The organism is Mobilicoccus pelagius NBRC 104925, assembly GCF_000247995.1.
GTDB classification, from domain to species: domain Bacteria; phylum Actinomycetota; class Actinomycetes; order Actinomycetales; family Dermatophilaceae; genus Mobilicoccus; species Mobilicoccus pelagius.
Genome location: NZ_BAFE01000094.1, coordinates 55964 through 113634, shown reverse-complemented (window position 1 = coordinate 113634; position 57671 = coordinate 55964). Strand labels below are relative to the sequence as shown.

Annotated in this window: 48 protein-coding genes and 1 riboswitch (2 of these 49 running past the window's edge); of the genes, 25 read left to right on the top strand and 23 right to left on the bottom strand. The window is 73.0% G+C overall.

Going from position 1 to position 57671, the window contains the following annotated elements; all coding sequences use genetic code 11:
• The 6 genes from MOPEL_RS14875 to MOPEL_RS14845 form a co-directional block, all read left to right on the top strand.
• A protein-coding gene (locus MOPEL_RS14875) for a hypothetical protein (RefSeq protein ID WP_009483710.1) crosses the window boundary here: on the top strand, positions 1-431 show its end. It extends 694 nt beyond the left edge of the window; 431 of the gene's 1125 nt are visible here — the last part of the coding sequence; the start codon falls outside the window, past its left edge; the stop codon is at positions 429-431.
• A gap of 210 nt (positions 432-641) precedes the next feature.
• Positions 642-2711, top strand: a complete 2070-nt coding sequence (locus MOPEL_RS14870; RefSeq protein WP_009483708.1) for a serine/threonine-protein kinase — start codon at positions 642-644, stop codon at positions 2709-2711.
• The gene (locus MOPEL_RS16260; protein WP_009483707.1) at positions 2708-4519 is read left to right on the top strand and encodes a protein phosphatase 2C domain-containing protein; all 1812 of its coding nucleotides are present in this window, start codon (positions 2708-2710) and stop codon (positions 4517-4519) included. Before MOPEL_RS14870 ends, MOPEL_RS16260 begins: the two co-directional genes overlap by 4 nt.
• 1 nt (position 4520) lies before the next feature.
• Positions 4521-5798 carry a vWA domain-containing protein gene (locus MOPEL_RS14860; RefSeq protein ID WP_009483706.1) on the top strand — a complete coding sequence of 426 codons (1278 nt, stop codon included), beginning with the start codon at positions 4521-4523 and terminating at the stop codon, positions 5796-5798.
• Positions 5795-7078: an FHA domain-containing protein gene (locus tag MOPEL_RS17430; RefSeq protein ID WP_009483705.1), complete on the top strand. Its 1284-nt coding sequence runs from the start codon at positions 5795-5797 to the stop codon at positions 7076-7078. Before MOPEL_RS14860 ends, MOPEL_RS17430 begins: the two co-directional genes overlap by 4 nt.
• 41 nt (positions 7079-7119) lie before the next feature.
• Positions 7120-8118, top strand: a complete 999-nt coding sequence (locus MOPEL_RS14845; protein ID WP_141631385.1) for an endonuclease/exonuclease/phosphatase family protein — start codon at positions 7120-7122, stop codon at positions 8116-8118.
• Positions 8119-8275: 157 nt separating this feature from the next.
• Here MOPEL_RS14845 and MOPEL_RS14840 read toward each other — a convergent pair whose 3' ends face one another.
• Positions 8276-8938: a class I SAM-dependent methyltransferase gene (locus MOPEL_RS14840; RefSeq protein WP_009483703.1), complete on the bottom strand. Its 663-nt coding sequence runs from the start codon at positions 8936-8938 to the stop codon at positions 8276-8278.
• A gap of 294 nt (positions 8939-9232) precedes the next feature.
• Between MOPEL_RS14840 and MOPEL_RS14835 the strand changes: the two genes are divergently transcribed.
• Both MOPEL_RS14835 and cydB read left to right on the top strand, forming a co-directional pair.
• Positions 9233-10807: a cytochrome ubiquinol oxidase subunit I gene (locus MOPEL_RS14835; protein WP_009483702.1), complete on the top strand. Its 1575-nt coding sequence runs from the start codon at positions 9233-9235 to the stop codon at positions 10805-10807.
• Between the two features lie 14 nt (positions 10808-10821).
• A complete protein-coding gene (gene cydB, locus MOPEL_RS14830) occupies positions 10822-11907 on the top strand; it encodes a cytochrome d ubiquinol oxidase subunit II (RefSeq protein WP_009483701.1) in 1086 nt (361 codons plus the stop codon).
• Here cydB and MOPEL_RS18195 read toward each other — a convergent pair.
• Positions 11897-13150, bottom strand: coding sequence for an NAD(P)/FAD-dependent oxidoreductase (locus MOPEL_RS18195; RefSeq protein WP_009483700.1), 1254 nt, complete (start codon positions 13148-13150; stop codon positions 11897-11899). The two genes, cydB and MOPEL_RS18195, sit on opposite strands and share 11 nt — an antisense overlap.
• Positions 13151-13413: 263 nt before the next feature.
• On the opposite strand from MOPEL_RS18195, the gene MOPEL_RS14820 reads away from it, so the two are divergent.
• From MOPEL_RS14820 to MOPEL_RS14805, 4 genes are all read left to right on the top strand, one after another.
• On the top strand, positions 13414-13998 hold the full coding sequence (locus MOPEL_RS14820) for a GNAT family N-acetyltransferase (RefSeq protein ID WP_141631384.1): 585 nt from the start codon (positions 13414-13416) through the stop codon (positions 13996-13998).
• Positions 13999-14031: 33 nt separating this feature from the next.
• Positions 14032-15684, top strand: a complete 1653-nt coding sequence (gene cydD, locus MOPEL_RS14815) for a thiol reductant ABC exporter subunit CydD (protein WP_009483698.1) — start codon at positions 14032-14034, stop codon at positions 15682-15684.
• Complete coding sequence (cydC, locus tag MOPEL_RS14810; protein WP_009483697.1) at positions 15681-17408, top strand: thiol reductant ABC exporter subunit CydC; 1728 nt, start codon at positions 15681-15683, stop codon at positions 17406-17408. The genes cydD and cydC overlap by 4 nt, the downstream gene beginning before the upstream one ends.
• A 470-nt stretch (positions 17409-17878) precedes the next feature.
• Positions 17879-18427 carry a GNAT family N-acetyltransferase gene (locus tag MOPEL_RS14805; RefSeq protein WP_009483696.1) on the top strand — a complete coding sequence of 183 codons (549 nt, stop codon included), beginning with the start codon at positions 17879-17881 and terminating at the stop codon, positions 18425-18427.
• 49 nt (positions 18428-18476) lie between these two features.
• On the opposite strand, the gene MOPEL_RS14800 is transcribed toward MOPEL_RS14805, so the two are convergent.
• The 3 genes from MOPEL_RS14800 to MOPEL_RS14790 all read right to left on the bottom strand — a co-directional run bounded on the left by MOPEL_RS14800 (position 18477) and on the right by MOPEL_RS14790 (position 21431).
• On the bottom strand, positions 18477-19571 hold the full coding sequence (locus tag MOPEL_RS14800) for an ABC-2 transporter permease (protein ID WP_040634972.1): 1095 nt from the start codon (positions 19569-19571) through the stop codon (positions 18477-18479).
• Between the two features lie 97 nt (positions 19572-19668).
• A complete protein-coding gene (locus tag MOPEL_RS14795) occupies positions 19669-20136 on the bottom strand; it encodes a MarR family winged helix-turn-helix transcriptional regulator (RefSeq protein WP_169316333.1) in 468 nt (155 codons plus the stop codon).
• Between the two features lie 32 nt (positions 20137-20168).
• Positions 20169-21431, bottom strand: a complete 1263-nt coding sequence (locus MOPEL_RS14790; RefSeq protein WP_040634918.1) for an alpha/beta fold hydrolase — start codon at positions 21429-21431, stop codon at positions 20169-20171.
• Between the two features lie 104 nt (positions 21432-21535).
• Positions 21536-21759, top strand: a riboswitch (cobalamin riboswitch).
• A 118-nt stretch (positions 21760-21877) separates the two neighbouring features.
• Between MOPEL_RS14790 and MOPEL_RS16245 the strand changes: the two genes are divergently transcribed.
• The 5 genes from MOPEL_RS16245 (at position 21878) to MOPEL_RS14765 (ending at position 26697) form a co-directional block, all read left to right on the top strand.
• Positions 21878-22294: a hypothetical protein gene (locus MOPEL_RS16245; protein WP_009483691.1), complete on the top strand. Its 417-nt coding sequence runs from the start codon at positions 21878-21880 to the stop codon at positions 22292-22294.
• A 250-nt stretch (positions 22295-22544) separates the two neighbouring features.
• Complete coding sequence (locus tag MOPEL_RS18645) at positions 22545-22859, top strand: hypothetical protein (RefSeq protein WP_009483690.1); 315 nt, start codon at positions 22545-22547, stop codon at positions 22857-22859.
• Entirely contained in the window at positions 22856-23362 is a 507-nt protein-coding gene (locus MOPEL_RS18640; RefSeq protein WP_040634915.1) for a low molecular weight protein-tyrosine-phosphatase, read from the top strand. Before MOPEL_RS18645 ends, MOPEL_RS18640 begins: the two co-directional genes overlap by 4 nt.
• A gap of 135 nt (positions 23363-23497) precedes the next feature.
• Positions 23498-24907 (top strand): adenylosuccinate lyase, encoded by a 1410-nt coding sequence (purB, locus tag MOPEL_RS14770; RefSeq protein ID WP_009483688.1) that lies wholly within the window; start codon positions 23498-23500, stop codon positions 24905-24907.
• A gap of 38 nt (positions 24908-24945) precedes the next feature.
• Positions 24946-26697: an HAD family hydrolase gene (locus MOPEL_RS14765; RefSeq protein ID WP_009483687.1), complete on the top strand. Its 1752-nt coding sequence runs from the start codon at positions 24946-24948 to the stop codon at positions 26695-26697.
• Positions 26698-26779: 82 nt separating this feature from the next.
• On the opposite strand, the gene MOPEL_RS14760 is transcribed toward MOPEL_RS14765, so the two are convergent.
• From MOPEL_RS14760 to serS, 5 genes are all read right to left on the bottom strand, one after another.
• Positions 26780-27421: a VOC family protein gene (locus MOPEL_RS14760; protein ID WP_009483686.1), complete on the bottom strand. Its 642-nt coding sequence runs from the start codon at positions 27419-27421 to the stop codon at positions 26780-26782.
• Positions 27422-27495: 74 nt separating this feature from the next.
• A complete protein-coding gene (locus tag MOPEL_RS14755) occupies positions 27496-28299 on the bottom strand; it encodes an RNA methyltransferase (RefSeq protein WP_040634914.1) in 804 nt (267 codons plus the stop codon).
• A gap of 49 nt (positions 28300-28348) precedes the next feature.
• Positions 28349-28627, bottom strand: a complete 279-nt coding sequence (locus MOPEL_RS14750) for a hypothetical protein (RefSeq protein ID WP_009483684.1) — start codon at positions 28625-28627, stop codon at positions 28349-28351.
• 290 nt (positions 28628-28917) lie between these two features.
• A complete protein-coding gene (locus MOPEL_RS14745; protein ID WP_009483683.1) occupies positions 28918-29571 on the bottom strand; it encodes a hypothetical protein in 654 nt (217 codons plus the stop codon).
• Positions 29572-29574: 3 nt separating this feature from the next.
• On the bottom strand, positions 29575-30906 hold the full coding sequence (serS, locus tag MOPEL_RS14740; protein ID WP_009483682.1) for a serine--tRNA ligase: 1332 nt from the start codon (positions 30904-30906) through the stop codon (positions 29575-29577).
• A 151-nt stretch (positions 30907-31057) separates the two neighbouring features.
• Here serS and MOPEL_RS14735 point away from each other — a divergent pair, with 151 nt between their 5' ends.
• Complete coding sequence (locus tag MOPEL_RS14735; RefSeq protein WP_009483681.1) at positions 31058-32260, top strand: diacylglycerol/lipid kinase family protein; 1203 nt, start codon at positions 31058-31060, stop codon at positions 32258-32260.
• 86 nt (positions 32261-32346) lie between these two features.
• On the opposite strand, the gene pheA is transcribed toward MOPEL_RS14735, so the two are convergent.
• The 5 genes from pheA to MOPEL_RS14710 all read right to left on the bottom strand — a co-directional run bounded on the left by pheA (position 32347) and on the right by MOPEL_RS14710 (position 39647).
• A complete protein-coding gene (pheA, locus tag MOPEL_RS14730; protein WP_009483680.1) occupies positions 32347-33300 on the bottom strand; it encodes a prephenate dehydratase in 954 nt (317 codons plus the stop codon).
• Positions 33297-34214, bottom strand: a complete 918-nt coding sequence (locus MOPEL_RS14725) for a DUF5926 family protein (RefSeq protein WP_009483679.1) — start codon at positions 34212-34214, stop codon at positions 33297-33299. The genes pheA and MOPEL_RS14725 overlap by 4 nt, the downstream gene beginning before the upstream one ends.
• A 57-nt stretch (positions 34215-34271) precedes the next feature.
• Positions 34272-34727, bottom strand: coding sequence for an ATP-binding protein (locus MOPEL_RS14720; protein WP_051992352.1), 456 nt, complete (start codon positions 34725-34727; stop codon positions 34272-34274).
• Positions 34728-34813: 86 nt separating this feature from the next.
• Positions 34814-39076: an efflux RND transporter permease subunit gene (locus MOPEL_RS16240; RefSeq protein WP_009483677.1), complete on the bottom strand. Its 4263-nt coding sequence runs from the start codon at positions 39074-39076 to the stop codon at positions 34814-34816.
• A 121-nt stretch (positions 39077-39197) separates the two neighbouring features.
• Positions 39198-39647: a hypothetical protein gene (locus MOPEL_RS14710; protein WP_141631382.1), complete on the bottom strand. Its 450-nt coding sequence runs from the start codon at positions 39645-39647 to the stop codon at positions 39198-39200.
• A gap of 104 nt (positions 39648-39751) precedes the next feature.
• Here MOPEL_RS14710 and MOPEL_RS14705 point away from each other — a divergent pair, with 104 nt between their 5' ends.
• From MOPEL_RS14705 to MOPEL_RS14695, 3 genes are all read left to right on the top strand, one after another.
• Positions 39752-40777 carry an enoyl-CoA hydratase/isomerase family protein gene (locus tag MOPEL_RS14705; protein WP_009483675.1) on the top strand — a complete coding sequence of 342 codons (1026 nt, stop codon included), beginning with the start codon at positions 39752-39754 and terminating at the stop codon, positions 40775-40777.
• Positions 40778-40966: 189 nt separating this feature from the next.
• Positions 40967-41647, top strand: coding sequence for an SAM-dependent methyltransferase (locus MOPEL_RS14700; protein ID WP_009483674.1), 681 nt, complete (start codon positions 40967-40969; stop codon positions 41645-41647).
• Positions 41644-42261, top strand: coding sequence for a hypothetical protein (locus MOPEL_RS14695; protein ID WP_009483673.1), 618 nt, complete (start codon positions 41644-41646; stop codon positions 42259-42261). Before MOPEL_RS14700 ends, MOPEL_RS14695 begins: the two co-directional genes overlap by 4 nt.
• Positions 42262-42447: 186 nt before the next feature.
• Here the strand turns inward: MOPEL_RS14695 and MOPEL_RS14690 are convergent, their stop codons facing one another.
• The gene (locus tag MOPEL_RS14690; protein ID WP_009483672.1) at positions 42448-46035 is read right to left on the bottom strand and encodes a bifunctional proline dehydrogenase/L-glutamate gamma-semialdehyde dehydrogenase; all 3588 of its coding nucleotides are present in this window, start codon (positions 46033-46035) and stop codon (positions 42448-42450) included.
• Positions 46036-46167: 132 nt separating this feature from the next.
• Between MOPEL_RS14690 and MOPEL_RS14685 the strand changes: the two genes are divergently transcribed.
• Positions 46168-46914: an AraC family transcriptional regulator gene (locus MOPEL_RS14685; protein WP_009483671.1), complete on the top strand. Its 747-nt coding sequence runs from the start codon at positions 46168-46170 to the stop codon at positions 46912-46914.
• A gap of 141 nt (positions 46915-47055) precedes the next feature.
• Here the strand turns inward: MOPEL_RS14685 and MOPEL_RS14680 are convergent, their stop codons facing one another.
• Positions 47056-48621 (bottom strand): DEAD/DEAH box helicase, encoded by a 1566-nt coding sequence (locus MOPEL_RS14680; protein ID WP_009483670.1) that lies wholly within the window; start codon positions 48619-48621, stop codon positions 47056-47058.
• A 414-nt stretch (positions 48622-49035) separates the two neighbouring features.
• Here MOPEL_RS14680 and MOPEL_RS14675 point away from each other — a divergent pair, with 414 nt between their 5' ends.
• Positions 49036-49671, top strand: a complete 636-nt coding sequence (locus MOPEL_RS14675) for an LON peptidase substrate-binding domain-containing protein (protein WP_051992343.1) — start codon at positions 49036-49038, stop codon at positions 49669-49671.
• Here MOPEL_RS14675 and MOPEL_RS14670 read toward each other — a convergent pair.
• Both MOPEL_RS14670 and MOPEL_RS18635 read right to left on the bottom strand, forming a co-directional pair.
• Positions 49668-50846 (bottom strand): acyltransferase family protein, encoded by a 1179-nt coding sequence (locus tag MOPEL_RS14670; RefSeq protein WP_009483668.1) that lies wholly within the window; start codon positions 50844-50846, stop codon positions 49668-49670. The two genes, MOPEL_RS14675 and MOPEL_RS14670, sit on opposite strands and share 4 nt — an antisense overlap.
• A 181-nt stretch (positions 50847-51027) precedes the next feature.
• Positions 51028-51591 (bottom strand): DUF4870 domain-containing protein, encoded by a 564-nt coding sequence (locus MOPEL_RS18635; protein ID WP_009483667.1) that lies wholly within the window; start codon positions 51589-51591, stop codon positions 51028-51030.
• 229 nt (positions 51592-51820) lie between these two features.
• Here MOPEL_RS18635 and serA point away from each other — a divergent pair, with 229 nt between their 5' ends.
• A complete protein-coding gene (gene serA, locus MOPEL_RS14660; protein WP_009483666.1) occupies positions 51821-53014 on the top strand; it encodes a phosphoglycerate dehydrogenase in 1194 nt (397 codons plus the stop codon).
• Positions 53015-53090: 76 nt separating this feature from the next.
• On the opposite strand, the gene MOPEL_RS14655 is transcribed toward serA, so the two are convergent.
• Genes MOPEL_RS14655 through MOPEL_RS14645 form a run of 3 tightly spaced genes read right to left on the bottom strand, consistent with a single transcriptional unit; the run spans position 53091 to position 56169 of the window.
• Complete coding sequence (locus MOPEL_RS14655; protein WP_009483665.1) at positions 53091-53936, bottom strand: carbohydrate ABC transporter permease; 846 nt, start codon at positions 53934-53936, stop codon at positions 53091-53093.
• Positions 53933-54874, bottom strand: coding sequence for a carbohydrate ABC transporter permease (locus MOPEL_RS14650; protein WP_174270603.1), 942 nt, complete (start codon positions 54872-54874; stop codon positions 53933-53935). The genes MOPEL_RS14655 and MOPEL_RS14650 overlap by 4 nt, the downstream gene beginning before the upstream one ends.
• Positions 54871-56169 (bottom strand): ABC transporter substrate-binding protein, encoded by a 1299-nt coding sequence (locus tag MOPEL_RS14645; RefSeq protein ID WP_009483663.1) that lies wholly within the window; start codon positions 56167-56169, stop codon positions 54871-54873. Before MOPEL_RS14645 ends, MOPEL_RS14650 begins: the two co-directional genes overlap by 4 nt.
• A gap of 319 nt (positions 56170-56488) precedes the next feature.
• On the opposite strand from MOPEL_RS14645, the gene MOPEL_RS14640 reads away from it, so the two are divergent.
• Entirely contained in the window at positions 56489-57514 is a 1026-nt protein-coding gene (locus MOPEL_RS14640; protein WP_009483662.1) for a hypothetical protein, read from the top strand.
• A gap of 82 nt (positions 57515-57596) precedes the next feature.
• On the opposite strand, the gene MOPEL_RS14635 is transcribed toward MOPEL_RS14640, so the two are convergent.
• A protein-coding gene (locus tag MOPEL_RS14635; RefSeq protein WP_009483661.1) for an HAD family hydrolase crosses the window boundary here: on the bottom strand, positions 57597-57671 show its final stretch. The gene runs 786 nt beyond the window's last position; only the last 75 of its 861 coding nucleotides appear in the window; the start codon falls outside the window, past its right edge; it ends in the stop codon at positions 57597-57599.

The window sequence follows — 57671 nt, the reverse complement described above, 5'->3', positions numbered from 1 at the left end:
ACCGGCTCTCCGGCATCGGCGCCACCGTCGCCGACCTCACGGCCAAGGGCGAGGCCGTCCGTGCGCTCGCCGCGAAGACGGGCGCCACCATCCGTCCGGCACCGGTGCTCGCCGTGCCCGACGTCACCGCCCTCGGCGAACCGCCCACCGAACCGGCCGAGCTCGACGCCTACGCCACCCGCCTCGAACGGGTGGGTCGCGCCCTCGAGGTCGCCCGCAGTACGTACGCGGGCGCCCTGGAACGCCGCACCGACCTCCTCGAGGAGCTCGTCCGCGCCGAGGCACGCATCGCCGACCTCCCGGCCGAGTACCGCGCCGACGCCGAGGCCCTCGCGCGTCGCGCCCACGAGGTCGAGGACAGCCCGACCGACACGGTCCACCTCGGCGCCCTCGTCGCCGCCCTCACCGCCTATCTCGGGACGACCCGATGACCCCCCTGCCGCGAGACCGGCTGCCCCGGCCGCTACGTCGACGGGTACTGCGACTGGTGCGGCATGCCCGAACGGCCCGCGCCGGCCCCGAACGCCCCGACGCCGGGAACGACGGTCCCCGGCGGCGCGGCATCGCCTACGACATCCGCCCCGGCGGGGTCGTCCCCCGTCGCAGCCGCACCGGCCACGGGATCCGGGTCGGAGTCCCCCGTGGAGTCCGTCGCCGCGTCCATCCGTGCCATCACCCCGCTCGGCTCGGCCCGCGGCGCCGGCGCCCGGCGCCACGTCCGCCAGCGCCGCGCCCGCCGGTCGAGCCTCGGCGCCGGACTCACCCAGGTGCCCCCGGCCGTCGAGACCGACCCGACCGCCGCCGTCCTCGCCGCCCCCGTCGTCCCCGAGGAACGCCGCGTCTGCCCCTCGTGCGGTGCCCCCGTGGGCCGCGGCCACGACGGCACCCCCGGCCGCACGCAGGGCTACTGCCCGCAGTGCCGCAACCCGTTCTCGTTCACCCCCAAGCTCGAGGCGGGCGACCTCGTCGCCGGCCAGTACGAGGTCGCCGGCCCCATCGCCCACGGTGGCCTCGGATGGATCTACCTCGCCCGCGACCGCAACGTCTCCGGCCGATGGGTCGTCCTCAAGGGCCTCCTCAACGCCGGCGACGAGGACGCCGTCGCCGCGGCCATCGCCGAGCAGCAATTCCTCGCCCAGGTCGAGCACCCGCAGATCGTCGAGGTGTACAACGTCGTCGAGCACGAGGGCCTCGCCTACACGGTGATGGAGTACGTCGGCGGCGCCTCGCTCAAGCAGATGCTCAAGGACCGCCTCTTGGCCCGCGGCGAATACGACCCGCTGCCCGTCGAGACGGCCCTCGCGTTCGTCCTCGAGATCCTGCCCGCGTTCACCTACCTCCACGACCACGGGCTGCTCTACTGCGACTTCAAGCCCGACAACCTCATCCACGTCGCCGACGGGGTCAAGCTCATCGACCTCGGCGGCATGCGGGAGATCGACGACCTCGACTCGCCGATCTACGGCACGGTCGGCTATCAGGCGCCGGAGGTCGCCGAGGTGGGGCCGTCGATCGCGAGCGACATCTACACGATCGGCCGCACGCTCGTCGTCCTCACGACGGAGTTCCGCGGTTACCAGACGCGGTTCGTCGATTCGCTCCCGCCGCTCACGCAGACGCCCGCGTTCCGCGAGCACGATTCGTTCTACCGGCTCGTCGCCCGCTGCTGCGCGCCCGACCCGGCCGACCGGTTCGTCTCCGTCGAGGAGCTCCGCGTCCAGATGCTCGGCGTGCTGCGGCAGGTCGTCGCCGACACCCCCGGCGCGGGCGTGACGACGCAGGCGCCGCCGTCGGCGTACTTCGAGGCGCCCGTCGTCACCGGCGAGACGCTCGACTGGTGGCAGCTGCCCGGTCTGCGCCCCGACGAGCAGGACCCGATGAACACGTGGCTCCGCGGTCTGCAGACGAGCGACCCGGGCGAGCGGCTCGCGTCGCTGCGGCAGGCGCCTCAGCACACCCCCGAGGTCATCCTCGAGATGGGACGCACCGCGCTGCGCGCCGACCAGGGCGATCTCGTCTCGCAGGCGGCGGACGCCCTCCTCGCACACGACCCGTGGGACTGGCGTGCGGTGTGGCTCCTCGGCCTCGACGCGCTCCGCCGGGGCGACGGCGCCGCGGCCGTCGACTCCTTCCACGCCGTGTACGCCCAGCTCCCCGGCGAGATCGCCCCCCGGTTCGCGCTCGCCGCCGCCCACGAACGCGTCGCCACCGACGCCTCCCTCGCCGCAGCCGAGTCGTCGTACACGACGTGTCTGCGCACGGACGCGGCCTATGTCGTCGCCGCGGCCTTCGGCATCGCCCGTACCCGCGCGACCCGCGGCGACTTCACCGGTGCGGTGAGCGCCGTGAGCGCGGTGCCGCCGACGTCCGGGGCGTACTCGCGGGCCCGGTGGATGCGTGCCGATCTCCAGACCCGCACCGACGCCGGCGTGCCCGCCCTCATGGACGTCCTCGCCGACTCCCGCCGCATCACCCTCGAACCCCACACGCGGGCGCGCCTCGCCGTGCAGGTGCTCGAGAAGGCCCTCGCCGCACGCCTCGCGGGCGACACTCGTGAGGCGACCCTCGACGGGCGATCCGCCGACGAACCCACCCTGCGTCGGTCGCTCGAGTCCGCCTACCGCGACCTCGCCCGACTCACCCCCGCCCCCGGCGAGCGCCACCTGCTCGTCGACGAGGCCAACCGCATCCGACCCTGGAGCCTGATATGACGTCGCCCTCCTCGCCTCCTCCCGCCGACGACCGCGACCCGGTGACCTCGGAGGCCCCCACCGAGGAGCTGCGTCCCTGCCCTTCGTGCGGACGCCCCACGGGCGCCGGACGCGCCTGCGAGAACTGTGCCGCGCCCGCCGGGGCCTCGGACGTCGAACGCGCGCCGCTCGCCGAGGCCGGGGAGACCCCCGTGCCCGTCGGCGTCTCGTCCGACACGACGAGACCCGACGTGACCCGCTCCGGCCCGATGGCGACCGACCCCGCCACGTCCGACCCCGCCACGACCGACCCCGCCACGACCGGCCCGGCGGGCGCGGTCACGTCCGACGTGGCTGCTCCCGCGTCCTCCAACACCGGTTCGACGGCCGTGACCGCCGAGACCTTCGCCGCCCGCACGACCCCCGACCCCGTGCCCGAGGCGGGTGCGCCTCCCGCCGGGGGGTCCGACGACGAGGGCGAGACCGCCCCGCCCACCGGGTCCGAGACCCCGCCGGCCCCGCTCCCCCCGGTCGGCTCCCCGACCCCGGCGGCCGCCGGCACGAGCGGCCCTGGCCCGAGCGAGGGTGCCGCGACCGCCGACGCTACGTCGGTCGACGTCGCCCCCGGCAGCGCGCCCCGCTCGGCGGGGATGCTCGTCCTCGGGGGGATCCTGCCGGAGGAGCCCGTCGCCGCGCCTGCGCCCGCCCCCGAGGAGGGTTCCCGGTGCGCGTGCGGAGGCACGTTCGCCGACGGGTACTGCGAGCAGTGCGGCTCCCCGGTCCCCGCACCACGGGCCCACATCGAGGACGCGCCGGCCCCCTGGGTGTCCGGGGTCTGCGACATCGGCGTACGCCACCGGTCGAACCAGGACGCGATGGCCCTCTTCGCCGACGGCGCCCGCGCCGCGCTCGTCGTCTGCGACGGGGTGTCCTCCGCCATGCGCTCGGAGGACGCGAGCCAGGCCGCGGCCGACGCCGCCGTCGCCGTCCTCTCCCGGGCGACCTCGACGGGGGTGGGCGTGCCGTCCTCCGTCGTCCCCGCCCTCCTCACCCGCCTCGACACCGCGGCCGAGGCCGCCGCCGACGCCGTCGCCGACGTCACCGGGCAGATCCACTGCGAGCTCGGCATCGACTCGACCCGTGAGGGCGACACGTTCCACGCCAACCCCTCGTGCACGTTCGTCGCCGCGATCGTCGAGGCCGGGCACGTCGTCGTCGGGTCGATCGGCGACTCCCGCGCGTACTGGTTCCCCGACGCCGGGGAGGCGCAGCGACTCACCGTCGACGACTCGTGGGCCGAGGAGCAGATCGCGCTCGGGGCCACGCGCGAGCAGGCCGAGTCCGGGCCCGGGTCGCACACGATCACGCGGTGGCTCGGGATCGACTGCGACGACCACACCCCCCGCACGGCGACCCTGCGGATCGACGCGCCCGGCTGGCTCGTCCTCTGCTCCGACGGGTTGTGGAACTACGCGAGCGAACCGACCGCCCTCGCCGAGGTTCTCGGGGAGATCGCCCACGGCATCGCCGGGACCGAGGCCGTCACCTCGCCGGTCGTGGCACCCCTCGCCGACCCCCACACCGGCGCCCCCGTCGACCCGGTGCCGCCCGCGGCGACCGCACCCGACCCCACCGTCCCCACTGCCCCGGCCGCCACCGGCACCGACGCGTCGGCGACGGCGCCGGAGGCCGCCGACCAGGACGGCACGACCGTCCCCCTCGCCCTCGCCCGCGGACTCGTCCAGTGGGCGAACGCCCGCGGCGGGCATGACAACATCACGGTGATCGCAGCCCGGCTCACCCCGGACGCACCGACGCAGGAGGCCTGACATGGCGGAGTTCCACGCCACCGTCCACCAGAACGAGTTCCTCGCCACGGGCGCCACCGACGTCCACGCGATCGTGTCGATCACGTGCACCGGCGCCGGGCAGGCGGGCCGCTCGGCCGGGGGTGACGCGGGCGAGATCATCGTCATCGACACCTCCGGTTCGATGGAGGCGGCGGGCGTACGGGCCGCGCAGGAGGCGGCCGCGGCAGCGCTCGACCAGATCCACGACGGCGTGTGGTTCGCCGTCATCGCCGGCAACCACGAGGCGCGCCTCGCCTACCCCGACGGGTACACAGCGGCGATGGTGCAGATGTCGGCGGCGACGCGGGCGCAGGCCAAGCGGTCCCTCACCCGCTTGTACGCCGACGGCGGCACGGCGATGGGCACGTGGCTCCTCGCCGCGGCGCAGCTCTTCGGCACCGTCCCCTCGCTCACGCAGAAGCACGTCATCCTCCTCACCGACGGCGAGAACCAGCACGAGACGCCGGAGCAGCTCACGGCCGCGATCGAAGGCGTCCGGGGCCGGTTCCAGGCGGACTGCCGGGGTCTCGGCGCGGCGTGGCAGGTCGACGAGGTGCGGCGCATCGCGGAGGCCCTGCTCGGCACGGTCGACCTCATCCCGCGACGCGAGGACATGGCGGCCGAGTTCGCCCGCATCATGCGGGTGTCGATGGCCCGCGGTGTCGCCGACGCGTCGCTGCGCGTGTGGGCGCCACAGGGTGCCGAGGTGCTGTTCGTCCGGCAGGTCGCGCCGCGTCTCGAGGACCTCACGACGCGCCGCACGACGGTCAACCCGCTCACCGGCGCGTACCCGACGGGCGCGTGGTCGGACGAGACGCGCGAGTACCACGTCGCGGTGCGTCTGCCCGCCAAGGCTGTCGGTGCCGAACAGCTCGCGGCACGGGTGCAGCTCGCCGCCGGTGGCGAGATCGTCACGCAGGGCCTCGTCAAGGCGCGCTGGTCGGCCGACGACTCCCTCACCGCCCGCATCAGCCCCGAGGTCGCCCACTACACGGGTCAGACGGAACTCGCGAAGGCGATCCAGGAGGGCCTCGCGGCCAAGTCCATCGGCGACGACGTCACGGCCACGACCCGCCTCGGCCGCGCCGTGCAGCTGGCCGCCGAGACGGGCGACGACGACGCGACGAACCGCCTCTCGCGGGTCGTCGACATCGACGACGCGGGCACCGGCCGGGTCCGGCTCAAGAACCGCATCGACAAGCTCGACGAGATGGCCCTCGACACGGCCTCGACGAAGACGACCCGGGTCGGGCGATGAGGTGTCCGGAGGGCCACGAGAGCGCGGCCACCGACTACTGCGACACCTGCGGCGCCCCGATGGGCGCCCCGGGCGGCGCGACACCTGCCGGTGTGCCCGACGCAGGCGCGGCCGTCCCCTCCCCGACGCCCCCGCCGGGCCTCTCGACCCCGGAGCCGGACCCGTCCGACGCCGCCGGTACGGGAGATGCGGCCGCACCCGCCACCCAGACGTGCCCCAACTGCGCCGCCGTCAACGCCGCCGACAACCTCTTCTGCGAGGTCTGCGGCTTCGACTTCACGACCGGTGTCATGCCCCGCGTCGAGGGCGGCGAGCCCTCCTTCCTCGACCTGCCCGTCCGCGCAACGTCGGTTGCCGGTGACGCGGCAGACCCGTCCGACGTGGCGGACGAGACGTCGCCCGAGGCGCCGCGTTCCGACGAGGAGGGCGTCGGCGCGCTCGACCTGCCCGCACCGCCTGCTGCTGCCGCGGCGAGGCACGAGGCGCCGGACGAGCCGGGCACCCCGGTCGCCGCGACGGCGGCCGACCCCCGAGCGGCGGAGGCCGCGCCCGGGTCCACGCCCGGGGCGACGCCCGAGGACGATGACGAGTCCCCCGATGCGGACGCCGTGGCCGCGCCCCACGTCGAGACCCCGACGCCGCCGGCGCCACCGGTGGCGGCCCCTCCGCAGGGCGACCTCGACCCGGCCGTCCCGGACGCATCCGCACCGGCCGGGCACACCCCGGCCCCGACCCCCGGCCTCGGTTCCGACTCCGGTTCCGGTTCCGGTTCCGCCGCCGAGCGTGGCCGGGCCCACCCGCCGACCCCGGCGCCGGGGACGTCGTCGCTTCCGTCGGCCGAGGTGAGGCCCGTCAACCGTCCGCCGTCGCGGGAGGTCGCCGGTGACTGGGTCGTCGAGGTGTGGATCGACCCCGACTGGTTCGCCGTGCAGGACGCCGACGAGGCGTACCCCTCTCCCGCCCCGCCGGAGGTCGTGCGCCTCACCCGCTCCGACGCGCTCGTCGGGCGGCGCAGCCGCACCTCCGTGCCCGACGTCGACTGCGGCATCGACTCCGCGGTGAGTCGTCGCCAGGCCCTCCTCACGAGCGACGGCCGCCGGTGGTGGATCGAGGACCTCGACTCGAGCAACGGCACGTGGGTCGGTCCGGCGATCGGGCCGCTGCCGCGTTCGCCGATCTCGGGCCGCACCGAGATCGACGCCGACGACCGCATCTACGTCGGTGCCTGGACGCGGCTCGTCGTCCGTCCGGCCGTCGAGTCGGAGGTCCACCCCGACTGACGCTCGGGTGGAACTCAGGGGAGCGTGTGAGGATCGGGCCCGTGAGCCGCGCCCGACCGCATCCCCCGGCCCGGGGGTCCCGCATGCTCACCGTCGGTGCCGGCGGACTCGCGCTCGCCGCGGTCGCGTCCCTCGTCGACGGCGGCGGGTGGCTCGCCCAGCTGCAGGCGGCCGCACCCCTCCTCGGTGTCCTCGGGATCCTCCTCGCGGTCGTCGCCGGGTTCCGGCGACGGTTCGTGCCCGCCCTGGTCACCCTCGTGGCGTCGCTCGTCACGATCGTGCCGGTCCTCACCACCCCACTCGACGACGTCCCGCACGGCTCGCGCACCCTCTCGGTGCTCTCGGTGAACACCTACATCGGGGAGGCCGATCCGGCGCGGATCATCGCCGAGGTCGACACCCGCGACGTCGACGTCCTCGTCCTGCCGGAGATGACCGACGCGTTCTGGCAGCGACTCACCGCGCACGGACTCCGTGAGCGACTGCCACACGTCACCGGTCGTGCGGGCCGGGGCAGCGGCATGGTCATCGCCACGCGCCAGCCCGCCACCTGCGTCGATCTCCCCCCGGGCATGACGTGCGGCCGTGTCGAGCCCGACCGGAGCGCCCCCGGGGGCGTCTCGCGCGACGCGGAGGGGCGGCCGGCGTTCGACCAGATCGTCGTCGACCTCCCCGACGGCACCCGCGTCAAGGGCGTCCACCTGTGGAGCCCACGCCTCTCCCCCACGTCGCGGTGGCGGGAGAACCAGGAGGAGATGGCGCGCTGGATCGCGGCGCAACCGGCCGATCGGCGACTCGTCCTCGCGGGCGACTTCAACGCGGGCCGCTCACACCCGGTGTTCCGGGGTTACGGGGCCGGGCTCGACGACAGCCCCCGCGGCGGTCTGCCGTGGACACGCACGTGGCCTCGATGGGGGCCGATCCCGCCGTTCGTGCAGATCGACCACGTCCTCGCCCGCGGTTGGCGGGCGAGCGAGTCGCAGACCGTGTCCGTGCCGGGCTCGGACCACCTCGGCGTCTGGACGCTGCTCACCCGCTGACCGGCCGCGGCGCGGGACGAGCGAGGACCACGGTCACGATTCGTCGCACGACCGCCACATCCGTCAGGGGAGGGCGCCGGCGTCAGGGCGCCCTCCGGCACACATGCCCGCGCTCACGCATGCGAGGCCGGGCGTGGACACGCGGCCCGAGCGCCGTTCAGCCGAAGGTGACCTCGCCCTTGTGCATGTCGCGGCCCTTGCCGTGGACGAGGAGATCCCACGCGTAGTGGGTGCCGTCCTCGGCCTCGATCTCACGCGCCACCCGGCCGGAGCGTTCGAGGACGAGGGAGCCGGAGGACAAGTAGTCCTGGAGGTCCTCCTCGACGTCGGCGGCCGAGTAGAGGATCTCGGGGTCCTGCGGCCCGCCGTACCCCTCGGTGAGGTTGGTCGGGTCGTGGGCGACGACGAGCATGTCGCCCCCGGGCGCGAGGGCACGGGCGGCGAGCCGCATCGCCTCGCGGCGCGCATGGGCGGGCAGCTGGAGGTAGGAGACGAGGACGGCGTCGAACGTCGAGCGGTCGACCTCGGCCTTCGTCGCGTCCTCGACGCGCCACGTGATGTCGAGGGTGCGTCCGAGGCGCTCCTCCGTCTCGGCCGCGAGGCGCCGACCGCGCTCGGTGGCGACGGCGGAGAAGTCGATCGCGGTGACCTTCCACCCCTCCGCGGCGAGCCACACGGCGTTGCGTCCCTCGCCCGAGGCGAGGTCGAGGGCGGTGCCGGGGTTGAGCGCCCCGAGCTCCGAGACCACCCACCGGTTGGGACCGGTGCCCCAGATGAGGTTCTCCTCGGTGTAGCGGGCGTCCCAGTCTGCCGCGTCCATGTCGTCTCCTCGTCCGTGTGCGGGTCGGTGCCCAGTCTCCCGTATCACCCGTCGGGCGACCAGCTCAATCGTGACCTACGAATTGCATTCTGCATCAGCGGAATTCCTAATACTCCCGAGCGGGGCCGACACGCGAGGACCAAGGTCCCTACGTTTTGCCACATTTTCTGACGATGCTTCCCACGAAGGACGGTGCCTGCCGTCCAGTTCGGCCACCCCGGGGAAGGGCGCCGCGCAGGGGAGACCTCATTCGCGTCGCAAAGCGCCCGGGCATGAAACTCAGAGGGGCTTGGAATGGACGCGCTAGAACTCGCGCGATGGCAATTCGGTATCACCACGGTGTACCACTTCCTGTTCGTGCCGATCACGATCGGAATGTCGGCGATCGTCGCCGGATTCCACACGGCTTGGGTCCGCACGCGCAACCCGCAGATGTACAAGCTCACCCGATTCTTCGGGAAGTTGTTCGTCATCAACTTCGCGCTCGGCCTCGTCACCGGCATCGTGCAGGAATTCCAGTTCGGCATGAACTGGTCGGACTACTCCCGCATGGTCGGTGACATCTTCGGCGCACCGCTCGCGCTCGAGGCGCTGCTCACGTTCTTCCTCGAGTCGGTGTTCATCGGCCTGTGGATCTTCGGGTGGGGTCGCATCCCCGAGAAACTCCACGCCGCGACGATGTGGCTCGTCCACATCGGCACCGTGATGAGCGCGTTCTTCATCCTCGCGGCGAACAGCTGGATGCAGAACCCGGTCGGGTACCGGCTCAACCCGCAGACGGGTCGCGCCGAGATGACCGACTTCGTCGCCGTCCTCACGAACAAGGTGCAGCTCGTCACGTTCCCGCACGTGCTCACCGCCGCCTACATGACGGGTGGGGCGCTCGTCATGGCCGTCGCGCTGTGGCACCTGCGCCGCGGCACCCGTCACGGCGTCGCCGTCGGTACGGACGACGAGCGCGTCGCCACCGCCCGTGGTGCGCGCACCGCGAACGACCCCGTCGCCCACGACGACCGCACCGAGGGTCGTGTCGTCCCCGCCCACACCGACCGCCGGTCCGACCTCGCGATGTACCGCAAGGCCGCCCGTGTCGGCGCCGTCATCACGCTCGTCGCCTCCCTCGGCGTCGCCGTCACCGGTGACCTCCAGGGCAAGGTGATGACCGAGGTGCAGCCCATGAAGATGGCCGCCGCGGAGGGCCTCTACAACACCACCAAGCACGCCCCGTTCTCGATCCTCTCGGTCGGCAACCTCGAGGGCACCGAGGCCACTCACCTCATCGAGGTGCCCGGCCTGCTCAGCTACCTCGGCAAGGGCGACTTCGACGCGGAGATCCAGGGCGTCTACGACCTCCAGCAGGAGTACGCGCAGAAATACGCGGACTCCGGCCTCACCACCGACACGCGGACGAACTACACGCCGTACGTGCCCGTCGCGTACTGGACGTTCCGCCTCATGATCGGCATCGGCATGCTCGGCGCGCTCTGCTCGCTGCTCGTCCTGTGGGCGACGCGCAAGGGCGCCTCCGAGGAGGCCCTGCATCCGTCGTGGTGGCACTGGGTCGCCATCGGTGCGCCACTGTTCCCGCTGCTCGGCAACAGCTTCGGCTGGATCTTCACCGAGATGGGCCGCCAGCCCTGGGTCGTCAACGGCGTCATGCTCACCCAGTTCGGTGTCTCGCCGCGCACGACCGCCGGTGAGGTGCTCGCGACGATGGTGCTCTTCACGCTGCTCTACGGCGTCCTCGCGGTCATCGAGGTCAAGCTGCTGCTCAAGTACATCAAGCTCGGCGCCGAGGACATCGGCGAACCCACCGAGGCCGTCACCACGGGTGTCCGCGAGGGCGAACCCCTCGTCTACACCTACTGATAGGGGGGTTCGACATGGATCTCGCAATCGTCTGGTTCATCCTCATCGCCGTCCTCTGGATCGGCTACTTCTGCCTCGAGGGATTCGACTTCGGCGTCGGAATGCTCCTGCCGATCCTCGGAAAGGGTCGGGACGCCGAGGACACCGAGCGCCGCAAGCGCGTCATGCTCGGCACGATCGGCCCCCACTGGGACGGAAACGAGGTGTGGCTCCTCACCGCCGGCGGCGCGACGTTCGCGGCGTTCCGCGAGTGGTACGCCACTTTGTTCGACGGGTTCTACCTCGCCCTGTTCCTCATCCTCGTCGCGCTCATCGTCCGCGCCCTCGGTTTCGAGTACCGCGGCAAGGGCGGCACGGCGGCGTGGCGCAAGAACTGGGACATCGCGATCGTCTTCGGCTCGTTCCTCCCGGCACTCCTGTGGGGTGTCGCGTTCGCGAACATCGTCGCGGGCACGCCGCTCGAGGTCGTCGAGAACACCCTCGGCAAGGGCGTGCAGTTCGACGGCAACCTCTTCACGCTGCTCACCCCGCACGCGTTGCTCGGTGGCCTCACGACGCTGTTCCTCTTCCTCACCCACGGCGCGATCTTCATCGCGCTCAAGACGGACGGCGACATCCGTGAGGACGCCCGGCGTCTCGCGGGCAAGCTCGGCCTCGTCACGGCCGTCCTCGCGGTCGCGTTCCTGCTCTGGATGAACATCCTCACCGGCAACAAGACGGGCGCCTGGATCACGACGATCCTCGCCGCGGTCGCCCTCGTCGCCGCGCTCGTGTTCAACCGCATGGGTCGGGAGGGCCTCGCGTTCCTCGGCACGTTCCTCACGACGGCCCTCGCGGTCATGTCGCTGTTCCTCATGCTGTTCCCGCACGTCATGCCGTCGACGCTCGACCCGTCGGCGACGCTCACGACGCTCCGTGACGGCACCGGCTTCTACGCCGCGAACAGCGACCACACGCTGGGGATCATGACGGTCGTCGCGCTGATCTTCACGCCGATCGTCCTCGCCTACCAGGGCTGGACATACTGGGTGTTCCGCCGCCGCCTCACCACGGCGCAGATCCCCGACGTCACGCCCGTCCGCGAGCGCGTCACCCGCTGACGCGACTGCTCCGCACCAACGCGAACGCCCCCGCCGTCGGCGGGGGCGTTCGTCGTGTGTAGCTCTCGCCACCCGCCGGGCGACACCTCGCGGTGCACGTCCCGGGACTCACCTGCGGGAGCGGAGAGGCCCCGGCACTCACTTGTCGGTATAAGTGAGGCACTCCTCGGTGGGCCGGCCGAGCTGCTCGAACATCGGGAGCTCGTTCCACTCCTCGACGAACTCGACGAACTTGCCGTCCTTCGCGCGGAACGACGCACACGCCGTCCACGTGACCTCCTTGCCCGGGCGTGCCGCCGACGTGGCGGACGGTCGCGGCGAACGCCCACGGCATCCGCGCGGCGGCCGCGACGACGTGGCGACGCACGAGGGGTGCCCGGGTCGCGGCGACGAGGGCTGCCGTCGGCGTGGCCGTGCGCACCGCGAGGCGCCGCCACGCGCGCTCGTACTCGCAGGGGCACCCCGCAGCGACCGCATCGACCGCCGCGACTGCCTGCGTGAACCCCACCGACAGGCCCTCGCCCGTGAGGGCGTCGGCGTACCCCGACGCGTCGCCGACGAGCAGCACCCGCTCGGCGGTGCGCCGCCGCGACCCGCGCGCGAACGGCCCGGCGCCGAGCACCCGCCCGTCCGGCTCCGCCCCCGCCAGGCGGTCGAGCAGGGCGGGAAGCCCCGTCAAGTGGTCGTCGAACGACCCCACCCGTGCGGTGAGCACCGCCACCCCGACGAGCCCGGGCGCGACGGGTGTCACGTACGCCTCGGCGTCGGCACCCCGGTGCACCTCGACGTCCTCGCTCCACGACGCCAGCCGGTAGTGGCGCCGCAGCCACCGCCGTGCGCCCTCCGGCGACGGCACGTCGAGCCCCAGGGCCCGACGCTGCGGGGAGTGCAGGCCGTCCGCGGCCACCGCGTAGCGGGCGCGCAACGTCCCCGGCACCACCACCGTCCCCTGCGTCGACGTGGCCTCCGCCCCCGCCGTGGACGTCCCCGTCGCGCTCGACACGTCGCGCGTTCCGGGCGGCATGGTGGACGCCGGGCGATCCGACCCACCCCGCTCGGGGACGACGACGACCTCGTCGCCGTCGTGCCGGATCGGCCCGGCCGCCCACGGGTGCACGGGGATCCCGGCCTCCGTGACGGCGTGGGTGAGCGCCGCGTGCAGGGTCGTGCGCCGCACGCCGCGGCCCGGCACCTCGGCGCCCAGCACGATCCGCAGGCCCGTGGAGCCGACGTCCCAGCCCATCGCGCGCTCGGTGTCTCGGGGTACAGGCGGCTGCGCGTCGCGAGGACGCGGGGCGCGACGGCAGGCGCGCCCACCGCCGGGGGGGTCGGAACCGCGTGACGATCCTCGGCACAGGCCGCACACCCTTCCGCGCCGCGATGGCCCTCGCCACCCTCGTCGTCACGTCCCTGCTCAGCCGGTGAGCGCAGGGGCGACGACCCCGGCGCGGCGCGGACGCGGACTCGGCCACGGGCGTGACCCGGGCGCCGGGCAGACTCGTCCTCATGAGGATCGAGACCATGCGGCTGACCCTGCGTCGGTGGCGCGAGGACGACGTCGCCCCCATGTCGGAGATCGACGCCGACCCCGAGGTCATGCGGTGGATCGGCGACGGGAGCGTGCGCGACCTGGCGCAGACCCGCGAGGACGTCGCGCGGTGGGAGCGCGGGTGGGACGAGCACGGCTTCGGCCTCTTCGCGGTCGAGGAGCGCGCGAGCGGTGACCTGCTCGGTTTCACGGGCCTGTCGGTCCCCCGGTTCCTCCCCGAGATCCTGCCCGCGGTCGAGATCGGGTGGCGCCTCGCACGGCGCAGCTGGGGGCAGGGCCTCGCGACCGAGGCGGCCCGGGCGGTCCTCTCGTTCGCGTTCGAGGACCGCGGCCTGGACCGCGTCGTGAGCGTCGCGCACGTCGAGAACGAGGCGTCGCTGCGGGTCATGCGCCGGATCGGGATGCGCGTGGCGCTGCGGACCGTCGTCCCGGACACGGGGGTGCCGGTGGTCGTCCACGACCTCACCTCGGCCGCGACCGCCGATCCGCGGGCGACCCCCACCTCGCCCGAAGCGCCTACCCCTGGGGCACAACAGCTCTGAGGAGAGGGCACCCACCCGTGATGAACTGAGGACGTGAAGCCCTTCGACCAGCGACTTCTCCACCTCGCCCCCGGTGCCCGCGCGGGCGTCGCCGGGCTCGCGGCGCTGGGCACGATCACCGGGATCGCCGCCATCGCGCAGGCCCTCGCCGTCGCCCATCTCGTCTTCGCCGTCGTCCGGGCGCTGCCGCTGCGCGAGCCCGCGCTGTGGGCGCTCGCCGCCTTCGCGGTGCGGGGTGCCGCCCAGGCCGCCACCGAGGTCCTCGCCGCCCGCACCGGCGTCGCCGTGTCGACCGAACTCCGCAGCCGCCTCGCCGATCACGTCCTCGCGGGCGGCCTCGAAGCCCGTCGCGACGGCACCGCCCCCCTCACGCTCCTCACCCAGGGCACGACCGCCGTCGAGCCGTACGTCGCGCGCTACCTGCCCGCGTTCGTCGCCTCCGTCGTCCTGCCCGCCGCGGCCGTCGTCGCGATGGCCGTCCTCGACTGGCGCACCGCGCTCATCCCCGTCCTCACCCTGCCGCTGCTGCCGCTGTTCGCCGCGCTCATCGGGCATGCCACCCGCGAGGCCACCGACCGCCGCTGGGCCGCCCTCTCGCAGCTCGCCGTCCACTTCCTCGACGTGATGAAGGGCCTGCCCACCCTGGTCGGCTACTCGCGGGCGCACCGGCAGTCCGCGACGATCCGCGCCGTGAGCGACGACCACCGCCGCGCCACCGTCGAGACCCTCCGCATCGCGTTCCTCAGCTCCGCCGCCCTCGAGTTCCTCGCGACGATCTCCGTCGCGATCGTCGCCGTCGTCACCGGCGTCGCCCTCGCCGAGGGGCACATGGAACTCGAGATCGCCCTCGCGCTCATCCTCCTCGCCCCCGAGGCGTACTGGCCGATCCGCCGCGTCGGCGCCGAGTTCCACAACGCCGCCGACGGCGCCGCCGCCCTCGACGAGATCTGCGCCGTCCTCGACCGGCCCACGACGGCGGGCGACACGACGGCGCGTGACTCGACGACGCACGACACGCGGTTCGCCGCCGGTGACGTCCCCGGCCACGCACCGGACCAGGACCCCGCGACGGTGAGGCTGCGCGACGTGTCGTTCCGCTACGACGCCGACCTCCCCGACGTCCTCCACGGCGTCACCGCCAACCTCGGCCCGGGGCTCACGATGCTCACCGGACCGTCGGGGGTCGGCAAGACGACCCTCCTCGAACTCCTCGCCGGGCTGCGCACCCCCACGGGCGGCGCGGTCACCGCGCCGCGGGCGCACCTCGTCACGCAACGCCCGTTCCTCGCGCCCGCGTCGATGCGCGACAACCTCCGCCTCGGCGCGGCGGGCGATCCGAGCGACACCGACCTCCATGGCGTGCTCGACCGGGTCGACCTCGGCGACCTCCTCGCGCGCCTCCCCGACGGTCTCGACACCCCGCTCGGCGACGACGGGTTCGGCCTCTCCGCAGGTCAACGGGCCCGGTTCGCCCTCGCGCGGGCGCTGCTCTCGGATGCCCCGCTCGTCCTCCTCGACGAACCGACCGCCCACCTCGACCCCGACACCGAAGTGCGCGTCGGCGCCGTGATCCGCGACCTCGCGGACGAGCGCACCGTCGTGGCCGTCGCCCACCGCCCCCACCTCCTCGACCTCGCCGACGTCCGCCTCGACCTCACCCCCGCGACGATCGGGGAACCCCGATGACGCCCACTCCCAGCACGGCCACCAGCACGGCCGCCCGCCCGTGGCGCCCGCGTTGTCTCGTGCCCGGCATCGTGCCCGCCGCGGGCATCGGCGGTCTCGCCCTCACCTCGGGTGTCGCGCTCACGGCGACGTCGGGGTGGCTCATCACGGCGGCGTCGTTCCGGCCACAGATCCTCACCCTCCTCGCGGTCATCGTCGCGGTGCGCGCGTTCGGCATCGCCCGCCCGGTGCTGCGGTACGTCGAACGGGTGAAGTCGCACGACGCCGCCCTCGCCGCCCTCGCCGAGGACCGCGGACGCGTCTACGACCGCCTCATCCCCCTCACCCCGGCCCGCCTCGGCGCACGAGGGCGTGGCGACCTCCTCGCCGGGGTCGTCGACGACCTCGACGACGTCGCGTACGCGCAGGTCAGGGTCGTCGTGCCGCTCGTCGCCCTCGCGATCACGGGCCTCGCCGCGGTGCTCATCGACGCGTTGTTCCTCGTACCCGCCGTGCCGGTCGTCGTGTCGACGATCGTCGCGACGCTCCTCGTCGGTGCCGTCGACTGGTGGATCGAGCACCGCACCCAGGACGAGGTCGTCGCGGCCCGCGCCCGCGTCGGCGACGTCGCCGCGACGGTGACCCGCGACGGCGCCGAACTCGCCGCGATCGGTGCCCACGCCGAGGCGGCCGCCTGGCTCGGCGATGCCCAACGACGCCTCGCCCGCGCCGTCCGGGCGCAGTCGTGGGGACGCGCACTCGGTGTGGGGCTCATGCCGCTCGTCGCCGCCGGCCACGCCGTGTGGATGGCGTTCCTCGTCGAACCGTGGGTGCAGGCGGGGTTCCGGACCCCGCTCGCGGCGCTCCTCGTCCTCACGCCCATCGCGCTCGGCGAGGTCATCGGGGCGATCCCCGACGCGGTCGGGTCGCTCGCCCGCGCCCAGGGTGCCGCGGCGCGTCTGCGGCGCCTGCTCGACCAGGAGCCCGCCGCCGCCCGCTCGGAGGAATCCCCGAGCGAGGACGCCCCCACCCCCGGTCCGCGCCCCCATGTCGAGGCACGCGCGCTCGAGGCGAGCTGGGACGGACGCCGCCCGGCTCTCACCGGTGCCGATCTCGACGTCGCCCCCGGGGAGGTCGTCGCGGTCGTCGGCCCGAACGGTTCGGGCAAGTCGACCCTCCTCGCGACCCTCGCGCGGCACCTCGACCCGACGGGCGGCACCTACCGTCTCGGCGACCTCGACGCCCTCGCGCAGACCCCCGCCGACGTGCGCACCCACCTCGCGATCGTCGACGACGAGGTTCACGTCTTCGCCTCCACGCTGCGGGAGAACCTGCGCCTCGCCCGCCCCGACGCGGACGACGAGGAGATCCACGAGGCCCTGCGGCTCGCCGGTCTGGGTCCGCTCGTCGCGTCGTTCCCGGACGGCCTCGACGAGCGTCTCGGCACCGGCGGGCGCGGTGTCTCCGGTGGGGAGAGGGCCCGCCTCGGCATCGCCCGCGCGCTCCTGTCCCGCCGCCCCGTCCTGCTCCTCGACGAGCCCGTGGCGCACCTCGACCACCCCACCGCGGTCGCCGTCCTCGACGACCTCACCCGCGCCTCGACCGACCGCGCCGTCGTCCTCGTCACCCACCGCCCCGAAGGCCTCGACGACGCGACCCGCGTCGTCACGCTGTCCCCCGCAGGCGGCCCCGACGCGGGACCCGGGACCGGGCCGGGCGCCGGCCTCGACGCCCAGCCGGGCTGACCCGCCGCCCGGTCCGACGGTGGGACAGTCGGTCGGGCGCGGACCTGTCCGAGGCCGAAGAAAGTTCCGGCCCGGCGTCCGGTTCGCCCGGCGGGTCACCGCGGACGGATCCGACGGGTGCCGGGCGGATCTGGGCGTCCTGCGGCTTCAGGGAGGTGTCGTCGAGGACGGGGGCGACCACCTCGCGGTCCGGTCCCACACGACCCCGACTTCCACTGGGGCAACCACGTCGTCGTCACGACCGGTGACCCCGACGACGTCGGACGCTGGGTGGAGGTGTTCCGCCGCGCGCACCCGGACGCGCGACACGTCGCCATCGGGTTGCCGCGCCCACCCCGCATCGACGTCGCCGAGTTCGATCTCGAGGTGGACGTCGAGGACGGCCTCACCACGGACGCCTCGCTCGGGACGTCGCGCTCGCGGCGGGGTCCACGGCCCGGGAGCTGACGACCGACGACGACTGGCAGCAGGTGCGCAGGATCGGCGAGCAGGAGAACCTCGCCGACGGCCGCTTCTACCCACGCGAACACGACCGCTTCCTCCGGACGCAGATCGCGGCGCGGCGCGCGCTCGTCGCCGACGGCCGCGCGGCGTTCTTCGGGGCCTTCGCGGGGGACGACCTGGTGTCCGACCTGGTGTCCGACCTGGTGTCCGACCTGGTGTCCGACCTGGGGATCGTGGTCCTCGGCGAGGACGCCCGTCATCAGTCGGTGGGGACCGTCGAGGCGCATCGGCGTCAGGTGCTCGCCGGGCATCTCATCGGGTGTGCCGCCCGCTGGGCGTCCGAGCGCGGCGCGCGGCGGTTCGTCATCGTCACGGGGGAGACCAACCCGGCGGGGCGGCTCGGCCCCCACGAGGGCCTCCACCCTGGCGGACGCGTCGAGGACGATCACCGGCGTGCCGCGGCCAGGGCGTCGGCGATCTGGTCGCTCGTCGGGGCGTCCACGCGGTCCCGGCGACGCAGCTCACGGTCCCCGGCGGCGCAGCAGCGCTCGACGACGGCGAACGGCCGGAGGTGAGGCACCCCGTGGGACGCCCCGCCTCCGGCCGTGGTCGTGATGGCGTGGGTCAGACCGCGACGTCCTCCTGGAGTTCGAGCTCGAGGGCCTGCTCGCGGGTGAGGCCGTCCTGGCCGAGGCGGCGGAGGGTCTCGCGGAGGCGCTGGTGGTCGTCGGCGGTCGCCTCGGCGAGCTCACGCCGCCAGTGGATGTGGTGGGAGAGCGCGAGGCAGGCACACCCGAAGAGGAACCAGCCGGTGAGCACCCACACGCCGTGCGTCACCGACGCGTGCGGGAAGTAGACGAGGTGGCGCATCACGTCGAGGAACCCGCCGCCGATCCAGAAGGCGTTGAGCCAGCCGAAGAACCCGGGCTGCATCTCCGCGGCGAGGACGCCGCCGGAGGACGTGAAGTTCAGGGCGACGAACATTGCCGAGAACAGCAACGTGCTGAACCGGCCGACGACGGTGTGGAGGCCCACGCCGATACCGAGGACGATGAGCGAGTAGAGGAACGACACGGCCCACACCGGCCCGCCGTGCCCGCCGAACATGTCGAACAGCACCGTCGCGAACGCGAGTTCGGCCGTGGAGATGACGAACGCCGCGCCGACGAGCAGCCCGAGCCGCTCGCGGAACCGACGGGTGGAGCCGGCCGCGCCGATGGCGATGGCCGTCGCGTAGGAGGCGACGGAGAGCGTGACGAGGTAGAAGAACGCGTTCTGCCCGAGGGGGTCCTGAGTGGTGAGCGGCACGACGTCCGTCACCGTGAGGGGCTTGTCCTGCTTCGCGGCGACCTCGGTGAACACGTCCTTGACGAGCTGCGCGTTGGACGGCGCCTCGGCGGTGGCGGCGAGCAGCGTCGGGTGAGTCTTCGACGGCACGTACGCCCCGGAGATGTGGAGGGTGGTGAGCTGCTCCTTCGCCGCGTCGACCGACGGCACCGTGACGACGTCGAGCATGTCGCCCGTCGCGCTCCGGATCTGCGCGGCGACCGGCCCGGCCGTGGCGGCGCTGCCGACGACGGCGACGGGGACACCGTGCGGTTCGGGCTTGTGGAAGCCCCCGAGGTAGGCGAGCGTCATGACGAGGCCCATGAGGATGGGCGGCACGACGTGGGAGATCACGGTCCGCATGGGGACGGGTTCGGGGGCAGCGCGATGCATGGGGGCCTTTCGCAGGAGCGGGTGCGGCGCGGTGCAGGCCGGCACTCGGGGGCCTGACGGGGACGCGCTGCACGGCCGGGCGACGACCGGCCGACCATCAGTCTAACTGATGAGTTCCCCTGATGGCTTCCTCGTCGCCGACGAGCCGCCCGAGCAGGGCCACCGCCTCGGCGAGCGCCGAACGCTCCACCCTCGAGAAGGCGGTCTCGAGGCGCACCTGCACCCAGTCGGCGCGCGTCGTGCGGATCTGTTCGAGGAGCGAGAGCCCCTCGGCCGTGAGGTGCAGCTCCCGCCGTCGGGCGTCCTCCTGCGCGACGCGCGACTCGACGAGTCCCTGCCGCCGCATCGCCGTCACCGTCGCGTTCATCGACTGGGGTCGCACGAACTCCGCCCGCGCGAGTTCGGCGCTCGTGAGCCCCGGTGTCGTGTCGAGGCGCCGGAGCACCGCCTGCTGGGCGAGAGGGACGTCGGTGACGTCCTCGGACTCCTGCCGCAACCGCCGCGTCACGTCCCACACGACCCCACGGATCGCCTCGGACAGGGCGGCGGGGTCGTCGGGGGTCACCCCCTCGTCGTAGGAACCCGTCCCGGCGCCGCTCACCGGTCGTGCGCGAGACGGATGAGCCGGTCGAGGACGGCACCGCCACCGGCGCGGAGGCCGTTGTGCTCGTACTCGTTCGTGATCCACGGGCGCATCGTCGGGATGAGTGCGGCGGTCTCCTCGGAGTAAGCGCGGAAGACGTACGCGTCGTCGGCGTAGATCGCGGCGGCACAGGGCACGTCGACGGAGCGGAGCACGTCGGCGTCGTAGAGCCGCGGCCACTCGACCTCGGCGACGAGGTCCGCGACCTCGGCGTACGGGGCGAGTTCGGAGTTCTCCTCGAAGAACGCGCGGGAGACGTGCTCGCCGGTGAGGAGCGTCTCGTCGGCGACGAAGTCCTCGGGGAGGAGACGGTCCGCGGCCCACGCGGAACGTCCGCCGTCGGAGTAGGAGGACTCGTGGACGACGGCGTAGAGCGGGTTGCGCCCGTCGAACGGCAGCAGGGTCGCGAGGTCGTGGCGGAACGCCGCGGAGGTGACGTCGAACTCGAGGAGGTGGGCGAGGGTGTCGTGCCCGCCGGACCCGCCGAGCAGCATCCCGAGGGAGCGCAGACGACGCGGGCTCACGACGTCACCGCCCGGGAGGACGACCTCGCCCGCGGCGCACGCCTCGAGGGCCTGCCGCATGCGGTCACGGGTGCCGGGGCGGCGGGCGTAGAACGCCTCGCTCTTACGTCGCAGCTGGTCGTAGGTGCGGGCGTAGACGTCGTCGATGCCCCGCCCGACCGGGGGCAGGCCGCCGGTGAAGTACGCCGCGTCGAGGTGGTCGCGGTGCGTCGAGAGGTACCGCAGGGCCGTGAACCCGCCGAAGCTCTGCCCGAGCAGGCTCCACCGCTCGACGCCGAGGTGGGCGCGGAGCAGCTCGGCGTCCTCGACGATCGCGTCGGCCCGCAGGTGGGTGAGGTACTCGGCGACCTCCGCCGCAGATCGGGGTGTCCCGCCGGGGCGTCCGTCGGTCGTGAGGGCGCGCTCGTCGAACGGCGTCGACCGCCCGGTGCCGCGCTGGTCGAGCATGAGGACGCGGTACTCGCCGAGCGCCCGCTCCAGCCACGGCGGTGTCGACGGCCCGGCGGGGCGGAACGCCTCGTGGCCCGGCCCACCCTGCAGGTAGACGAGGAACGGGCGGTCGAGACCGTCGGGCGCCGCGATCTCCCGGGCGTAGACGGTGATCGTGCCGCGGGAGTCGTCCCCGTGGACGAGCGGCACCTCGATCTCATGGTCGCGGGTGCGGAGTCCGGGCGTCGAGAGGTAGTCGGTCACCTCCCCACCGTAGGCGCATCGGCGCGACTCCACGGCGTGACCGGGGCGAACGCGTCGTGCGCGGCGCCGCGCCCCCACGCCTCCTGTCGTGTGCCTGCGGGCTCGGCTACGGTGGACGTGCTGGTCCTCCCGTCTCCGGGAGGGGTGAGAGGGAATCCGGTGCGAATCCGGGACTGCCCCGCAGCGGTGAGTGGGAACGACATCGGCATACGCACTGGGACGACCACCTGGGAAGCGCCGGTGAAGGACCCGTGGCCTCGCGCCACGGCAGGGCTGCCCGTCCTGAGCGCCCACGAGTCCGAAGACCTGCCAGTGCATCGTGCGCCGCACGGTGCGCCCGTGTCCCACGCCTCGAGGGAAGGCGAGGACACCCCGTCGGTGGGTGTTCCCTCCGCGGTGGCGTCCTCGGCATCCCCACGGGGCCTCATCACCGGGAGGTCATCTCCATGAACACCCTGTCCCTTCCCTCCACCCGCCACGGTGTGCGGTTCGTGCTCTACCCCGCGCACACCGCGCTCCACGTCGCCGATCAGCTCACCCACCTCGAGCTCGTCGACGCCCGCGTGCCCGCCGCGGAGCCCCGCCCCGCGTCGGGTGACTCCCGCTGGCTCACGTCCTGCGTCGAGCGCCCCGGGTTCCGGCTCGTGACGATGAGCGAGGACGGCCTCCTCGTCGGATTCGCCGCCGGATCGGCGCACGAGGGGCGGATCGTCGTCGACCAGGTCGTCGTCGCCGCGAACGTCCGCACCCGCCACCCCGAGACGGTCGCCGAGCTCGTCGAGGCGTTCGTCGAGAGCGCCGAGATGCCGTGGGCGGAGATCGACGTCCGCGCCCCCGGCGTCGAGTTCGCCGACGTCGTCTGAGAGTTCGCGCCCCGACATCCGTCGACCGGATCGCCCCACTCTCGGGGCAGCGGGCGACGACGGCGAGGACGGGAGGCCGAGGACGACGCGTCTCGGCCTCCCGGCCGTCGCCGACGAGAGCCCGGTGGACGTCGGGGGGCGTCCCCACCGCGCCGACCACGGTCGGTTCTGCGGCCCTCACCCGAGTTTCGCCCCGGCGGGATGCGGCGCCTGTGGCACAGTGGGCGCACGCATTCTGCTTGGAGGTGCCATGTCCGCCGACTCGTCCACCCCGTCACCCACACCACGCCCCGAAGAGACGGAGGATCCGTCGATGCAGCCCGCCGCGGTGCCGCACGAGGGCCACACGGCGCCCGTCGAGGGGCCGATCGTCGAGGGGTCCGTCGTCGAGGGGTCCGTCATCGAGGAGCCGGTGTCGACGTCGTGGCCGGCGGTCGTCGCACCGTGGGGCACGCCGGGCAACCACCTCACGGGCCCGATCCCCCGCATCCGGCGTCGTCGCGACGGCTCGTTGACCCACGAGGGCGCGGGCGCCGAGGACGATCGCGGCGGGGAGGAGTCGTGAACGACCCCTACCGCGTGTGCATCGTCTGCTCGGGCAACATCTGTCGTTCCCCGATGGGCGAGATCGTCCTGCGTCGCCGCTTCGAGGAGGCCGGTCTCACCGGCAAGGTCGTCGTCGACTCGGCCGGCACGGGCGGCTGGCACGTCGGCAACGGCGCCGACCCACGCACCGTCCGTGCGCTGCGCACCGGCGGGTACGACGGCTCGGCCCACCGGGCGCAGCAGTTCGACGACACGTGGGTCTCCGAACGCGACCTCGTCCTCGTCGCGGACTGCGGCCACCTGCGTGACGTGCGGCGTCTCGCCGCCGGGGACGACACGGCGCACGTGCGCCTCCTCCGCAGCTTCGATCCCGTGGCGGTGGAGGCGGGCACGCTCGACCTCGACGACCCTTACTACGGCGACGACGCCGGATTCGACCGGTGCCTGCAGGAGGTCGAGGCCGCCGCGGACGGGATCGTCGCGTTCGTCACCGACGATCTCGAACGGCGTCGCCGGGCCTGACGTCCCGATCCACGGCCTGTCCCGCGCCCGTCCGCGCCTGCTGCGGCGGCCCGTCCGGACGGCCCGGTGGGTACGGCCGGGGCAGCACCCGTGGGGCGCCACGAGTTGTCGGTGCCGGGTGACAGAATGCCGGGCATGACCTCGCTCGCGGACATCACCCCTCCGATCGCCCTCGGCGCCCTCGACGGCCGCTACCGCAAGGCCGTCGCGCCGCTCGTCGACCACCTCAGTGAGGCGGCCCTCAACCGGGCCCGCGTCCACGTCGAGATCGAGTGGCTCATCCACCTCACCGACCGTCAGGTCGTGCCGGGGGTGCGGCAGCTCACCGAGGCCGAGATCGCCCGCCTGCGCGCGATCGTCGCCGACTTCGGCGCCGACGACATCGCCGAGCTCGCCGAGATCGAGCGCGAGACGGTCCACGACGTCAAGGCGGTCGAGTACTACCTCAAGCGCCGCATGAGCACGATCCTGGGCGAGGACTCCGCGCAGCTGTCGGAGCTCGTCCACTTCTGCTGCACGAGCGAGGACATCAACAACCTCTGCTACGCCCTCATGGTCAAGGGCGCGGTCGAGACGGTGTGGCTGCCCAAGGCGGAGGACCTCCTCGAGCAGCTCACGGGCATGGCCCAGGAGCTCGCCGACGTCCCGCTGCTCTCCCGCACCCACGGGCAGGCGGCCACGCCGTCGACGATGGGTAAGGAGATCGCGGTCCTCGCCCACCGCCTCCGTCGGCAGGTGCGTCGCATCTCCACGACCGACTACCTCGGCAAGATCAACGGCGCCACCGGCACCTACGGCGCGCACGTCGCCGCCGTGCCGGGCGCCGACTGGCCCGCGATCTCGAACTCGTTCGTCACCGACCGTCTCGGCCTGGTGTGGAACCCCCTCACCACGCAGATCGAGAGCCACGACTGGCAGGCCGAGCTCTACTCCGACGTCGCACGGTTCAACCGCATCCTCCACAACCTCTGCACCGACATGTGGACCTACATCTCCCTCGGCTACTTCGCGCAGGTGCGCGGCCAGGGCACGGTCGGTTCGAGCACGATGCCGCACAAGGTCAACCCCATCCGGTTCGAGAACGCCGAGGCCAACCTCGAGGTGGGCAACGCCCTGTTCGACGTGCTCGCGGGCACCCTCGTCCAGTCCCGCATGCAGCGCGACCTCACCGACTCCTCGATGCAGCGCAACATCGGCACCGCGTTCGGTCACTCCCTCCTCGCCCTCGACAACGTCCAGCGCGGCCTCGCGGGCCTCGACGCGGCGCCCGAGGCGATGGCCGCCGACCTCGACGCCAACTGGGAGGTGCTCGGCGAGCCCATCCAGTCGGCGATGCGGGCGCTCGGCGCGCAGGGCGTGCCCGGCATGGAGAACCCCTACGAGCGACTCAAGGAGCTCACGCGCGGGCGGCGCATCACCGGCGACGACCTCCGCGAGTTCGTCCGCGGCCTCGGCCTGCCCGAGGAGGTCGAGCAGCGGTTGCTCGACCTCACCCCGCAGACGTACGTCGGGCTCGCACCCGAGCTCGTGCGCCGCCACCTCTGAGTGATCCCGAAGGCGACATCCGAAGGAGCGCAGTGCTGATGGCCGACTCGGGGGCGATGGCCGTGGGCGGGGGCGTCGACGACACGATGCCGCAGTGGCGGTGGTGGTCGGCGGTCCTCGCCGGGGTGACGACCCCCGTCCTCGCCACCCCCGGCGGCGACCTCCTACCCATGCCGTGGCGGTTCGGGCTCGCCGTCGCACTGCCGCTGTTCGCCGTCCTCACCGGCCTCCTCCCGACGTTCCGTCGGGCGCTCCGCCCCCAGGGCGGTGCGACGTCGCCGCAGGGGGGGACTCTCCTGCTCGCCCTCGCCTGCCTGCTCGGCCTCGTCGGGGGCGCTGCGGCGTTCGCACTCTCGGGTCAGGCGGCGCTGCTCTCCGCGACCGGTCTCGCCGTCGCCGCCCACCTCCTCGCGTGCCGGATCGGGCGAGGGCTCCTGAGAGCCCTGCCCGGCGCCGGCGGCCCCGTCGCGCCGCTCCCCGCCGAAGCCGGGAACGACCCGCGCCGGTGGGCCGAGCGACTCGCACTGTGGAGCTTCCCCGTCGCGGCGGGGGTCGCGGCAGCGTCCGCCGTCCTCGGTCTCGGTGGGGTGCTCCCCCTCCACGACGGCCTCGCGCGCGCGCTCTCCGCCCTCCTCACCGTCTCCCCCGCGGCGTTCCTCCTCGCCCGCGAGATCCCCGACCGTGCCGCACGCGACCGTGGCCGCGAGCTGGGGCTCGTCTACGGCGGTGTCGACATCCGACGGCTCTCCGGGGTGCGGTCCGTCGTCCTCGGCCCGGAGGCCGTCTGCGGCCCGTATCCACGGCTCGTCGGGGTCCACCCCGCCGGGAGGCTCCAGGTCACGGCGGCACTCCAGGCCGCCGCCTCCGTCGCCGCGGGCAGCGACGAACCCGTCCACCGCGCACTCGTCCGTGCCGCCCGGGAGCGGGGGCTCGTCCTGCGTCCCACGCACGATGTGCCCGCGTACGGTGCCGACACCGTCGACCACGCGTCGCGGCCCGGCCTCGCGCCCACCCGGCGCGCGCGCCTCAAGGACACCGTCGTCACCGTCGGTCCCGCCGAGGCGTTCGGCCGCATGCCCGCGGAGCTCACCGGCCACCAGCTCTACGTCGGATGGGGCGACACGGCCCGCGCCGCGCTCGACCTCGTCCCGCAGATCCGGTCCGAGGCCCTCACCGACCGCTCCGAGATGGGCTCCTCCCACCTCCGTCCCGTCCTCGTCGGCCACGACGCCGTCGCCCTGCGGCACGTCGGCGAGGCCCTCGAGATCCCGGCCCGCGATCGTCGCGACCTCACCGGCGGGGTGCCCACCGACGTCGTCGAGGAGTACGCCGAGACCGGCCCGGTGCTCCTCCTCGACTCACCCGTGCTGCACGACGCGGGCCTCGTCCCCGGGGAGACTGCCGACGTGGGAACGTCGACGCCCGGGCGGGCCGCCGCGGCCTCCGGCGTCGAGTTCGCCCCGGTGTTCCGGGCGACCGCGGGGCTACCCACGGCCACGGACGACCTCGCGACCGGCGTCGGCGTCGAGCCCGACCGGCGTCTGCTCCGTACCGAGAAGGGCGACCTCACCGGCGTCCTGCGGGCGGTGGGCCTCGCCCGCAAGGCGGTCCGCGTATCCACGCAGACGATCGTCCTCGCGATCGCCGTCCAGGGCCTCGCCCTCGCCGCCGCCGTCACGGGGTTCCTCCGCCCGGAGGCCGCCGCTCTCCTCGGCGCCGCGCTGCCCGTCCTCGTCACGATCAACGGCGTCCGCCCCCGCAGTTACGCACGGAGCGACGAGACCCCCTGACGCCCGGACGCCCACGACGAGGGGAGACGACGACGGGCCCCGGCACCTGGCGCCGGGGCCCGTCGTCCTGATGGGGTGTGGGTCAGATCGTGACCGTGCCCACGGCCGTGTCGAACGTGACCGACATGAGCCCGGCCGTGCCGTGCGGGGCGATGAACGTGAAGTCGATGACGGTCGACGTCTCGTCGGCGGCGAGCCCGAGCCACTCGCGGACGCGGTCGGGGTCACCGGCGATCGTGAGACCTGAGATGTTCACCTGCGGCACCTCGGCGACGGCGCCGGACGGGTGCAGCTCCGGGTTCTCGAAGCGGATGAAGAACGGCAGCTGCGGGTCGTTGATGAGCCCGTTGACGCCGATCTGCCGCCAACGCAGCTCACGCCCGTCGGGGAAGCGGCGGTAACCCGGGACGGGCTCGCGGCCGAGGCGTTCGGCGACGGGCTGCAGGTCGTCGACGCGGACGACCCATCCCATCCAGCCGCCCCCGCATTCCGTGGCCGCGCGCACGGCCTGCCCGAAGGGCGCCTTGTCGGAGGCCGGGTGATCGAGCACCTCGACGACCTCGATGTACCGTTCGTGGGCCATCGGCAGGATGATGTTGCGGGTGCCGAAACTGGGGTGGACTCCCCCGTTGACCGCACGCACACCGAGCTTCTCGGCCAGCCGGTCGGCGGTGGCCCGAAGGCCGTCCTGCTCGGCGGCGTAGGAGACATGGTCGACTCGCATGGCCTCATGGTGGCACAGCACACAGGGCCCCCCGGAACGCCTCCATACGGCCCGGGACGAACGGCACCCCCTGCTCAGTCGTGGCGCCGGGCGCGTTGCCGGACGGCCTCATAGAGGAGGATCGCGGCGGAGGTGGCGACGTTGAGCGAGTCGACGTGCCCGACCATCGGGATGCGCACGCGGATGTCGGCGTCGTCGAGCATCTGCGGGGAGAGCCCCTCCTTCTCGGCGCCGACGGCGATGGCGATCGGGCCGGTGAGGTCGGCGTCGGTGTGGAGGACGTCGGTGTCGGGGGTGGCGGCGACGAGCGCGATGCTGCGGGCGCGCAGCCAGTCGAGGGTCTCCTCGCTGCCGGCGGAGACGACGGGGACCGAGAACACGGCACCCTTGCTGCCGCGGACGACGTTGGGGTTGCCCCAGTCGGTCACGGGATCCGCGGCGATGACGCCGTCGACGCCCGCGGCGTCGGCCGTGCGGAGGATCGCGCCGAGGTTGCCCGGCTTCTCGACGTGCTCGGCGAGGAGGAGGAACTCCGGGGATGCCGGGTCGAACGACGAGAGCGGCGCACCGGGGGCCTCGAGGACGGCGAGCATCCCGTCGGGCCCCTCGCGGTAGGCGACCTTCTCGAACGCGACGCGGGAGAGCTGCACGAGCGGCACGCCGCGCTCGCTGAGCGCGTCGAGGAGCGGCGCGGCGCGGCCGTCGTCGAGATCGGGGCACCAGTAGGCCTCTCGCATGCGGGCGCCGGAGCGGAGCGCGAGACTCGTCTCCTCGACGCCGTCGACGAGGGTGACGCCCGCGGCGTCACGGTCGCGGCGTCGGCGCAGCCGGACGAGGGCGCGGAGTCGGGCGTTGGCGGGGCTGTTGATCGTCTCCATGGCGCCCACAGCATCCCACCTGCGGTGCCGCAGGCGGCCCGGTGTGGCGTCAGGCGCGGCGCCCCTCCTGGGCCAGACGTTCGGCGACGCGGGCGTAGAGAGGTCCGCCGGGGAGGGCCTCGCCCGCCTCGACGTGGTCGGTGATGTCGGCGAGCGCGCGGGCGTACCCCTTGAGGTACTCGGCCTCGAGAAGGCCGCGCTCGGCCGCGGCGTCGCGCGCCGTGGCCGCAGCCCACTCGCGGAGGTACCCGGCGAGGTAGAGGTGATGGGTGTAGAGGTCGGCGAATTCCTCGAGATGCCCCGTCGAATGCTGCCGTGCGTCATCCATGACGAACCCCTGGCCTTTCGTGTGCGGAGGACCGACGTCGTGTCGGCCCCTCCCTCATCGGCCTGCGGGGTGTGATTCTTCAGACAATTCGGCCACCGCGGGATATCGCCTTACGAACGACGAACCCTATTGCCACACAAGCGAAGTCGTGAAGAGAAGTCGCTCATGTACACATTCGTGAATCAGGTCGTGCGACCGTTCTGCGTCCAGGTTCGAAGGCAAGGCGTTCGAGTCGGTCGACGACCTTGGACGCATTCTGGACGCCCCGGCAGACCCCCGTGCGGGGGCGATCAGGGGCGGACGACGTCCTGGATCTCCGAGCCCGGAGGCAGCGGAGTGCGCGCGACCCCGGCCGCCTCGACGACGGTGGGAACGCCCGCACCCTCCGCGTCGGGGCTCCCGACGAGGTGCACATACCCGCCCTCCCGCAGCGGTGTGGCCCAGACGCGTGTGCCGACGGACAGGGCCGCGGGGTCGTCGTCCGCCCGGCGTACCTGCCAGGACCAGAGGCGTCCGTCCACGGCGGCGGCGGTGACGGTGTCCTCACACCACCGCACCACCTCCACGGGTTCGAGGTAGCCCGCCTCGATCGGGCGGGAGATGCGGCCGCGGCGCCGACGCCCGGGCCCGAGGTACACGACGGAGGCGACGGCGAGGACCTCGGGCTCGGGCAGGACGGTCTCGACGCGGACGCAACGCACACCCTCCCCCGTCGCGGACGTGCACCACAGGCGGGAGCCGTCGCGGATGACCTGAGGGCTGCGCCAGGACCAGGCGTAGACGCCGCCGTCGGCGTACTCGACCTCATGGACGTCGGCGGCGGCCTCACCGCCGCGGACGGGGTCGGCGAGGTCGGGTCGGCGTCGGACGACCGTCACCTCGTGGACGACGTCGTCCCCGGGGGTGAGGAGGCGCTCGGCCTCCTCACGCCCGACCCGGCGCACGGCTCAGCGCCCGCCGGGGACGAGGGTGTCGGTGCCGAGGTACGGCTGGAGCGCCGCGGGGACGCGGACGGTGCCGTCGGCCTGCTGGTGGTTCTCGAGGAGCGCGACGATCCAGCGCGTGGTGGCGAGGGTGCCGTTGAGCGTGGCGACGATGCGGGTGCCGTGCTCGGCGCGCTCCCGGATGCCGAGGCGACGCGCCTGGAACGTCGTGCAGTTCGACGTCGACGTGAGCTCGCGGTACTTGCCCTGGGTGGGCACCCACGCCTCGCAGTCGAACTTGCGGGCGGCCGGGCCACCGAGGTCACCGGCGGCGACGTCGATGACGCGGTAGGGGATCTCCATGCCGTCGAGCATCTGGCGCTCGTAGCCGAGGAGACGCTCATGCTCGGCCACCGCGTCCTCGGGGCGGCAGTAGACGAACATCTCGACCTTCTGGAACTGGTGCACCCGGATGATGCCGCGCGTGTCCTTGCCGTAGCTGCCCGCCTCGCGGCGGTAGCACGTCGACAGGGCCGCGTACCGGCGCGGGCCGTCGGAGAGGTCGATGATCTCGTCGGCGTGGAACCCGGCGAGCGCGACCTCCGAGGTGCCCGTGAGGTAGAGGTCGTCGGTGCCGAGCTTGTAGACCTCGTCCGCGTGGGAGTCGAGGAACCCCGCGCCCGCCATGACGGTCGGGTTGACGAGCGTCGGCACGCCGACCTGCGTGAATCCGTTGTCGTAGGCCGTCTCGAGGGCGAGCTGCATGAGCGCGTTCTCGAGGCGGGCGCCCTGGCCGACCATGTAGTAGAACCGCGACTCGGCGACCTTGACGCCGCGACCCATGTCGAGGAGGCCGAGGTGCTCGGCGATCTCGAGGTGGTCCTTGGCCTCGAAGCCCTCGGCGGCGAAGTCGCGCGGCTCCGGGCCGGTCTTCTCGAGCTCGACGAAGTCCTCCTCACCGCCGGCGGGAACGCCCTCGACGACGATGTTCGGCATGCGACGCATGAGCGCGTCGAGCTCCGCGCCCGCCTGGTCGGCGGTGGCCTGCAGGGCCTTGACCTGGTTCGACAGATCGCCGGCCGCGCGGCGGGCCTCGTTGGCCTCGCGCTCGAGGGCGGTGACCTCGTCGGCCGACGCGCCCGACTTCTTCGCCTTGCCGAGCCGACCCATGGCCTCGCCCACGGTCTTGCTCGTGGTCTTCTGCTCGGCGCGCAGACGCTCGAACTCCGAGAGGGACGATCGACGACGCTCGTCGGCGTCGAGGATCGCGTCGACGATCCCCTCGTCCTCACCCCGGGCGTGCTGCGACGCGCGGGCGGCCTGCGGGTTCTCGCGGAGGAGCTTGATGTCGATCACTCCTCAAGGGTATCCGGAGCCCCCGCCGAGGCCACGCCTGCGCGCAGTGCGGATGCGGTGGGAACGCGACGGGGATGCCGCATGGACGCGGCGTAGGGGCGGCACGCAAGACGATCTCCGCCGCCGGGGTGCGCGACGGTAACGTCAGGTCGTGACCGATCTCGCCCTGCTCGCCGGCATCCTCGCCGCTCTCGTCGTCGTCCTGACGGTCGTGTGGGCGACCGTGCGGATCGGCGGCGACGGATCCCCTTCTCGAGCAGTCGATCCCGCCCGGAACGGTGCCGACGACGACACTCCCGGCGAGGCGCGATGTCGTCCCGTCGCCGCCGTCGTCGTCAACCCGACGAAGTTCGACGACATCCCCGAGGTGCAGTCACGCCTCGACGGCATCGCCGCGGACCGCGGCTGGGAGCTGCGCTGGTGGGAGACCACCGAGGAGGACAACGGCACCGGCCAGACACGGGAGGCGCTCGACGCGGAGGTCGACCTCGTCTGCCCCCTCGGCGGTGACGGCACCGTCCGCGCCGTCGCGGCCGCGCTCCGCGACACGGGCGTCCCGATGGGTCTCCTGCCCGGTGGGACGGGCAACCTCCTCGCCCGCAACCTCGACCTGCCGTTCGACTCCCTCGAGGACTCCCTCGTCGTCGCGCTCACGGGCGAGGACACCCGCATCGACGTGGGATGCCTGTCCGTCGCACCGGCGGACACGCAGGACGAACCGAAGGACCACTATTTCCTCGTCATGGCCGGGCTCGGCTTCGACGCGTCGGTGATGGCCGAGGCGCCCGAGGCGCTCAAGAACCACATCGGGTGGGCCGCGTACCTCGTCTCGGGGCTCACGCAGCTGAACGGGCCCCGGTTCGCGGCGACGGCGCGCTTCGACGACGAGCCTCCTGTGCAGCGTCGGGTCCGTTCGATCATCATCGGTAACGTCGGGCGCCTCCAGGGCGGCGTCGAGCTGCTCCCCGACGCCTCGGTCGACGACGGCACGCTCGACGCGGTGCTCCTCGCTCCCAAGGGCGTCGTCGGGTGGGCGGGCGTCGCCGTGCGGATCCTCACGAAGACCCGCCGCGGCCACCATCGCGTCGAGCACTTCCAGTGCCGACACATGCAGGTCGACCTCGCGGACGGGCACGAGGAGGAGGTGCAGCTCGACGGCGACCCCATCGGTCCCGCGCGCTCCCTCGCGGTCTCGGTGCTGCCGAAGTCACTCGTCGTCCGCACGGCCCGCACCGGCCACGAGGGCACCCACCCCGGGGCGCACATCGCGGAGACGGTCCTCCCGGCGCGTACGGTCGCGCCGGCCGCGACGGACCCCGCCACCGGCGCCACCGCGGCCACGCCCGTGCGCTGACCCGATCAGGGCGGTGGGGGTGGGTGGACGGACACGCCGACCGGCGGGCCGATCGGGCTCAGGGCCTCAGCGGCGCCGTCCCGGCGTCAGGCCGTCCGCGCGCGGAGGCCGTCGAGCCACGCTCGCGCCGAGACGTAGGCGGCGTCGTCGTGGTCGGGGTCGATCTCGGCGGGTCGACGGTCGGCGCGCGGGTAGGAGCCGAGGAACCGGACCTCCGCGCAAATACGCCGCAGCCCCATGAGCGTCTCACCGACGCGTTCGTCCTCGACGTGCCCCTCGAGGTCGACGGAGAACGAGTACGAACCGAGGGAGTGCTTCGTCGGCCGCGACTCGATCCGGGTGAGGTTGATGCCGCGCGCGGCGAACTGTTCGAGGAGTCCGAGCAGGCCGCCGGGGCGGTCGTCGCGCTGGGAGAGGACGACGGTCGTCTTGTCCGCGCCGGTGGGCAGGGGCAACCGGCCCGGGCGGGCGGCGACGACGAACCGGGTCACCGCGTCGGGGATGTCGCCGATGTCGTCGGCGAGCGGGACGAGCCCGTGCCTGTCGGCGGCGATCTGGGGGCACACCGCGGCCTGGAACGGCACGTCGGTCTCACCGGCGAGGTCGGCCGCGGCGGCCGCGTTCGACAGCGCGGGGAGGAACGTCGCCGTGGGGAGGTTCCGCGCCATCCATCCGCGGACCTGCGCCCACGCGTGACTGTGTGTCGACACCGCGCGGATGTCCTCCATCCGCGTTCCCGGGCGGGCGGCGAGGACGAACCGGATCGGCACGAGCACCTCGCCGACGAGGTGGAGCGGCGCACCCACGGCGAGACCGTCGAGCGTGGCGGACACCCCGCCCTCGACGGAGTTCTCGATGGCGACGACGGCCGAGTCGAGCTCTCCGGCACGGACCCTCGCGAGCGCGGCGTCGACCGACGGGCACGGGACGGCCTCGCACGTCTCCGCCTCGGGCAGGCGGAGCAGCGCCATCTCGGTGAACGTGCCGGGCGGGCCGAGGTACCCGATCCGGGGCAGACGCCCCGCCGTCGACGACGTCATCGGAGGGTGAGCTGGCGGCTCAGCAGGCCGTTGCGGGCGCGACGTTCCTCGGGGGTGAGCGGCGCGTCCGTCACGGCGGCCTTCTCGAAGCGGGCGGCCATGGCCGCGGCGGCGTCCTCATAGGCGTCGGCCTCGAGCGCCGGGTCGAGGTCCCACACGGGCACGAGGAGTCCGCAGGCGCGGAACGCGCCGAGGAGCCGGGTTCCCTCACCGAGACCGGCCTCGTCGGCGGCGACGAGGCGGGCGAGCGCGTCGGTCGCGGCGTCCTCGTCGTGGGGCTGCAGCCAGCGCAGGTGGGTGCGTTCGCCGACGCGGCACCAGTACGCCGAGGCGATGCTCTCGAGCTTCGTCGTGGGGATGATCGCCTCGTTCGTCTCCTGGAGCGACGCGGCGGCCTCGCCGTCGAGGTCGGCGCCCGGCGCGAACCAGAACTCGAACGTCTCGTACATCGTCACCGGCATCGGGGCATCGGCGACGACGAGGTCCTGGAGCCGCGGGGTGGACGCGTCGGCGACGCCCGACGGGCGGGCCGGGCTGCCGGCCGGGGTGCGGAGCAGTTCGAGGAGGGCGTGCGCGGCGTCCCGGGAGTAGTCGCCGGTGTGGGAGGTCGACTGCAGCCCGAGGAGGTACGTGCCATCCCCGCGGTGGAGTGCGGGCCACGCCATCGGGAGGACGGTGACGAGTTCGATGCTCTCGGGCACCTCGACCCCGCCCTGCTCGGCGGTCGCACGCAGCGGCGCGGCGTCCTGCCTCAACGTGAGGGTCGCGGTGGCGGCGGGGACGATCTCGCGCATGGCGACGATGTCGGCCTCACCCGCCAATCCCTCGAAGGGGCGCGCGACGAACGGCGCGGCGGCGACGGACGGGGACTGTGCTCGCTCGGTCTGGCGAGCGCGACGTGATGCCTTACCCATGCCCGACAGCCTAGGGGGCGACGCGGAGTTCCCGGTCGACGCCTCTTTGCGACGCGGTCAGAGGCGGCGGCGACGGGAGGGTCCGCCGAGGGCGGCCCACACGGTGCGGCCGTTGCGTTCGTCCTGCACACCCCACTCGTGGGCCATGCTGCGGACGATGCGGAGACCCCGGCCGCGGACGGCCCAGAGGGAACGACGCACGGGCTTGGCGATCGTGTCGCCGCCGCCGTCGCGGACCTCGACCTCGACCGAGCCGCTCTTGACCTTCCACCGCACCCGCACGCAGCCGTCGGCGAGGGGGCGGGCGTGGAACACGGCGTTGCCGACGAACTCGGAGACGACCGCCTCGGCCTCCTCGACGACCGCGCGGCCGACGCCTCGGGCGGTGAGGTCCTCGGAGATGATGCGTCGGGCCTGGCGCACCGAGGCCGGCGCGTGGGGCACACGCACGCTCTTCGTTCCCTCGACGGGTGAGGTGGGGGCCGCATCCTGCGTGGTGGGCGCGTCCTGCATGGTCGTCACGGTGCACTCCTTCGACGTCGTCGTCGTGAGGCCACCTAACCACCAGGGCCCCCCTTGCGCAAGAATCGCCCGTCCCGTCACGTCTGCGGCGGCTCCGCGTCGTCGTCACGGACGGTGGGGCGCGCCGTGGGTCCGGCCGGGTCGGCGGGGGATTCGTCGCGCGGCCCGTTCTCGGACCGGGCGACGTCACCCTCGGCGGTGCGCGACGCGGGCGGCGTCCCCTCGGCGCGCCGGGCGGTGGACCCGAAGGTACCCGACCCCTCGGATCCCTGCGGCGCGGCGGAGACACCGGACGCGACGGTCGCGCCTGACGAGACGGGCGCATCTGCCTCGGTGGTCCGCGGCGGCGTCTCGGCGAAGGGATCGCGGGGGTTCCCACGTCCCGCCCGGCGACGTTCGACGAGGAGGTAGAGCGCCGGGACGACGAGCAGGGTGAGGGCGGTCGAGCTGAAGAGGCCGCCGATGACGACGAGTGCGAGCGGCTGGGAGATGAACGCGCCGCCGCCGGAGAGGGACATCGCCATCGGGACGAGCGCGAGGATCGTCGCGAGCGCCGTCATGACGATGGGGCGCACACGGTCGCGGGCGCCCTCGACGACGGCTTCCTCGACCCCGGCTCCGGCGGCGCGGTGCTGGTTGACGAGGTCGATGAGGACGATCGCGTTGGTGACGACGATGCCGACGAGCATGAGCAGACCGATGATCGCCGGCACGCCGAGGGCGGTGCCGGTGAGCTCGAGTGCGGCGAGCGCGCCGGTGGCGGCGAGCGGGACGCTCACGAGGAGGATGAGCGGCTGGATGAGACTGCCGAACGTCGCGACCATGACGACGTAGACGATGGCGATCGCCACGAGCAGCGCGATGCCGAGCTGCCCGAACGCCTCCTGTTGGTCGGCGCTCACACCGCCGATGGTGGCGGAGGCGCCGGCGGGGAGCTGCGTCGCGTCGAGGGCCGACTGGATGTTCCGCGTGAGGCCGCCGAGGTCGTCGCCCTCGGGCACCGCGGTGATGAGTGCGGTGCGGCGGCCGTCGACGCGGCTGATCGACGCCGCGGTCTTCGTCCTGTCGACGTCGGCGACGGTGTGGAGACGCACGGTCTTGCCGTTGAGGTCGCTGCCGACGGGGATGTCCTCGAGCGCGGCGATCGTCTCGGGTGCGGGGCGTTCGTGGACGACGACGTCGTGACGCTGCTGGTCGATCTCGACCTTGCCGATGGTCGCGCCTTGGAGGGCGTTCGAGACGGCGAGGCCGATCTGCGGCTCGGTGAGTCCGCGCTTCAACGCCTCGGCGCGGTCGACGTCGATGCTGAGCTGCGGCACGTCGGCGGCGAGATTGTTCGCGATGTCGCGGGTCCCCCCGACGCCGCGGACGGCTTTCTCGACGGTGTCGGCGGCGGCGCGGAGGTCCGTGTCGTCGGCGGCCTGGACGGAGACCTCGACCTGGCGGCTGCCGGGGCCGCCACCGCCGGACTCGGAGACGGAGACGGTGCCGAGATCCGCGTGCTTCCGTGCCTCGGCGCGCAGGGCCTCGGAGACGGCCTTGGCGTCGGATCCCTCGTCGAGGGTGACGGTCGTGCGGGCGGTGTTGCTGCCGCCGCCGGAGAACAGCGCCTCGAGGCCGCTGCCGCCGGAGCCGGTGATGGTCGTCTGCACGGAGGCCACCTCGGGCCGGGCGCGCACGAGACGTTCGAGGGCCTTGGCGCGGTCGTCGGTCTTCTCGAGGGTGGTGCCGGCGGGGAGGCTCTGCGTGATCTGGAGGGAGTTCGAGCCGGAGTCGCCGATGAAGTCGGTCTTGAGACCCGTGGCCGCGAGGCCCGTGGCGCCGAGGAGGAGGAACGCGACGAGGAGGGTCGCGACGGGGCGACGGAGCGCGAGCCCGAGGGCCGGCATGTAGGCCCGCTGGACGAGGCCCGCGCTGTCGGTGTCGTGCGTGCGGGGTGCGCGGCGCGACCGGGGCCACCGCGTGCGGCCGGAGCTCTCGGAGGAGCTCTCGGAGGAGCCACGGACGAACCAGTAGCCGAGCACGGGGATGATCGTGAGCGCGACGAGCAGGGACGCGCTCATCGCGAGGGCGACGGTGAGGGCGAACGGCCGGAACAGCTCACCGGCCTGGCCGCCGACGACGCCGATGGGGAGGAACACGGCGACGGTGGAGGCCGTGGACGCGGTGATGGCGGCGGCGACCTCCTTGACGGCTGCGGGGATGGCGACGTTCTTGGGTTCGCCGAGGTCGAGGTGCCGCTTGATGTTCTCGATGACGACGATCGAGTCGTCGACGACGCGGCCGACGGAGATCGTGAGCGCGCCGAGGGTGAGGATGTTGAGGGAGAGCCCGCCGGTCTTCATGCCGATGATCGCGACGAGCAGCGACATGGGGATCGACAGGGCCGTGACGAGCGTGAGCGGCAGCGAGAGCAGGAACGCGAACACGACGAGGACGGCCATGACGAGGCCCAGGGCGCCCTCGGTGCCGAGGTCGTCGATGGACTGCTCGATGAACGGCGCCTGGTCGAAGACGACGGCGAGCTTTCCGCCGGGGATCTTGGACTGGGCGTCGGTCAGCTTGTCCTGCACGGCGTGGGAGACGTCGACGGCGCCGGCCTCGGGGGTCTTGGTGATCGCGAGGGTGACGCTGGGGCGCCCGTCGGAGCGGGAGACCCCGGCGCCGGGCGCATTCACGAGCGCGACCTCGGCGACGTCGCCGAGGGTGTGGATCTTCGGGGTGGGGACGGTCTGGTTGCCCTGGAGGGCGGAGAGCTGCTTCTGCAGTTCGGAGAGCCCGGCGAGTTGCGCCTGCAGGCCCTGCAGTTGCTTGAGCTGTCCCTGCAGCTGCGACAGCCCCGCGAGCTGACCCTGCAGGCCCTGGAGCTGCTGCAGCTGCCCCTGAAGCTGGGCGAGCTGCCCGAGCTGCCCCTGCAGACCGCGGAGCTGCTCGAGCTGACCCTGCAGCTTGCGGAGCTCACCGAGCTGACCCTGCAGCCCCTGGAGCTGCTCGAGGCCCTTGAGCTGCTTCTGCAGCTGCTCGAGCCCCTGCAACTGACCCTGGAGCTGTTCGAGCTGCTGGAGGGCGGCGATGAGCTTCGGGAGCTGCTCGAACTGCTTGACGAGTTCGGGCAGCGGCGGGAGCCCCTCCGGCCACGGCGTGCCGGGCGGCAGGGTCGTGGGGAACGCGGTCGGCAGGGTCGTGGGCAGGGCGGTGGGCAGCGTCGTCGGCAGACCGGTGGGGCGACCCGTCGGGTGGTCGGTGGGGCGGGTCGTCGGACGGCCCGTGGGGCTGCCCGTGGGACGCGTGGTGGGGCTGGGCGAGGCCGAGGTCGAGGTGGGTGACGGCGGGGTGCTCGTCGCCGTTCCCGTCGGGGAGGGCGTGCCGGTGGGGGTGCCGGTGGGCGAGGTGGGGGTCGGCGGCGTCGGCGCCATGACCCGCGCGTGGGGGACGGGGGCGAGCATCCCCATGCCGCCCATCGCAGGCGGGCCGCCCATGCCGCCGGTCCCGCCCGCGCCACCGGCGCCGGTACGGGGCTTCGTACCCGTGCCCGCCCTGGGTGCGGCGCCACCTCCCCCGCTTCCCGCGGAGAGTTGGGCGAGGGGGTTCGCGGCGCTCTTGGGGAGGGCGGCGAGGGGGAGATCGCGGATCTCCTCGACGCTGGTGAGGCGGCTGCCGGTCTGGACGCTGAGGTCCTGGCCGCCCTCGGTGAGACGGCCGCCGGGGACGACGACGCCGTTGGCCTGGAGCAGGCTCGTGACGGAGGAGGCCGTGATGCCGAGGCGCTTCATCTCGTCCTCGTCGAGGTCGATGCGCACGATCTTGTCGGCGGCACCGCTGACCTGCACCTCGCGGACGCCGGGGACGTCCTCGAGTTCGGGGACGACGAGGTTCTTGACGCGTTCGGCGAGCTGGTCGGCGTTCTCCCCACCGCTGGCGGCGATCTGCATGACAGGGAAGTCGTCGATGCTGCCGGTGATGACGCGAGGGTCGGCGCCCTCGGGGAGGTTGCGGACGGCGAGGACGGCGCGTTGGATCTTGGCCTGCGCCTGGGGCAGGTCGGTGCCGTACTTGAGGTCGACCGTGACCGACGACAGGCTCGCCGACGAGGTCGACTCGACCTTCTCGACCCCTTCGACGCCGAGCACGGCGGCCTCGATGGGGCTCGTGACCTGGTCCTCGATGACCCCCGGCCCCGCGCCGGGCACGACGGTGACGACCCCGGCGATCGGGATCTGCAGCGGCGGGATGAGTTCCCGACGCATCCCCCCGAGGGCGATGAGCCCACCGATCATGATGAACACGGTGACGAGCGCGATCAGCGCGCGGTTGCGCAGGCTGAACCTGGTGAGGAACACGCGAACTCCGATGAGTGGAACGGTCGGCGCAGGGTCCCCGTGCCCGACGCGTCGGAGTCTGCCACAGCACCCCGACAGCCCTTCGACCTTCGGCGACGGGTCCGACGGGCGGGTGGGGGCCCTACACGCGTCGACGGGGACCGCGCTCGACCACCTGCCCGTCAGGGATTCGAGAAGCCGTCCCGGTGGAGGTCGTCGACGATGACGTCGAGGGCGGCCTCGTGGGCGGGTGTGTGGACCCTGCCGCCGTCCTCGCGAACACCTCCACCTCGTCGAGGTATCCGTCGACCACGTGAAGAAGGACGTGGACCGTCGCCCCGTCGTCGTCCGGGTACGGCGCCTCGACCGGGATGCGCTGCTCCACGGGCGCGGGCTCCCCGCACGACGACATGAGAAAGAGCCCGCCGGCGGCGTCGGCGGACTCCACCTGCAGCCCCCGCCGCTGCTCCACGAGCTCGTCCCGGCCCGGGAACCGCTCTTCCAGAAGTCGGTCGACCACCACGAGGGAAATACTCACCCTCCGACTCTCCCCTGCGGGCCCTCCTCGCGGCACGAGGTCCGCACGGGCCACCGGCGACCTCGGACGACCCCGGTCACCGCGGCCGAGCACAGCGCCCGCGTTACGGTGGACGCGCCCGCACCGGGAACGATGCAGGACGCGATGAGGAGGACGACGTGGGTGACGTGACCGAGACGAACGTGAGGTTCGAGCGCCGGGGAGCGCTCGGGCACGTGATCCTCGACCGCCCGAAGGCGATCAACTCCCTCACCCTGCCGATGGTCACGGCCCTGCGCACGCAGTTGCGCGAGTGGGCCGACGACGGCGCCGTCGAGGTCGTCGCCATCACCGGCGCCGGGGAGAAGGGGTTGTGCGCGGGCGGAGACGTCGTCTCCGTACGGCAGGCCCTCCTCGACGGCGACGCCGACGCCGCGATGGCGTTCTTCGACACCGAGTACGACGTCGACGGCCTCATCGGCGCCTACCCCAAGCCCGTCGTCGCGTTCATGGACGGCGTGTGCATGGGCGGCGGCATCGGCATCGCCGGGCACGCCTCGCTGCGCATCGCCACCGAACGCACCAAGATCGCCATGCCCGAGACGAAGATCGGGTTCTTCCCCGACGTGGGCGGCCTGCACCTCCTCGCCTCCGCACCGGGCGAACTCGGCACCCACCTCGCCCTCACGAGCTCCGTCGCCACCGGCGCCGACGCCGTGCTCCTCGGCGTCGCCGACGTCCTCGTCTCCTCCGAGGCGATCCCGGGGATCCTCGCCGGTCTCGAGTCCGGCGAGGTGCCCGCCCCCGCCGACCTCGGCTCCACCACCCACCCCGCACCCCTGGAGGAGGACCGCGCCTGGATCGATGCCTGCTACACCGGCGACGACGCCGCCGCGATCCTCACCCGCCTGCAGGAGTGGGACGGCGAGGGTGCCGAGAACGCCCACGCCGCCGCCGAGGCCATCGCCGCCCGCTCCCCGTTCTCCGTGTGCGTGACGCTCGCCGCTCTCCGCCGCGCGGCCACCCTCGGCTCGCTCGACGCCGTCCTCGACCAGGACCGCGCCCTCGCCCACGCCTTCGGCGACGAACCCGACTTCCGCGAGGGCGTCCGCGCGCTCCTCGTCGACAAGAGCAACGACCCTCACTGGCGTCACGACTCGCTCGCCGACGTCCCCCGCTCCGAGCTGCCCGCACCGCTCGCCTGACCCGCACGCCTCCCCCGACGTCGGGGAGCCTTCCTGCCGTCACACCGCCGATGCCGTCCCCACCCCCTCCGTCCGGAACGGGGGTGGGACGGAGCCGGGCTCGCGTCCCCTCCCCGCCTGACCCCGGCGCCACCCGCCGACGCCCGGCCGTCGAGTGGCGACACCCGCGACCTTTGACACGATGAGCGGGTGAGCACCCCCGACTTCGACCGGATGTACGCCGACGACCCCGACCCGTGGCAGGTCGCGACGAGTTGGTACGAACGCCGCAAGATCGCGGTCGTCCTCGCCTCGCTGCGTCGCCCCCACTACGGGTACGTCTGGGACGCGGGCTGCGGCACGGGGGAACTCGCCGCCGGTCTCGCCGGGCGTGCGGATGCCGTGCTCGCCACCGACGCCTCCGGTGAGGCCGTCGCCCTCGCCACGACCCGCCTCGCGGAGTTCGACCACGTCCGCCTCGCGCGCTCGCCGCTGCCCGGCCGCCCGGACGTCCTCGACGGTGCGCCCGACCTCGTCGTCGTGAGCGAGGTGCTCTACTACCTCGACGCCGACGACCGCGCCGCGACCTATGCCCTCGTCGACGACGTCGCCACGCCGGACGCCGACCTCGTCCTCGTCAACTGGGGCCCGCACCCCGACGACGCCCACGTCTCCGGCCTCGAGGCGTTCAACGAGGCCGCCGCCGCCCTGGCCGCCCGCGGGTGGGGCCGCATCGTCACCCACACCGACGCCGAGTTCCTCCTCGGCGTGTTCTCCCGCGACGTCCCCGGCGACGTCGGCGGACGCGACACCGCCGACGGCGAGGACGCCGACTCCCCCGCGACCCCGGACGCACGCGCCGACACCACCCCCACCGAGGAGACCCGATGACCCGCCACACCTTCCAGGGCTTCATCGCCGGGATGGGCACCGCCGAGGGCACCCGCCTCGTCGTCGGCCACTGGCCCACGTCGCCGCTCGGGTCGTTCACCGACGTCATGGTGGAACGCCCCACCGGCCAGCGGCTGCTGCTCGCGCCGAGCATGGAGGTCGCCGAGTTCGTCATCGCGACGTACTCCTTCGACGACGTCGTCCTCACGCCCGTGACCTGCGACATCGACCGCAACGCCGCGATCGGCCCCGCGGAACGGTGGAGCGTCGAGGCCGGGCCGCTGCGGTTGGCGTTCACCACCGGCGGGCGCACGGCCCTCGGGTGGCTGCTCCACACGATCCCGCATCAGGTCGCGACGGCCCCGGCGTTCTGCCGGTTCGCCGACCACCCCGCCCGCGTCGTGGGCCTGCGCACCGCGGGCACCGCCGGCGGCGGACGCAAGGAGTACTACGGCGCGCACGACGTCCACGACGTCACCTCACTCGTCGCCTCGTGGACGGACACCGACCTCGGCCCCCTACGCCCCGTCACCCCGCCCGTGCGCTTCGGGTTCGGCTCCACCCCCGCCCGCCCCAGCGTCACCTCGGTCGTGACGACGGTCGACACACCCTGACCCCGCCCGGCAGCGCCGACGTCGTGACATCGAGACGACAGGACGCCGCCTCCGGAGACGGACACGCGCCACCGTCTGATCTTTCGTCGACGGTCTCGACCACCGTCGTCCGTGCACCCCCGTCGAGACGGGCAGAGCGATGCGCCCCACCCCCGGCGACCGGAGGTGGGGCGCATCGTGGGTCGGTCAGAACGCGCCGGCGCCCTTGTCGAGGTGGCCGTAACGGTGCATCGTGCGGCTCACGGCCTGCTCGCGCAGGAAGAAGAGCAGCTCGCGGCGGCCGGTGGCGAGGACGGGGTCGGTGTAGAGCGTGACGAGGCCACGCGCCTCCTCCTCGCGCAGTGCCTGCAGGAGTTCCTCGTTCGACCCGAGGACCCGCAGTCGACCACCGACGTCGCCGCGCTCGACGCGGAGGAGGAAGTCCTCCCCCGTCTCCGCCGCGTCGACGGAGGAGGCGATGATCTGCAGCGCCTCGTCGACGTCGGCGTCCCGCCCCTGCATCGCCTTGAGCGTCGCGCTCGTCGCCGGTGACAGCGACAGGCGCATCGGGGCACCCGTGACGATCGCGCCCAGCACGAGACGCAGCAGTTCGGCGAGCGACGTGCCGTCCTCGGCCCGCACCCACACGTCCGGGTGGACGCGGTACCGGAACACGTTCGTCTCGACGACGAGGTCGGAGTCGTCACGCTCGACGCCGAACTCGTCCTCGAAGGCACGGGCGTCGCTCGCCGCGGCGGCGCGGAGCCACGTGCGCTCCTCCCGCTCCGGGAGCATCGGCAGGAACGCGCGCAGGGCCCGCCGCACGGCCGGTTCGAGGTCGCCGAACTGCGTGGGCAGCCCGTCGGGCTCCCAGCGGCCGAGCTGCGCCACATAGTTGGGGCCACCGGCCTTGGCACCCGGCCCCACCGAGCTCTCCTTCCAGCCGCCGAAGCTCTGGCGGCGGACGATCGCGCCGGTGATGTGCCGGTTGACGTAGAGGTTGCCCGCCTCGACGGTCTGCATCCATTCGTCGATCTCGTCGGCGTAGAGGGAGTGCAGACCGGCGGTGAGGCCGTAGGCCGTCGCGTTCTGCAGCTCGATCGCCTCGGTGAGGGAGTCGGCACGCATGAGGCCGAGGACCGGCCCGAAGACCTCGGTGAGGTGGAAGAACGAGCCGGGTGCGACGCCCTCCTTGAGGCCCGGGCTCCACAGACGGCCGGTATCGTCGAGCTGCCGCGGCTCGACGATCCAGCGCTCGCCGGGCTCCAACGTCGTGAGCGCACGCCGCAGCTTGCCCTCCGGCGGGGCGATGACGGGCCCCATCGTCGTCGAGAGGTCCTGCGGCCATCCGACGCGGAGCGACTGCACGGCGTCGATCAGCTGCCGCCGGAACCGCTCGGAGTCGGCGACCGACCCGACGAGGATGCCGAGGGAGGCCGCCGAGCACTTCTGCCCCGCGTGCCCGAACGCCGAGGTGACGAGGTCGGCGGCGGCGAGGTCGAGGTCCGCCGCCGGCGTGACGACGAGCGCGTTCTTGCCGGAGGTCTCGCCGTACACGCGGGCGCCGCGGGCGTGCTCGACGCGCCACCCGGCGAAGAGGTGCGCGGTCTCGCTCGCGCCGGTGAGGACGACGGTCTCGACGTCGGGATGGGAGACGAGGCATTTGCCGACCTCGCCCTCGTCGGTGCGGACGACCTGAGCGACCTCGGCGGGGATGCCCGCCGCGTGCAGCGCCTCCATGCCGAGCTCGACGCACCCGGGAGTGGCGTTCGCGGGCTTGATGATCGCGGCCGACCCGGCGGCGAGGGCGGCGAGGACACCACCCATGGGGATCGCGACGGGGAAGTTCCACGGCGGCGTCACGAGCGTCACGGTGCACGGCGTGAACCGGGCGCCGTCGGCGGCGAGGTCGGAGTCGAGGTCGGCGACGCGGTCGGCGTAGTAGCGGGCGAAGTCGATCGCCTCGCTCACCTCGGGGTCGGCCTGTTCGAGGGTCTTGCCGCCCTCCGCGGCCATGACGGTGAGGAACGTCCCGCGCCGCTTCTCGAGCTCACGGGCGGCCTCGCGCAGCAACGCGGCGCGTTCGGAGGCCGGGCGGGCCACCCACTCGGCCTGTGCCCGCACGGCGGTGGCGACGACGTCGTCGACGGCCTCGGCGCTCTCGAGCACGGGGGAGGTGAGCGGCGGCGGCGTCGCCTCGAGCGCCTCCTTCGCCCACGCGCGCACCTCGGGCAGCGCCGGGTCGGAGTCGGGGGTGTTCTCGAACGTGTCGCCGATCTCGGCCCGCTGCGCGCGACGCCGTGGGCCGACCGACGTCGCGGGGATCGCCTCGACGGACTCTCGGAACCGCTCCTCCTGCTCCGCCATCGGGCTCTCTCCGGAGCGGGAGCCGTCGTCGAAGATCGCGTGGAGGAAGTTGCCGGGTGTGGCGTTCTCCTCGAGGCGGCGGATGAGGTAGCTCACCGCGACGTCGAAGTCCTCGGGCGCGACGACGGGCGTGTAGAGCAGCACCGTGCCGACGGCCTCCTTGACCGCACGGGACTGCGCCGGGGCCATGCCCTGCAACATCTCGATGTCGAGGGAATCGGTGACGCCTCGCTGCTCCGCGAGGAGGTGGGCCGTCGCGATGTCGAAGAGGTTGTGGCTCGCGACGCCGACACGGATCGCCGCGGGACGTCCGTCGACGCTGCCCGCCGCATCCTCGCGAAGCATCCGTTCGACGCAGCGCAGGTAGTTGGCGTCGACCTCGGCCTTCGTGTCGTACGGGGCCTGCTCCCACCCGTGGATCGCGGCCTCGACCTGCTCCATCGCGAGGTTCGCACCCTTGACGAGGCGGATCTTGATGCCCGACCGCCCCTGGGCCACCCGCTCCTGGGCGAACGCGATGAGCTCCTCGAGCGCCGGCAGCGCGTCGGGCAGGTACGCCTGCAGCACGATGCCCGCCTCGAGCTGGTGGAACTCCGGCTCGAGGAGCATCCGCGTGAACAGGTCGATCGTGAGGTCGAGGTCGCGGTACTCCTCCATGTCGAGGTTGACGAACGCCTTGGGCGACTTCTCGTTCGCGACGCGGTAGAGGGGGCGCAGCCGCTCGAGGCAGTGCGCGACGGTGCCCTCGTGGTCCCACGTGCTGATCTGGGAGACGAGCGAACTCACCTTGATCGAGACGTAGTCGACGTCGTCCCGCTCGAGGAGCTCGGTGACGCGCTGCGTGCGCGAGGCGGCCTCGTTCTCGCCGAGGACGGCCTCGCCGAGGAGGTTGACGTTGAGCCGGAACCCCTCGGCCCGCGCCTGCGCGAGGTGCTTCTTCAGCGCCGGGTCGTGGGAGTTGCCGACGAGGTGACCGACCATCTGCTTGAGACGCGTGCGCGCGAGGGGCACGACGAGGCTCGGCGCGAGGGTCGCGACCTTGGCGCCGAGGCCGAGGAGGGCACGGTCGCCGGTGTCGAGGAAGCTCGAGGCGTTCTTCGTCGTGAGGTGCGAGAGCTCCCGCGCGGCGGCGGCGTTGTCCTCCGGGCGGGCGACGCGGTCGACGAACCGGACGGCGAAATCGAGTCCCGCCTCGTCGCGGACGAGGGAGGCGAGCTGGCCGGTCGTCGCCTTCTCGGCCTTCGTCTGCTCCCGCTCGGTGGCCTCCGCCCAGCGGTGCGCGAGCGCGACGGCCTCCTCCACGAGGGGCGCGAGCGCGTCACGGGCGGTCGTGTCGCCGGTCTCGGTCGCCGTGCCTGCGGGGATGCCCGAGGCCTCGTCGCGTGCAGGCTCGTTCGCGGAGGGGGACGTCGTCGTCGACTCGTTCATCCGGCCAGTATCGGGACGCGCCGGAGGGTTCGTCTTGTCGATTCTCCGCAGACCCACTGCGCCACGCGAACACCCTGCCACCCACCGGCGACCCCACCCGGGGGGTGCCCCCGGCCGCGTCGATGATCGACGATGGGTGACATGACCGCCGAGCCGCACCTCCTCACGTCCGAGCTCCGGGCGGCGACGGGGGGCGCGATGCTCGACCTGCTCGACGACCTCACGACGACGATGTTCTGTGTGAAGGACACGGCGGGCCTCTACGTCGCCGTCAACACGACCTTCGTCCACCGCGCCGGCAAGCGGTCCCGCCGGGAGGTCCTCGGCCGCAGCGCGGCTCAGCTCTTCGTTCCCGAACTCGCGGAACGGTACGAGACGCAGGACCGTACGGTGATGGAGACCGGCCGCTCCCTGCACCACGAGCTCGAGCTCATCAGCGCGCGGGGCGGGCGGCCGCGGTGGTTCCTCACGAACAAGGTGCCGCTGCGGCACGAGGGGCGGGTCGTCGGCCTCGCCTCGCTCAGCCAGGACGTCGGCGCCGACGCCGTCGACGACCCGGCGATGACGTCGCTCACCCGCGTCGTCGAGCACATCGCCGCCCACGTCGGCCGACCCATCCGCGTGCCGGAACTCGCCGACGTCGCGGGCTGCAGCGTCGACACGCTCGAACGCCGCGTCCGCCGCGTGTTCCACCGGTCGCCCGGGCAGCTCGTCCTCACGACGCGCATCGACCGCGCGACGGCCCTCCTGCGGGAGTCCGACCTCCCCCTCGCCGACGTCGCGGGCCGCTGCGGCTTCTACGACCAGGCCGCGTTCACCCGCACCTTCGCCCGCCTCACCGGCCGCACCCCCGCCCAGTTCCGCCGCGACCACGCGTGACTCCTGCGCCGGTCGAGCACCAGCGGTTCGTCGACGGCGCGGCGGCGGGTCGCCGGTCCGCCGGAATCACGGGAATCACAGGGCGGGCACGACGAGGCCCGGCCCCCGACGAACGGGAACCGGGCCTCGTGGAGGAGCACGTCAGCGGCGACGGCCGGCCGAGGAGCGCGAGGAGAAGGCGGCCGCACCACCGGGCCCGCCGCCCTCGCGGCGCGGAGCCCCCTGCGACGATCCCTGGCCGCGACCGGAGGACTGACCGGCCGAGCGCGACGACTGGGTCGACGAGGAGGACGAGGCGCCACCACGGCCGTAGCCGCCACGTCGTCCACGACCCCCACCGGCGGCGCGCTGCTCGCCCTGCTCGGCGGAGCGACGTGCGTCGCCACCGGACCCGCCACGACGACGGCCCTGGCCACCGGAGTCACCACGGCCGGACTCGCCACGGCGGGAACGTCCCTCGCCGCGGCCCCGACCGCCGGAACGCCCCTGACGCTCGGGCGCGGCCGGCGGCACGATCGGCGCGCGCACCTCACCCGTCGCGGCGCCGCCCTGGGGGGCGAGTTCGGCGAGGAGGGGGTGCGCGGCGGTGACGCGGGTCGTCGTCGGGTTGATGCCCGCGGCCTTCGTGAGGAGGCGGACGTCCTTGACCTGCTCGTCGGTCATGAGCGTGACGACGGTGCCCGCGGCGCCCGCCCGCGCGGTGCGACCGGAGCGGTGGAGGTACGCCTTATGCTCGACCGGCGGGTCGGCGTGGACGACGAGTTCGACGTCGTCGACGTGGATGCCGCGGGCGGCGATGTCGGTGGCGACGAGCGTCGTCACGTCACCGTTGTGGAAGGCGTCGAGGTTGCGCACGCGGGCGTTCTGCCCGAGGTTGCCGTGGAGTTCGACGGAGGAGACGCCCGCCTGGTTGAGCTGCTTGGCGAGCTTCTTCGCGCCGTACTTCGTGCGCGTGAACACGACCGTGCGGGAGTCCCCGCCGGTGAGTCCGGCGACGACGTCGAGGCGGTCCGCGGCGTTGATGTGGAGGACGTGGTGGTCCATCTTCGACACCGGCGACTGCGCCGAGTCGGCGTGGTGCGTGACGGGGTCGTGGAGGAACCGGTCGGCGATGACGCCGACGCCCGCGTCGAGCGTCGCGGAGAAGAGGAGGCGCTGCCCGTCCTTCGGCGTCGCGGCGAGGATGCGCTTGACGCCGGGGAGGAACCCGAGGTCGGCCATGTGGTCGGCCTCGTCGAGGATCGCGATCTCGATCGCGTCGAGGCGGCAGTGGCCCTGACCGATGAGGTCCTCGAGGCGTCCCGGGCAGGCGACGAGCACGTCGACGCCCTTCTGGAGGCCCTGGACCTGCGGGTTCTGGCCGACGCCACCGAAGACGAGGAGGGTGCGCAGACCCATCGCCTTGGCGAGCGGCGCGAGGGAGGCCTCGACCTGGCGGGCGAGTTCGCGGGTCGGCACGAGGATGAGCGCCCGCGGACGGCCGGGACGACGAGGCGTCTTCGACTCGGCGAGACGCGCGACGAGCGGGAGGCAGAACGCATACGTCTTGCCGGAGCCGGTACGGCCACGGCCGAGGACGTCGCGCCCGGCGAGGGAGTCGGGCAGCGTCGCCGTCTGGATCGGGGTGGGGTCGGTGATGCCGGCGTCTTCCAGCACGGAGACGAGGGCGGCGGGCACGCCGAGGCGCGCGAAAGCAGAGGTGGTCAAGAACGTCCTTCATCGGTGGGGGCCCAGACACGCGCGCCGACGATGGCTGCAGCGTGACGACGACGTGAAGGTCGTCGATGTCCGTCGGGCGGAGGCGCTCATGGATCAGGCGCTCGGAAACGGACGTCCCCCCACCGTACGGCACACCGCCGCGATCACCGAACACGCGTCGTTCCGCACGACCGTCGAGGTCACCGGGATGCGACGCGCCCGGGACCCGAGGCCCCCGAGACCCCGAGTCCCGTACGCGGATACGCCACGAGAACGGAGTCGATTCGGTCACGGAGCCCGTCCCTGCAGGTCGTCGCCCCGGCCCGGCCGGGATGGGGGCGGCGATTCCGTTCTCAGGGCGCGACGCCGCCGGGTCGTGCCGGGGTGCGACGGACCGGAACGGTGGACGGTAGCGTCGACGACATGGAGTCCCTGCCCCTCTTCCCGCTCGGATCGGTGCTCCTGCCGGGGGTGCGGTTGCCGCTGCGGGTGTTCGAGCCGCGCCATCTCGCGCTGACCGCGCACCTCGAGCGCAGCGACGACCCCGTCTTCGGTGTCGTCGCGATCCGGCGCGGCCGGGAGGTGGGGGCCGGGATGCCGGACCTCTACGAGGTGGGGTGTGCGGCACGAATGACGGCCCTCGTGCGACACGAGGGGCATCTCCTCCTCGAGGCGGTGGCGGAGCGCCGGTTCCGCATCGAGTCCGTCCACGAGGAGCGGGCGCCCTACCTCGTCGCCGACGTGACGTGGGCGGACGGGGAGCAGGACACGGCACCCGACGATCTCGCGTGGGCCGCCCGGGAGGGATTCCAGGATCTCCTCGACGTCGTCGGCGGGCGTGTCGCGGGACTGCCGGAGGATCCGTCCCTCCTCGCGGCGTCGATCCTCGACGGCCTCGGACTCCCCCTGCCCGAGCAGCAGGCCGTCCTCGAGGCGGGCGATGCGGTCGAACGCCTGCGGGCGATCCGACGCCTGTGCCGACGCGAGGCCGCCCTCGCCGAGAGCCTGGGGATCCGCAGCGCGTCGGTGACCCCGAGCGCCCGGCTCAACCAGAACTAGGACGCGACGCGGTCGGCCGCGACTGTCGAGCCGGGTCGGCGGGACCGTGCCCACGGTGCCGGCATCGACTTGTGCGCGAGCGCGGGGGACTCGACGAACCGCCACGACACGGCGGCGACGAGACCGGAGAGGAGCAGGGTGAGGAGCACGAACCCCACCTCACCGACGCGACCCACGCCGGCGACGGCGAGGAGCGTGACGATCGGCCAGTGCCAGATGTAGAGGCCGTAGGAGAGATCGGTGCGGGGGTTCCACGTGAACGGGAGCCGCACCATGCCCCACAGGACGAGGTAGGCGAACGCGGGTGAGGCGAGGACCCGGTAGTCGGGGAGCTGCACGAGGGCGGGGCCGAGCACGACGAACGAGAGGACGGCGAGACGCCCGTCGATGCGGAGCCGACCGGCGTAGACGTACCCGGCGACGCCGAGGAGGAACATGAGCGCGAGGCGACGCATCTGCCAGGCGGGGACCTCGGCGACGCCGAGCGTCGTCGCGAGGGCCGCCGCCCACAGGACGCCGATCCCGACGAGGACGAGATGCCGCCGCCGCGTGAGGGCGCCGACCAGCCCGAGGACGACCACGCCGACGTAGCAGAGGAACTCGTAGAAGAGCGTCCACAATGCGCCGTTCACGACGCGGGGGGTGAACGTCCCCGACGGCAGGCCGGCGACGCCGTAGTCACGGACGAGCAGGAACGCGTTGCCCGTGACGTACCGCAACGACTCGGGGAACACCGCGCGCGGGTCGTCGCCCTCGAGCCACGCGAGGAGCGGCGCGACGACGAGGGCCGTGACGACGAGACAGGCCCAGAACGCCGGCATGATCCGTACGACTCGGTGCCACAGGTATCGGCCGACGCCCGGCAGGCGAAGGTAGCTCATCGTGACGAGGAACCCGCTCACGACGAAGAATCCGTCGACGGCGAGGTCGCCGAGGTAGGTCGGGCCGAGGGCCGGGTCGTCGTGGAACTGCGGCTGCCACCCGAACGCGACGGCGAGGGCGTGGGAGACGGCGACGAGGGCCGCGAGCGCGAGCCGCATCATCGTGAGGCTGTTGCGCCGTGGGTCGAACGTCTCGCGGAGCGTGACCCCCGCCCCCGGCGACTCGGACCGCGGATGCGTCTGCGCATGGTGCTCCTCGCGCAGCCGACCGGTCGTCCTCTCGTCGCGCGACATCCGACGTCCCCCATCCCTTCCCCGACACTCACGTAGCGTCGACGTCGACTCTCACGCTACGGGAGGGTGCGGGAGGTCGCAACGTGACCACGGCCCCCACCCGGATCGGGTGAGGGCCGTGGAGGGCGATCCTGCGCCTCGTCGGCGTGAATCGGAATGCGTTGTGCGAGTGGGGAACTCGTCAGTGCAGGACGGGGATCTGCAGGGGGTAGCGGTACGGCTGCCCCTTGTCGGCCCGCATCGCGCCGAGGATCGGCATGACGATCGAGGCGACGCCCACGACGAGACCGAGGACGAGCGCGATCGGGATCCCGAAGAACGTGATGACGAGGAGCCACACGAGGATCGACGCGACCGACACGGCGAGGGAGAAGTTGAAGGCCCCCGCCGACGCCTGCCGCACGAACGGGCTCCGGTCCTTGTAGACCAGCCACAGCACGAGCGGACCCACGAAGGTGAGCCACCCGGCGCTGAGGAGGAGCCCGACGATCATCGACAGATGCGCGAGCATCGCCATCGACCGCTCGGAGGGCTCGACGGGGCCGCCCGGGACACCGGTGGGACAGGGGGCACCACCCGGGTACGGGGCACCGGAGGGCCGGGTGTCCTGCGGCCCCTGCCCGTACGGCGTGCCGTAGCCGGGGGCGGCGTGGTCGTACGGCCCGGGGGCGGGATGCCCGGTGGCGCCGTACCGGGGCGAGTCGTCACCCCGGGAGTCGTCGGCGGGCGGGAAGGTGTGGGACATCGTGGCCTCCTGGTCGGATGACACCACCATAGTGAGGCCGGGCCGTTCGTGGACGGGGACACTCATCGGGCTGTGGAGGCGGGGCCGTTCCGGCCGTCGGAACGGCCCTCGACGGCACGGTCGGCATGCCGGTGACGCGGTCGACGACACGGCCGGTGACGCGGATCGCGGTGTACGCCACGTGGACACCGCGACCATCACGAGGCGTGGGGGTGGCACGATCGTCCGTGTGAAGGCCTTGCTTCTCGAGAACATCCATTCCGTCGCGGTCACCACCCTGGAGGAGGCCGGCTTCGAGATCGAGACCCGCATGGGCGCCCTCGACGAGGCCGAACTCGTCGAGGCCCTCGCCGGCGTCGACGTCCTCGGCATCCGGTCGACGACCCACGTGACGCGGGAGGTGCTCGCGGCGAACCCACAGCTCCTCGCGGTCGGCGCGTTCTGCATCGGCACGAATCAGATCGACCTCGCCGCCGCGGCGTCGCTCGCCGTGCCGGTGTTCAACGCGCCGTTCTCCAACACGCGGTCCGTCGTCGAGCTCGTCCTCGCCGAGATCATCCTCCTCGCGCGGCGCCTCACCGAGAAGGACCGCAACCTCCACGAGGGCGTGTGGGACAAGCAGGCGAAGGGCAGCCACGAGATCCGCGGCCGCAAGCTCGGCATCGTCGGGTACGGCAACATCGGCAGTCAGCTGTCGGTCGTCGCGGAGATGCTCGGCATGGACGTCTACTTCTATGACCGAGACGACAAGCTCGCCCTCGGCAACGCGACGCGCTGCGGCTCCCTCGAGGAGCTCCTCGACATCGCGGAGTGCATCACCCTCCACGTCGACGGCGCACAGAGCAACGCCGGGTTCTTCGGCGCGGAGCAGTTCGCGCGGATGCGGCCGCGGTCGCTGTTCCTCAACCTTTCCCGCGGGTTCGTCGTCGACTACGACGCGCTGCGGGAGAACCTCCTCTCCGGCCACATCGCCGGTGCGGCGGTCGACGTGTTCCCGAACGAGCCGAGGAGCCGCGGCGACGCGTTCTCCTCGCCGCTGCAGGGGATCCCGAACGTCGTCCTCACCCCGCACGTCGGCGGGTCCACCGAGGAGGCGCAGGAGGACATCGGCCGGTTCGTCGCGGGCAAGCTGCGCGACTACACGACGCTCGGCACGACCACCCTCAGCGTCAACGCACCCACCCTCACCCTCTCCCACACCCCGGGCGGGGTGCGGCTCGCGCACATGCACGCGAACACGCCGGGCGTCATGGCGACGGTCAACGCGATCCTCGCCGAGAACGACATCAACATCGACGGGCAGCTCCTCGCCACGCGGGGCGACTACGGCTACGTCGTCACAGATGTGAGCAGCGACATCCCGCACGACGTCGTCGAGGCGATGCGCGCCATGCCCGAGACGCGGCGCCTGCGCGTCATCTGACGCCGATCGGGCCGACGTCCGCACGAGGTGCGTGGCGTCGGCCCGATCCGTACGGTCGGCCTCTTGGGGTGGCCGGTCAGCCGCCCGCGATGCCGGAGCGTTCGACGCCCTCGACGATCCACCGTTGGAGCAGGACGAAGACGACGAGCAGCGGCACGACCGAGACGAGCCCTGCCATGAAGAGGTGGCCGAGGTCGACGCTCTGCGCGGTGAGCATCGTCGAGAGGGCGATCTGCACCGTCCACGCGTTCTGGTCCTGGGCGACGACGAGGGGCCACAGGAACGCGTTCCACGTGCCGATGAACGTGATCGTGCCGACGGCGGCGGTGATGCCGAGGGAGTTCGGCACGACGATGCGCCAGAACGTCCCCCACGGGGTGAGCCCGTCGATGGCCGCGGCCTCCTCGAGCTCGCGGGGGAAGCCGAGGAAGAACTGGCGGAAGAGGAACGTCGCGAGGGCCTGGAAGAGCCCTGGCACGATGAGACCCCGCAGCGTCGACACCCACCCGAGGGTGGAGACGAGGACGAAGCTCGGCACGAACGTGACGGCCGCGGGCACGAGGAGCGTCGCGGTGACGAGGACCATGACGAGGCGGCTCCACCGGTAGGGGATGCGGGCGAGCCCGTACCCGGCGAGACCGGAGAGGAGGAGCACCCCGAGCGTCTGCGTCACGGCGATGAAGAACGAGTTGAGCAGGGCCCGCGCGAACGGCACCATCGGGTCGGAGAACAACCCGGTGAGGTTGTCGAGCGTGGGCGCCGGCGGCAGCCAGCGCCATTCGGGCGCCGTGATCTGCGCCGTCGTCATGAACGCGTTGCGGGCGAGCAGGTAGAACGGCAGGAGCATGGCGAGCGCCCCCGCGACGAGGACGGCGTACCGGAGCGCGGCGCCCGTACGGCCGCGTCGGCCTCCGACGATCATGCGTCCTCCCTCGTGAACCGGCCGAACAGGAGCGCGACGAGTGCGATGAGGGCGGTGAGGACGACGGCGCCGGCGCTGCCGTGGCCGAAGTCCTGCCCGCTGCCGAGCGCGACGAAGTAGAGGTAGACGAGCGGCGGACGCGCGTACGGCGGGTAGGAGCCGAAGCTGCCCAGGATGTTGTAGAACTCGTCGAACGCCTGGAACGCGTTGACGAGGAGCAGCAGCGACACCGCGATCGACGTCGGCCGCAGGAGCGGCAGGGTGATGTGGCGGAACACCGTCCACCCCTGCGCCCCGTCGATGGCCGCGGCCTCGTAGAGCGAGGGGTCGATGCGTTGGAGGCCCGCGAGGAACAGGATCATGAAGAACCCCGTCTGCAGCCACAGTCGCGCCGTGACGATGACGAGCCAGTACCAGGGCGGGGTCGTCACCGACAGCCACGGGATCGGGTCGACGCCGAACCACGCGAGCACCGTGTTCGCGAACCCGAAGTGGACGCCGGAGAATATCGACATCTTCCACACGAGCGAGGCGACGACGTAGGAGCACGCGGTGGGGAGGAAGTACACCGAGCGGAAGAACGTCTGCCCCCACCGCGAGCGCACGACGAGCACCGCCACCGCGAGGGAGAGCGCGAACGTCGTGGGCACGATGAGCGCGGCGAACACGACGAACGTGCCGAGCGAGGAGACGAACGCCGAGTCGGTGAGCATGTCGACGTAGTTGCGCAGACCGACGAACTCTGACGGCGTCACCGTGTTGTAGGCGTCGAAGAAGCTCAGCCCGAGGCTCCACACGATCGGGACGTACGTGAAGAGCACGAGCCCGGCGAAGAACGGGCCGACGAACACCCAGAACCACCACGCGTCGCCCCGCCGGTGACGACGCCGCACCGCGGGGCGGGGCGCCGACCGGGCGGGGGCCGATGCGGGGGTCACTTCTTCACGCGGGCCAGTTCGGCCTCGACGATCTTCTCGAGCCCCGCGATCTCCTTGGCCGGGTCGGCACCGTTCTTGACGATGCGCGACATCATGTCGGTGAACGCCGTCGTGCTCTTCGGCGTCCACAGCAGGTGCGACTGGGCGAAACCGTGCCGCTGCGCGAGGGTGACGGCCTCGGCCGCCGGACCCGTGCGGAGCTTCTCGGCCTGCTTGGCGATGCTCTGACGTGCGGGGACGTGGAGTCCGTAGCTCGTCGCGAAGTCGACCTGCTTGTCGGCACCGTCGACCCACAGCCACTTGACGTACTGCTTGGCCGCGTCGACGTCCTGACTCTTGGCGGAGACGCAGGAGCTGTAGGCACCGATCGTCACATTGGGGGACCCGCCGGACATCGACGGCCACGGGAGCACCCCGAAGTCGTCGCCGACGGCCTTGGCGATGTCGGGCAGGTTCCACAGACCGGTGAACTGCATCGCCGTGAGGCCCTGGGTGAACGCGTCGGGCGCGAACCAGTCGTTGGGGGCACCGAGGAGGAGGTGGCCACTCGTGAAGAGGGTGCGGAGCACGCCGAGCGCCTTGGCCGCGGCAGGGTCGTCGAATCCGAACGCGCCGGAGTCGTCGAGGTAGTCGAACCCGGCCGAGCGGAGCATGGGGCCGCCCATGAGGGAGGCGCCGCCGTCGTTGCCGAGGAACAGGCCCTTGACCTTGCCCTTCGTGAGGGTGCCCGCCGCCTCGACGAGTTCCTCGATCGTCGTGGGCGGGGCGACGCCGGCCTCGGTGAACATCGACGTGCGGTAGACGAGGAGCTGCACGTCCATCACCTGCGGGACGGCCCAGATGCGGCCCTGGTGGGAGACCCGCTTGACGAGCGCCGGGTTGAAGTCGCCGAGCGCGTCGCCGAAGACGTCGGTGAGGTCGGCGACCTGACCGCTGCGGATCATGTCGATCGTCGGGCCGTTCGCGTACTCGAAGACGTCGGGAGCCTTGTCGGTGACGAGCGTCGCGACGACAGTCTGGTCGTAGTCGCCCGGCTTCCACGTGACGTCGACGGTGGCGTCCGGGTAGGACGCGGCGTACCGCTTGACGGCCTCTTGCGTACCCGCCTCACCGTACTGGTGGTACCACTGCTGCAGCGTCGGACCGCCGGCGGAGGAGCCTGACGGGGCCGCGGCCGGGTCGGGGCGGCCGGTGTTGCCGCCGCAGGCGGCGAGCGTCGCGGCTGCCGCGAGACCACCGCCGAGGCCGAGGAGTCGACGTCGGCTGAGCTGCGAACCGGTGAGCGGGTGAGTCATGGCAGGTGTCCTCGGATCGTGGGGCGGGCCCAGGGGAAGGCCCGTCCGGGGGCGTTGCGGTCGTGCCGTCGTGCAGTGCCGCGGGAGCCGATTCAACCAGGTTCTCCCCCGCGGATGCGGTGGGCCCCGCCGACCGGGGCAGGATCGCAGCCTCGACGAGACCGGCTCGTGACCTTCGTCCCCCGGGCGCGGGCGGGCCGGGGACGGCAGATGCCGGCGGCCCCGGGGAGAGATTCATCGGCTACTCCTCTGCGGCACCACCCCGACGTACGCTGAACCATCCGGCGGCTCGGATGCCGCTGCCGACCAAGGGGATTCGATGCTCGACCGCACTCACCGACCCGCCCGCGCCCGTCTCGCCGGAGCCGTGGCCCTCACCCTCGGCCTCGGTCTCGGTCTCGCCACCGCCGCACCCGCGGACGCGGCCCCGACGACCACCTCCGTCGCCACGAGTGCCACGGCCGCCACGGCCGGGGCGACGGCCGCTCCGGCACTCGCCGCCCGCACACCGCTGCCGCGCAACTGCCTCGCCGAGTACACGACGACGGGCCGTGACGGGATCGTCACCTCGCTCGTCTACGCCGACCGTCGCTTCGCGGCGGCCCCCTACGCGGGGTGGCGCATCTCCCCGGCACCGCGGTTCGTCGAGCCGGTCGGGTTCGACGAAACGGACTCCTCCGCGTCGATGGTCTCCCTCGTCGTGCGCCCAGACGGCGTCATGGAGTCGGTGCGGGTGACGGCCACCCCCGTCGGTGGCGTCGTCGGCACCGACGACACGAGCGTGCCCACGGCCCACGCCGCGACGACGTGGAAGGCCGCGCGTCCCGTCCGCGTCGGACACGGCTGGAACGCCGTCCGCGACATCGCCGTGCCGGGCACGGAGGACGCCCCGTTCCTCTTCGCGCTCCGAGGCGACCGGCTCGACCGGTACGTGTTCGGCCCGAACGCGGCAGGTGACGCCGTCGTCCGCACCGGTCCGCACGCGGCCACGGCCGGGTTCCGCAGCGTGCGATCGCTCACGTGGACCCGGGAGACCACCGTCCGCGGCGCCCGCGCCGACGTCCTCGTCGGCCTCGACGGCGGCCGCCTCGTCGAGTACACGGTGCCCCGCACGGAGCGGCCACGCGTGACGAAGCGCGTCCTCGTGAACCGCGGCTGGGGTTCGGTCTCCCGCGTGGACGCGGGCGCGTGCTTCACGAGCGCCTCCCCGCAGGCCCGGCCGACGCGGTCGGTCCCGATCCTCGGCACCGTCGGCCGCTCGATCCGTCTCTACCTCGACCGTGACTCCCGCAACGGCTCCGGCCGCGACATCGCGAACTACGGGGAGGTCGGCCGCCGCCCCTGACGGCAGCCATCCGGGGCCGTCGTTGCGGTCCCCGCTCCCACGCCCCCGGCCGTTCCTCGACCCCGCTCCTCGGCGCCGCGCGTCACCCGGTGGGGTCGAGGAGGGGCAGGAGGGCGCGGGCGACGCCGTCCTCCGCGTTCGAGCCGCACATGTCGGT

Bases quoted from the DNA above. Each gene is read 5' to 3' on its own strand.
- MOPEL_RS16260 (WP_009483707.1), top strand. From the start codon at position 2,708: ATGACGTCGCCCTCCTCGCCTCCTCCCGCCGACGACCGCGACCCGGTG.
- MOPEL_RS14860 (WP_009483706.1), top strand. From the start codon at position 4,521: ATGGCGGAGTTCCACGCCACCGTCCACCAGAACGAGTTCCTCGCCACG.
- MOPEL_RS17430 (WP_009483705.1), top strand. From the start codon at position 5,795: ATGAGGTGTCCGGAGGGCCACGAGAGCGCGGCCACCGACTACTGCGAC.
- MOPEL_RS14840 (WP_009483703.1), bottom strand. From the start codon at position 8,938: ATGGACGCGGCAGACTGGGACGCCCGCTACACCGAGGAGAACCTCATC.
- MOPEL_RS14835 (WP_009483702.1), top strand. From the start codon at position 9,233: ATGGACGCGCTAGAACTCGCGCGATGGCAATTCGGTATCACCACGGTG.
- cydB (WP_009483701.1), top strand. From the start codon at position 10,822: ATGGATCTCGCAATCGTCTGGTTCATCCTCATCGCCGTCCTCTGGATC.
- MOPEL_RS18195 (WP_009483700.1), bottom strand. From the start codon at position 13,150: ATGGGCTGGGACGTCGGCTCCACGGGCCTGCGGATCGTGCTGGGCGCC.
- MOPEL_RS14820 (WP_141631384.1), top strand. From the start codon at position 13,414: ATGAGGATCGAGACCATGCGGCTGACCCTGCGTCGGTGGCGCGAGGAC.
- cydC (WP_009483697.1), top strand. From the start codon at position 15,681: ATGACGCCCACTCCCAGCACGGCCACCAGCACGGCCGCCCGCCCGTGG.
- MOPEL_RS14800 (WP_040634972.1), bottom strand. From the start codon at position 19,571: ATGCATCGCGCTGCCCCCGAACCCGTCCCCATGCGGACCGTGATCTCC.
- MOPEL_RS16245 (WP_009483691.1), top strand. From the start codon at position 21,878: ATGAACACCCTGTCCCTTCCCTCCACCCGCCACGGTGTGCGGTTCGTG.
- MOPEL_RS18645 (WP_009483690.1), top strand. From the start codon at position 22,545: ATGTCCGCCGACTCGTCCACCCCGTCACCCACACCACGCCCCGAAGAG.
- purB (WP_009483688.1), top strand. From the start codon at position 23,498: ATGACCTCGCTCGCGGACATCACCCCTCCGATCGCCCTCGGCGCCCTC.
- MOPEL_RS14765 (WP_009483687.1), top strand. From the start codon at position 24,946: ATGGCCGACTCGGGGGCGATGGCCGTGGGCGGGGGCGTCGACGACACG.
- MOPEL_RS14760 (WP_009483686.1), bottom strand. From the start codon at position 27,421: ATGCGAGTCGACCATGTCTCCTACGCCGCCGAGCAGGACGGCCTTCGG.
- MOPEL_RS14755 (WP_040634914.1), bottom strand. From the start codon at position 28,299: ATGGAGACGATCAACAGCCCCGCCAACGCCCGACTCCGCGCCCTCGTC.
- MOPEL_RS14750 (WP_009483684.1), bottom strand. From the start codon at position 28,627: ATGGATGACGCACGGCAGCATTCGACGGGGCATCTCGAGGAATTCGCC.
- pheA (WP_009483680.1), bottom strand. From the start codon at position 33,300: ATGACGTCGTCGACGGCGGGGCGTCTGCCCCGGATCGGGTACCTCGGC.
- MOPEL_RS14725 (WP_009483679.1), bottom strand. From the start codon at position 34,214: ATGGGTAAGGCATCACGTCGCGCTCGCCAGACCGAGCGAGCACAGTCC.
- MOPEL_RS14720 (WP_051992352.1), bottom strand. From the start codon at position 34,727: ATGCAGGACGCGCCCACCACGCAGGATGCGGCCCCCACCTCACCCGTC.
- MOPEL_RS14695 (WP_009483673.1), top strand. From the start codon at position 41,644: ATGACCCGCCACACCTTCCAGGGCTTCATCGCCGGGATGGGCACCGCC.
- MOPEL_RS14690 (WP_009483672.1), bottom strand. From the start codon at position 46,035: ATGAACGAGTCGACGACGACGTCCCCCTCCGCGAACGAGCCTGCACGC.
- MOPEL_RS14685 (WP_009483671.1), top strand. From the start codon at position 46,168: ATGGGTGACATGACCGCCGAGCCGCACCTCCTCACGTCCGAGCTCCGG.
- MOPEL_RS14675 (WP_051992343.1), top strand. From the start codon at position 49,036: ATGGAGTCCCTGCCCCTCTTCCCGCTCGGATCGGTGCTCCTGCCGGGG.
- MOPEL_RS14670 (WP_009483668.1), bottom strand. From the start codon at position 50,846: ATGTCGCGCGACGAGAGGACGACCGGTCGGCTGCGCGAGGAGCACCAT.
- MOPEL_RS18635 (WP_009483667.1), bottom strand. From the start codon at position 51,591: ATGTCCCACACCTTCCCGCCCGCCGACGACTCCCGGGGTGACGACTCG.
- MOPEL_RS14655 (WP_009483665.1), bottom strand. From the start codon at position 53,936: ATGATCGTCGGAGGCCGACGCGGCCGTACGGGCGCCGCGCTCCGGTAC.
- MOPEL_RS14645 (WP_009483663.1), bottom strand. From the start codon at position 56,169: ATGACTCACCCGCTCACCGGTTCGCAGCTCAGCCGACGTCGACTCCTC.
- MOPEL_RS14640 (WP_009483662.1), top strand. From the start codon at position 56,489: ATGCTCGACCGCACTCACCGACCCGCCCGCGCCCGTCTCGCCGGAGCC.